This window comes from Enterobacter sp. 186315 (assembly GCF_053290175.1).
Genome location: NZ_JBPTTK010000002.1, coordinates 279,971 through 337,641 on the forward strand (window position 1 = coordinate 279,971; position 57,671 = coordinate 337,641).

49 protein-coding genes, 1 pseudogene and 1 riboswitch (2 of these 51 running past the window's edge) are annotated in these 57,671 nt (G+C 56.8%); of the genes and pseudogenes, 28 read left to right on the top strand and 22 right to left on the bottom strand.

Annotated elements, in window-relative coordinates:
- On the top strand, positions 1–658 hold the 3' portion of the coding sequence (gene nhaA, locus ACSVHP_RS03720; RefSeq protein ID WP_447551029.1) for a Na+/H+ antiporter NhaA. 518 nt of this gene lie to the left of the window's left edge; the window shows 658 of its 1,176 coding nt (coding positions 519–1,176); its start codon lies off the left edge, out of view; its stop codon occupies positions 656–658.
- Positions 659–716: 58 nt separating this feature from the next.
- Positions 717–1,616, top strand: coding sequence for a transcriptional activator NhaR (nhaR, locus tag ACSVHP_RS03725; protein WP_234673872.1), 900 nt, complete (start codon positions 717–719; stop codon positions 1,614–1,616).
- 58 nt (positions 1,617–1,674) lie between these two features.
- Here nhaR and rpsT read toward each other — a convergent pair whose 3' ends face one another.
- A complete protein-coding gene (gene rpsT, locus ACSVHP_RS03730; protein ID WP_003856458.1) occupies positions 1,675–1,938 on the bottom strand; it encodes a 30S ribosomal protein S20 in 264 nt (87 codons plus the stop codon).
- Between the two features lie 151 nt (positions 1,939–2,089).
- On the opposite strand from rpsT, the pseudogene ACSVHP_RS03735 reads away from it, so the two are divergent.
- The 13 genes and pseudogenes from ACSVHP_RS03735 to folA all read left to right on the top strand — a co-directional run bounded on the left by ACSVHP_RS03735 (position 2,090) and on the right by folA (position 17,410).
- Positions 2,090–2,260: pseudogene (locus tag ACSVHP_RS03735) on the top strand (DUF2575 domain-containing protein).
- Between the two features lie 7 nt (positions 2,261–2,267).
- Positions 2,268–3,194 carry a bifunctional riboflavin kinase/FAD synthetase gene (gene ribF, locus ACSVHP_RS03740; RefSeq protein ID WP_234673873.1) on the top strand — a complete coding sequence of 309 codons (927 nt, stop codon included), beginning with the start codon at positions 2,268–2,270 and terminating at the stop codon, positions 3,192–3,194.
- A 45-nt stretch (positions 3,195–3,239) separates the two neighbouring features.
- Positions 3,240–6,056, top strand: coding sequence for an isoleucine--tRNA ligase (gene ileS, locus ACSVHP_RS03745; protein WP_447551030.1), 2,817 nt, complete (start codon positions 3,240–3,242; stop codon positions 6,054–6,056).
- On the top strand, positions 6,056–6,556 hold the full coding sequence (gene lspA, locus ACSVHP_RS03750; RefSeq protein WP_234673875.1) for a signal peptidase II: 501 nt from the start codon (positions 6,056–6,058) through the stop codon (positions 6,554–6,556). The genes ileS and lspA overlap by 1 nt, the downstream gene beginning before the upstream one ends.
- 117 nt (positions 6,557–6,673) lie before the next feature.
- A complete protein-coding gene (fkpB, locus tag ACSVHP_RS03755; protein WP_234673876.1) occupies positions 6,674–7,123 on the top strand; it encodes an FKBP-type peptidyl-prolyl cis-trans isomerase in 450 nt (149 codons plus the stop codon).
- Between the two features lies 1 nt (position 7,124).
- Positions 7,125–8,075, top strand: coding sequence for a 4-hydroxy-3-methylbut-2-enyl diphosphate reductase (gene ispH, locus ACSVHP_RS03760; RefSeq protein ID WP_417314159.1), 951 nt, complete (start codon positions 7,125–7,127; stop codon positions 8,073–8,075).
- 205 nt (positions 8,076–8,280) lie between these two features.
- Entirely contained in the window at positions 8,281–9,102 is an 822-nt protein-coding gene (gene dapB, locus ACSVHP_RS03765) for a 4-hydroxy-tetrahydrodipicolinate reductase (protein ID WP_447551031.1), read from the top strand.
- A gap of 455 nt (positions 9,103–9,557) precedes the next feature.
- Complete coding sequence (carA, locus tag ACSVHP_RS03770; protein WP_447551032.1) at positions 9,558–10,706, top strand: glutamine-hydrolyzing carbamoyl-phosphate synthase small subunit; 1,149 nt, start codon at positions 9,558–9,560, stop codon at positions 10,704–10,706.
- A gap of 18 nt (positions 10,707–10,724) precedes the next feature.
- The gene (gene carB / locus ACSVHP_RS03775; protein WP_447551033.1) at positions 10,725–13,949 is read left to right on the top strand and encodes a carbamoyl-phosphate synthase large subunit; all 3,225 of its coding nucleotides are present in this window, start codon (positions 10,725–10,727) and stop codon (positions 13,947–13,949) included.
- Between the two features lie 139 nt (positions 13,950–14,088).
- A complete protein-coding gene (locus ACSVHP_RS03780; RefSeq protein ID WP_234673881.1) occupies positions 14,089–14,322 on the top strand; it encodes a YgdI/YgdR family lipoprotein in 234 nt (77 codons plus the stop codon).
- 105 nt (positions 14,323–14,427) lie between these two features.
- Positions 14,428–14,958: a glutathione-regulated potassium-efflux system oxidoreductase KefF gene (gene kefF / locus ACSVHP_RS03785; protein WP_417314152.1), complete on the top strand. Its 531-nt coding sequence runs from the start codon at positions 14,428–14,430 to the stop codon at positions 14,956–14,958.
- Positions 14,951–16,816, top strand: coding sequence for a glutathione-regulated potassium-efflux system protein KefC (gene kefC / locus ACSVHP_RS03790; protein WP_447551034.1), 1,866 nt, complete (start codon positions 14,951–14,953; stop codon positions 16,814–16,816). The genes kefF and kefC overlap by 8 nt, the downstream gene beginning before the upstream one ends.
- A gap of 114 nt (positions 16,817–16,930) precedes the next feature.
- Positions 16,931–17,410, top strand: a complete 480-nt coding sequence (folA, locus tag ACSVHP_RS03795) for a type 3 dihydrofolate reductase (protein ID WP_234673884.1) — start codon at positions 16,931–16,933, stop codon at positions 17,408–17,410.
- A gap of 76 nt (positions 17,411–17,486) precedes the next feature.
- On the opposite strand, the gene apaH is transcribed toward folA, so the two are convergent.
- The 6 genes from apaH to lptD are packed head-to-tail and all read right to left on the bottom strand — an operon-like array spanning position 17,487 to position 24,249.
- On the bottom strand, positions 17,487–18,335 hold the full coding sequence (apaH, locus tag ACSVHP_RS03800; protein WP_417314148.1) for a bis(5'-nucleosyl)-tetraphosphatase (symmetrical) ApaH: 849 nt from the start codon (positions 18,333–18,335) through the stop codon (positions 17,487–17,489).
- A gap of 4 nt (positions 18,336–18,339) precedes the next feature.
- Positions 18,340–18,717: a Co2+/Mg2+ efflux protein ApaG gene (apaG, locus tag ACSVHP_RS03805; RefSeq protein WP_234673886.1), complete on the bottom strand. Its 378-nt coding sequence runs from the start codon at positions 18,715–18,717 to the stop codon at positions 18,340–18,342.
- Positions 18,718–18,720: 3 nt separating this feature from the next.
- On the bottom strand, positions 18,721–19,542 hold the full coding sequence (gene rsmA, locus ACSVHP_RS03810) for a 16S rRNA (adenine(1518)-N(6)/adenine(1519)-N(6))-dimethyltransferase RsmA (RefSeq protein ID WP_234673887.1): 822 nt from the start codon (positions 19,540–19,542) through the stop codon (positions 18,721–18,723).
- Entirely contained in the window at positions 19,539–20,525 is a 987-nt protein-coding gene (gene pdxA, locus ACSVHP_RS03815) for a 4-hydroxythreonine-4-phosphate dehydrogenase PdxA (protein ID WP_447551035.1), read from the bottom strand. Before pdxA ends, rsmA begins: the two co-directional genes overlap by 4 nt.
- The gene (gene surA / locus ACSVHP_RS03820) at positions 20,525–21,811 is read right to left on the bottom strand and encodes a peptidylprolyl isomerase SurA (protein WP_234673889.1); all 1,287 of its coding nucleotides are present in this window, start codon (positions 21,809–21,811) and stop codon (positions 20,525–20,527) included. The genes pdxA and surA overlap by 1 nt, the downstream gene beginning before the upstream one ends.
- A gap of 53 nt (positions 21,812–21,864) precedes the next feature.
- Complete coding sequence (lptD, locus tag ACSVHP_RS03825) at positions 21,865–24,249, bottom strand: LPS assembly protein LptD (protein ID WP_447551036.1); 2,385 nt, start codon at positions 24,247–24,249, stop codon at positions 21,865–21,867.
- Positions 24,250–24,488: 239 nt separating this feature from the next.
- Between lptD and djlA the strand changes: the two genes are divergently transcribed.
- On the top strand, positions 24,489–25,307 hold the full coding sequence (gene djlA / locus ACSVHP_RS03830; protein WP_447551037.1) for a co-chaperone DjlA: 819 nt from the start codon (positions 24,489–24,491) through the stop codon (positions 25,305–25,307).
- A 30-nt stretch (positions 25,308–25,337) separates the two neighbouring features.
- Here the strand turns inward: djlA and rluA are convergent, their stop codons facing one another.
- The 6 genes from rluA to araB all read right to left on the bottom strand — a co-directional run bounded on the left by rluA (position 25,338) and on the right by araB (position 35,567).
- Complete coding sequence (gene rluA, locus ACSVHP_RS03835) at positions 25,338–25,997, bottom strand: bifunctional tRNA pseudouridine(32) synthase/23S rRNA pseudouridine(746) synthase RluA (protein ID WP_417314144.1); 660 nt, start codon at positions 25,995–25,997, stop codon at positions 25,338–25,340.
- Positions 25,998–26,009: 12 nt separating this feature from the next.
- Positions 26,010–28,916: an RNA polymerase-associated protein RapA gene (rapA, locus tag ACSVHP_RS03840; protein ID WP_234673893.1), complete on the bottom strand. Its 2,907-nt coding sequence runs from the start codon at positions 28,914–28,916 to the stop codon at positions 26,010–26,012.
- Between the two features lie 128 nt (positions 28,917–29,044).
- The gene (polB, locus tag ACSVHP_RS03845; protein ID WP_447551038.1) at positions 29,045–31,402 is read right to left on the bottom strand and encodes a DNA polymerase II; all 2,358 of its coding nucleotides are present in this window, start codon (positions 31,400–31,402) and stop codon (positions 29,045–29,047) included.
- 158 nt (positions 31,403–31,560) lie between these two features.
- Positions 31,561–32,256, bottom strand: coding sequence for an L-ribulose-5-phosphate 4-epimerase (araD, locus tag ACSVHP_RS03850; RefSeq protein ID WP_447551039.1), 696 nt, complete (start codon positions 32,254–32,256; stop codon positions 31,561–31,563).
- Positions 32,257–32,344: 88 nt separating this feature from the next.
- A complete protein-coding gene (gene araA / locus ACSVHP_RS03855; protein WP_417314141.1) occupies positions 32,345–33,847 on the bottom strand; it encodes an L-arabinose isomerase in 1,503 nt (500 codons plus the stop codon).
- 10 nt (positions 33,848–33,857) lie between these two features.
- Positions 33,858–35,567: a ribulokinase gene (araB, locus tag ACSVHP_RS03860; protein ID WP_447551040.1), complete on the bottom strand. Its 1,710-nt coding sequence runs from the start codon at positions 35,565–35,567 to the stop codon at positions 33,858–33,860.
- Between the two features lie 337 nt (positions 35,568–35,904).
- On the opposite strand from araB, the gene araC reads away from it, so the two are divergent.
- Both araC and ACSVHP_RS03870 read left to right on the top strand, forming a co-directional pair.
- Positions 35,905–36,750, top strand: a complete 846-nt coding sequence (gene araC / locus ACSVHP_RS03865) for an arabinose operon transcriptional regulator AraC (RefSeq protein ID WP_234673898.1) — start codon at positions 35,905–35,907, stop codon at positions 36,748–36,750.
- Between the two features lie 127 nt (positions 36,751–36,877).
- On the top strand, positions 36,878–37,645 hold the full coding sequence (locus ACSVHP_RS03870; RefSeq protein WP_417314139.1) for a DedA family protein: 768 nt from the start codon (positions 36,878–36,880) through the stop codon (positions 37,643–37,645).
- Between the two features lie 69 nt (positions 37,646–37,714).
- On the opposite strand, the gene thiQ is transcribed toward ACSVHP_RS03870, so the two are convergent.
- The 4 genes from thiQ to sgrR form a co-directional block, all read right to left on the bottom strand.
- Positions 37,715–38,416 (bottom strand): thiamine ABC transporter ATP-binding protein ThiQ, encoded by a 702-nt coding sequence (gene thiQ / locus ACSVHP_RS03875; protein WP_447551041.1) that lies wholly within the window; start codon positions 38,414–38,416, stop codon positions 37,715–37,717.
- Entirely contained in the window at positions 38,400–40,010 is a 1,611-nt protein-coding gene (thiP, locus tag ACSVHP_RS03880; RefSeq protein WP_447551042.1) for a thiamine/thiamine pyrophosphate ABC transporter permease ThiP, read from the bottom strand. Before thiP ends, thiQ begins: the two co-directional genes overlap by 17 nt.
- Positions 39,986–40,969, bottom strand: coding sequence for a thiamine ABC transporter substrate binding subunit (thiB, locus tag ACSVHP_RS03885; protein WP_447551043.1), 984 nt, complete (start codon positions 40,967–40,969; stop codon positions 39,986–39,988). The genes thiP and thiB overlap by 25 nt, the downstream gene beginning before the upstream one ends.
- A 31-nt stretch (positions 40,970–41,000) precedes the next feature.
- Positions 41,001–41,101: riboswitch (TPP riboswitch) on the bottom strand.
- A gap of 36 nt (positions 41,102–41,137) precedes the next feature.
- Positions 41,138–42,793 (bottom strand): HTH-type transcriptional regulator SgrR, encoded by a 1,656-nt coding sequence (sgrR, locus tag ACSVHP_RS03890; protein WP_447551044.1) that lies wholly within the window; start codon positions 42,791–42,793, stop codon positions 41,138–41,140.
- 88 nt (positions 42,794–42,881) lie between these two features.
- On the opposite strand from sgrR, the gene sgrT reads away from it, so the two are divergent.
- Positions 42,882–43,034, top strand: coding sequence for a glucose uptake inhibitor SgrT (sgrT, locus tag ACSVHP_RS03895; protein ID WP_417315895.1), 153 nt, complete (start codon positions 42,882–42,884; stop codon positions 43,032–43,034).
- Positions 43,035–43,153: 119 nt separating this feature from the next.
- Entirely contained in the window at positions 43,154–44,332 is a 1,179-nt protein-coding gene (locus ACSVHP_RS03900; RefSeq protein ID WP_447551045.1) for a sugar efflux transporter, read from the top strand.
- A gap of 36 nt (positions 44,333–44,368) precedes the next feature.
- Here the strand turns inward: ACSVHP_RS03900 and leuD are convergent, their stop codons facing one another.
- The 5 genes from leuD to leuL form a co-directional block, all read right to left on the bottom strand.
- Positions 44,369–44,974: a 3-isopropylmalate dehydratase small subunit gene (leuD, locus tag ACSVHP_RS03905; RefSeq protein WP_417315891.1), complete on the bottom strand. Its 606-nt coding sequence runs from the start codon at positions 44,972–44,974 to the stop codon at positions 44,369–44,371.
- A 10-nt stretch (positions 44,975–44,984) separates the two neighbouring features.
- Positions 44,985–46,385 (bottom strand): 3-isopropylmalate dehydratase large subunit, encoded by a 1,401-nt coding sequence (gene leuC / locus ACSVHP_RS03910; RefSeq protein ID WP_234672414.1) that lies wholly within the window; start codon positions 46,383–46,385, stop codon positions 44,985–44,987.
- 2 nt (positions 46,386–46,387) lie between these two features.
- Positions 46,388–47,479, bottom strand: a complete 1,092-nt coding sequence (gene leuB, locus ACSVHP_RS03915) for a 3-isopropylmalate dehydrogenase (RefSeq protein WP_234672416.1) — start codon at positions 47,477–47,479, stop codon at positions 46,388–46,390.
- Positions 47,479–49,050, bottom strand: a complete 1,572-nt coding sequence (gene leuA, locus ACSVHP_RS03920; RefSeq protein WP_234672418.1) for a 2-isopropylmalate synthase — start codon at positions 49,048–49,050, stop codon at positions 47,479–47,481. The genes leuB and leuA overlap by 1 nt, the downstream gene beginning before the upstream one ends.
- A gap of 91 nt (positions 49,051–49,141) precedes the next feature.
- Entirely contained in the window at positions 49,142–49,228 is an 87-nt protein-coding gene (gene leuL / locus ACSVHP_RS03925; RefSeq protein ID WP_417315905.1) for a leu operon leader peptide, read from the bottom strand.
- A gap of 638 nt (positions 49,229–49,866) precedes the next feature.
- Here leuL and leuO point away from each other — a divergent pair.
- The 8 genes from leuO to ftsI all read left to right on the top strand — a co-directional run.
- Positions 49,867–50,811, top strand: coding sequence for a transcriptional regulator LeuO (leuO, locus tag ACSVHP_RS03930; RefSeq protein ID WP_234672556.1), 945 nt, complete (start codon positions 49,867–49,869; stop codon positions 50,809–50,811).
- A gap of 377 nt (positions 50,812–51,188) precedes the next feature.
- The gene (ilvI, locus tag ACSVHP_RS03935; RefSeq protein ID WP_447551046.1) at positions 51,189–52,913 is read left to right on the top strand and encodes an acetolactate synthase 3 large subunit; all 1,725 of its coding nucleotides are present in this window, start codon (positions 51,189–51,191) and stop codon (positions 52,911–52,913) included.
- Position 52,914: 1 nt separating this feature from the next.
- Positions 52,915–53,406, top strand: a complete 492-nt coding sequence (gene ilvN / locus ACSVHP_RS03940) for an acetolactate synthase small subunit (protein ID WP_234672422.1) — start codon at positions 52,915–52,917, stop codon at positions 53,404–53,406.
- Between the two features lie 179 nt (positions 53,407–53,585).
- Positions 53,586–54,590, top strand: coding sequence for a catabolite repressor/activator (gene cra / locus ACSVHP_RS03945; RefSeq protein WP_234672423.1), 1,005 nt, complete (start codon positions 53,586–53,588; stop codon positions 54,588–54,590).
- Between the two features lie 600 nt (positions 54,591–55,190).
- Entirely contained in the window at positions 55,191–55,649 is a 459-nt protein-coding gene (mraZ, locus tag ACSVHP_RS03950) for a division/cell wall cluster transcriptional repressor MraZ (RefSeq protein ID WP_417316530.1), read from the top strand.
- A gap of 2 nt (positions 55,650–55,651) precedes the next feature.
- The gene (rsmH, locus tag ACSVHP_RS03955; protein ID WP_447551047.1) at positions 55,652–56,593 is read left to right on the top strand and encodes a 16S rRNA (cytosine(1402)-N(4))-methyltransferase RsmH; all 942 of its coding nucleotides are present in this window, start codon (positions 55,652–55,654) and stop codon (positions 56,591–56,593) included.
- Entirely contained in the window at positions 56,590–56,955 is a 366-nt protein-coding gene (gene ftsL, locus ACSVHP_RS03960; RefSeq protein WP_008501989.1) for a cell division protein FtsL, read from the top strand. Before rsmH ends, ftsL begins: the two co-directional genes overlap by 4 nt.
- A 15-nt stretch (positions 56,956–56,970) precedes the next feature.
- Positions 56,971–57,671, top strand: partial view of a peptidoglycan glycosyltransferase FtsI gene (gene ftsI, locus ACSVHP_RS03965; protein WP_234672436.1) — the 5' end (the start) only. Its footprint extends 1,066 nt past the window's final position; 701 of the gene's 1,767 nt are visible here — the first part of the coding sequence; it begins with the start codon at positions 56,971–56,973; its stop codon lies beyond the right edge, outside the window.

Consider the following 57,671-nt stretch of genomic DNA (forward strand, 5'->3'; position numbering starts at 1 on the left):
GTTCTATACCAGCGAGCTGTCGATACTGTCGCTGAGCGTGGCCGCAGGGGCGATTGCGGTGCTGGCGCTGCTGAATATCTGCAACGTGCGCCGCATCGGCATCTACGTGCTGGTGGGTATGGTGCTGTGGACAGCGGTGCTGAAATCCGGCGTACACGCCACCCTGGCGGGCGTCATCGTCGGCTTCTTCGTGCCGCTTAAGCCGCAGGACGGCAAGTCACCGGCAAAACAGCTGGAGCATGTTCTCCATCCGTGGGTCGCCTTTATGATCCTGCCGCTGTTTGCCTTCGCCAACGCGGGCGTTTCTCTGGAAGGCGTCACGCTGGACGGACTGACCTCTGTCGTGCCGCTGGGGATTATTGCCGGGCTGTTTATCGGTAAGCCTTTGGGCATCAGCCTCTTCTGCTGGCTGGCGATTAAGCTGAAGCTCGCCACCCTGCCGCAGGGGACAACCTTCAGGCAGATCATGGCGGTAGGCGTGCTGTGCGGTATCGGGTTCACGATGTCTATCTTCATCTCGACCCTGGCGTTTGGCGCGAAGGCACCAGAGCTTATCATTTGGGCGAAGCTCGGCATCTTAATCGGCTCATTGCTGGCTGCGGTTGTTGGTTACACGCTGTTAAAAATGAAATTGCCGGGCCAGGTGGGCCAGGCATAACAGGATCCCAGGGAGAGCAGCAGGCTCTCCCTGAACACCCTCAGGGAGAGAAGAAGCAATGTCTCATATCAATTACAACCATCTGTACTATTTCTGGCACGTCTACAAAGAAGGCTCGGTAGTTGGGGCGGCAGAGGCGCTTTACCTGACGCCCCAGACCATCACCGGGCAGATAAAGGCGCTGGAACAGCGTTTGCAGGGCAAGCTTTTCAAGCGTAAAGGCCGCGGTATTGAACCGAGCGAACTCGGCGAGCTGGTCTTTCGTTACGCCGACAAGATGTTCACCTTAAGCCAGGAGATGCTGGATATCGTGAACTACCGCAAAGAGTCGAACCTGCTCTTTGACGTCGGGGTGGCGGACGCGCTGTCAAAACGGCTGGTGAGCGGCGTGCTGGATGCGGCGGTGGTGGAAGATGAACAAATCCATCTGCGCTGCTTTGAATCCACCCACGAAATGCTGCTGGAGCAGCTGAGCCAGCACAAGCTGGATATGATTATCTCCGATTGCCCCATCGACTCCACGCAGCAGGAGGGGTTGTTCTCGGTGAAGATCGGCGAGTGTGGCGTGAGCTTCTGGTGTATCAATCCACCGCCGGAAAAACCCTTCCCGGCCTGTCTGGAGGAGCGCCGCCTGCTGGTGCCCGGAAGGCGTTCAATGCTGGGACGCAAGCTGCTGAACTGGTTTAACTCGCAGGGTCTGAAAGTGGAGATACTGGGTGAGTTTGACGATGCGGCGCTGATGAAAGCCTTTGGCGAAGCGCATAACGCTATCTTTGTCGCGCCAACGCTGTACGCGCACGATCTCTATTCAGATAACAGAATTACAGAGATTGGCAGGGTGGATAACGTGATGGAGGAGTACCACGCGATATTTGCCGAAAGGATGATTCAGCACCCGGCGGTGCAGCGAATTTGCAATCGCGACTACTCGGCGCTGTTTACGCCTCCCGCGATTTGAGGACATAAAAAAACCCGCGTTAAGCGGGTTCTTTAAAACAAGCAACAACGAGTGGCGATTAAGCCAGTTTGTTGATCTGCGCGGTCAGGTTTGCTTTATGACGCGCTGCTTTGTTTTTGTGGATCAGACCTTTAGCAGCCTGACGATCCACGATTGGTTGCATTTCGTTAAATGCGTTCTGCGCAGCAGCTTTGTCGCCAGCTTCGATTGCTGCGTATACTTTCTTGATGAAGGTACGCATCATAGAGCGACGGCTTGCGTTGTGCTTACGAGCCTTTTCAGACTGTACGGCACGTTTCTTAGCTGATTTGATATTAGCCAAGGTCCAACTCCCAAATATGATCTATGTGGACAATTCAAAGGCCGAGGAATATGCCCTCTATACCTTCTTTTGTCAATGGATTTGTGCAAATAAGCGCCGTTAATGTGGCGACGCTACGTTACGTAGTGATGGCGCAGGATTCTACCAGCTTGTGTTCCCTGAATACAGCTTTTCGGCATAAAAATCGCAGTTCGCGGGCAGTTTTTTTCACTCAGAAAGGTCAGCGTGATGAAATCATTACGGCTTTCTGTTTTGCGTGAACAATCGCCGGTTAACCTTAATCGCTGTACAAGGTATACTTTGGCGATTTTCACTGTTTTGAGCCAGTCATGAAGCTGATACGCGGCATACATAATCTCAACAAGGCGCCACACGGGTGCGTGCTGACCATTGGTAATTTCGACGGCGTGCATCGTGGGCATCAGGCGCTGTTACAAGGATTGCGTAAAGAGGGCGAGGCCCGTGGCCTGCCCGTTGTCGTCATGATTTTTGAGCCACAGCCGCTGGAGCTGTTTGCGGGCGAGAAGTCTCCCGCTCGCCTCACTCGCCTGCGCGAGAAGTTGCGCTACCTGGCCCAATGTGGCGTGGACTACGTGCTCTGCGTGCGTTTCGATCGCCGTTTTGCGGCGCTGACCGCACAAAATTTTGTCGGCGACCTGCTGGTGAAGCAGCTTGGCGTGCAGTTCCTCGCAGTGGGCGATGATTTCCGCTTTGGCGCTGGTCGTCAGGGCGATTTCTTGTTATTACAGAAGGCTGGCCTGGAGTACGGTTTTGACGTGACCAGCGCGATGACCTTCTGCGAAGGCGGCGTTCGCGTCAGCAGTACCGCCGTTCGACAGGCGCTGGCCAATGATGAGCTCGATACCGCAGAGAACCTGCTCGGTCATCCGTTCACCATCTCGGGCCGCGTGGTGCATGGCGATGCGCTGGGGCGCACCATAGGTTTCCCGACGGCGAATATACCGCTGCGTCGTCAGGTTTCCCCGGTTAAAGGGGTATATGCGGTTGAAGTGGCCGGACTAGGCGACAAGCCCTATTTCGGTGTTGCCAATATTGGCACGCGTCCAACGGTTGCCGGTGTTCGACAACAGCTGGAAGTGCATCTGTTAGACGTTGTAATGGACCTCTACGGTCGCCATATAGATGTAATACTGCGTAAAAAGATACGCAATGAGCAGCGATTTGCTTCACTGGACGAACTGAAAGCGCAAATCGCGCGCGACGAATTAACGGCCCGCGAGTTTTTTGGGCTTTAGAACCGGCTTAACTGCCTACGTGATAAATACGGAACCGAGAATCTGATGAGTGACTATAAATCTACCCTGAATTTGCCGGAAACAGGGTTCCCGATGCGCGGCGATCTCGCCAAGCGTGAACCGGGAATGCTGGCGCGTTGGACCGATGATGACCTGTACGGCATCATTCGTGCAGCCAAAAAAGGCAAAAAAACCTTCATTCTGCATGATGGCCCTCCATATGCGAATGGCAGCATTCATATTGGTCACTCTGTAAACAAGATTCTGAAAGACATTATCGTGAAGTCCAAAGGACTCGCGGGCTTTGACTCGCCTTACGTTCCGGGCTGGGACTGCCACGGTCTGCCGATCGAGCTGAAAGTGGAGCAAGAGTACGGCAAGCCGGGTGAGAAGTTCACCGCCGCAGAATTCCGTGCGAAGTGCCGCGAATACGCTGCCACCCAGGTTGACGGTCAGCGCGCTGACTTCATCCGTCTGGGCGTGCTGGGCGACTGGTCGCACCCGTACCTGACCATGGATTTCAAAACCGAAGCCAACATCATCCGTGCGCTGGGTAAAATCATCGGCAACGGCCACCTGCACAAAGGCGCGAAGCCGGTGCACTGGTGCGTGGACTGCCGCTCTGCGCTGGCGGAAGCGGAAGTGGAGTATTACGACAAAACCTCCCCATCTATCGACGTGGCGTTCCAGGCCGTCGATCAGGATGCGGTGAAGGCCAAATTTGGCGTGTCGTCCGTAAACGGCCCGATCTCCCTGGTTATCTGGACCACCACCCCGTGGACCCTGCCAGCGAACCGCGCGATCTCCCTGTCCGGTGAGTTTGAATACGCGCTGGTTCAGGTAGAAGGTCAGGCGGTTATCCTGGCGAAAGATCTGGTTGAGAGCGTGCTGAAACGCGCGAACATCACCGACTACACCGTGCTGGGCACCGTGAAAGGTGACGCGCTGGAGCTGATGCGCTTCAAACACCCGTTCCTGGACTTCGACGTGCCGGCGATCCTCGGCAACCACGTTACGCTGGACGCGGGTACCGGTGCGGTGCATACCGCAGGCGGCCACGGTCCTGACGACTACAACATCAGCCTGAAATACGGTCTGGAAATCGCTAACCCGGTTGGCCCGGACGGTTCTTACCTGCCTGGCACCTACCCGGCGCTGGACGGTATCAACGTCTTCAAAGCGAACGACATCATCGTCGATATGCTGCGCACCAGCGGCGCGCTGCTGCACGTTGAAAAAATGCAGCACAGCTATCCGTGCTGCTGGCGCCACAAGACGCCAATCATCTTCCGTGCGACCCCGCAGTGGTTCGTGAGCATGGATCAGAAAGGCCTGCGTGCGCAGTCTCTGAAAGAGATCAAAGGCGTGCAGTGGATCCCTGACTGGGGCCAGGCGCGTATCGAATCCATGGTCGCTAACCGCCCTGACTGGTGTATCTCCCGTCAGCGTACCTGGGGCGTGCCGATGTCTCTGTTCGTGCATAAAGAGACGCAGGAACTGCATCCAAATACCCTGGAACTGATGGAAGAGGTGGCGAAGCGCGTTGAAGTTGACGGCATTCAGGCGTGGTGGGATCTCGACTCCCGCGACATCCTGGGCGCTGATGCGGATAACTACGAGAAAGTGCCAGATACCCTGGACGTATGGTTCGACTCCGGTTCGACCCATGCTTCAGTCGTCGACGTGCGTCCTGAATTTGCAGGCCACGCAGCCGACATGTATCTGGAAGGTTCTGACCAACACCGCGGCTGGTTTATGTCATCTCTGATGATCTCCACCGCCATGAAGGGTAAAGCGCCTTACCGTCAGGTACTGACCCACGGCTTCACCGTGGATGGTCAGGGCCGTAAGATGTCCAAATCCATCGGTAACACCGTTTCTCCGCAGGACGTGATGAACAAGCTGGGCGCGGATATTCTGCGTCTGTGGGTGGCATCAACTGACTACACCGGTGAAATGGCAGTATCTGACGAGATCCTGAAGCGTGCTGCCGACAGCTATCGTCGTATCCGTAACACCGCGCGCTTCCTGCTGGCGAACCTCAACGGTTTCGATCCGGTTAAAGACATGGTGAAACCGGAAGAGATGGTGGTGCTGGATCGCTGGGCGGTAGGCTGCGCGAAAGCGGCGCAGGAAGATATCCTGAAGGCCTATGAGTCTTACGATTTCCACGAAGTGGTGCAGCGCCTGATGCGCTTCTGCTCCATCGAGATGGGCTCGTTCTACCTCGACATCATCAAAGACCGCCAGTACACCGCGAAAGCCGACAGCGTCGCGCGTCGTAGCTGCCAGTCTGCGCTGTACCACATCGCAGAAGCGCTGGTTCGCTGGATGGCGCCGATCATGTCCTTCACCGCAGATGAAATCTGGGGCTACCTGCCGGGCGACCGTGAGAAGTATGTGTTTACGGGCGAGTGGTACGAAGGTCTGTTCGACCTCTCCAGCACCGAAGCGATGAACGACGCTTATTGGGAAGAGCTGCTGAAAGTGCGTGGCGAAGTGAACAAGGTTATCGAGCAGGCGCGTGCCGACAAGAAAGTCGGCGGCTCGCTGGAAGCGGCGGTGACCCTGTACGCAGAGCCTGAACTGGCGGCTAAACTGACGGCGCTGGGCGATGAATTGCGATTTGTCCTGTTGACCTCCGGTGCGAAAGTTGCGGATTATGCCGACGCGCCTGCTGATGCTCAGCAGAGCGAACTGCTCAAAGGACTGAAAGTCGCGCTGAGCAAAGCCGACGGTGAGAAATGCCCGCGTTGCTGGCATTACACCACCGATGTCGGTCAGGTGGCGGAACACGCAGACATCTGCGGACGCTGTGTAAGCAACGTCGCCGGTGACGGCGAGAAACGTAAGTTTGCCTGATGAGTAAAACTCTTTCTTCAACAGGACTGCGCTGGCTGTGGCTGGTTGTGGTAGTGCTGATTATCGATCTGGGCAGCAAATTCCTGATCCTCCAGAACTTCGCTCTGGGGGATACGGTGCCGCTGTTCCCGTCCCTTAATCTTCACTACGCGCGCAACTACGGCGCGGCGTTTAGTTTCCTGGCTGACAGCGGTGGCTGGCAGCGCTGGTTCTTCGCGGGTATCGCTATCGGTATCTGCGTCATACTGGCGGTGCTGATGTACCGTTCGAAAGCGACGCAAAAGCTGAACAACATTGCCTACGCGCTGATCATTGGCGGCGCGTTAGGTAACCTGTTCGATCGCCTGTGGCACGGCTTTGTGGTCGATATGATCGACTTCTACGTCGGCGACTGGCACTTCGCGACCTTTAACCTCGCCGACAGCTTCATTTGTGTCGGTGCGGCGTTAATCGTGCTGGAAGGCTTCCTGCCGAAACCGGCCGCGAAAGAGCAGGCGTAGCATCAATGCCGGGTAGCGTTACGCTTACCCGGCCTACCGAATATGCCGACGCTTGTTGGCCGGGTTAGCGAAGCGCTACCCGGCACACAGGCGAGACAACACTAAAGAGCAATCTGCATGTCTAAATCCGTACAGAGCAACAGCGCCATCCTCGTTCACTTCACGCTGAAACTGGATGATGGATCGACGGCTGAATCCACCCGCAACAACGGTAAACCCGCCCTGTTTCGCCTTGGTGATACCTCTCTGTCTGAAGGTCTGGAACAACAGCTTCTGGGTCTGAAAGAGGGCGAGAAAAAGGCGTTCTCGCTGGAGCCTGATGCGGCGTTTGGCGTGCCAAGCCCGGATCTGGTTCAGTATTTCTCGCGCCGCGAGTTTATGGACGCAGGCGAACCGGAAGTCGGGGCGATTATGCTCTTTACCGCTATGGATGGCAGCGAAATGCCTGGCGTGATCCGCGAAATCAACGGCGACTCCATCACCGTCGATTTCAACCATCCCCTTGCCGGGCGTACCGTCCATTTTGATATTGAAGTGCTGGAGATCGATCCGGCACTGGAGGCCTGAAATGCAGATCCTGTTGGCTAACCCGCGCGGCTTCTGCGCCGGTGTAGACCGCGCTATCAGCATTGTCGAAAACGCGCTGGAGCTTTACGGCGCGCCCATTTATGTCCGCCATGAAGTGGTGCACAACCGCTACGTGGTCGACAGCCTGCGCGAGCGCGGCGCTATCTTCATTGAGCAAATCAGCGAAGTGCCGGACGGCGCGATCCTGATTTTCTCCGCGCACGGCGTTTCTCAGGCGGTGCGTAACGAAGCGAAAAGCCGCGATTTGACGGTGTTTGATGCCACCTGTCCACTGGTGACCAAGGTGCATATGGAAGTGGCGCGCGCCAGCCGCCGTGGTGAAGAGTCTATCCTGATTGGGCATGCGGGCCACCCGGAAGTTGAAGGCACTATGGGCCAGTACAGCAACCCGGAAGGGGGAATGTATCTGGTCGAATCGCCGGAAGACGTCTTTACGCTCGACGTGAAAAACGAAGCGCGTCTGTCGTTTATGACCCAGACCACGCTCTCCGTGGACGACACCTCAGACGTGATCGACGCCCTGCGCCAGCGCTTCCCGAAAATCGTCGGGCCCCGCAAAGATGACATTTGCTACGCCACCACCAACCGTCAGGAAGCGGTGCGTGCGCTGGCTGAACAGGCGGACGTGGTGCTGGTGGTTGGCTCGAAAAACTCCTCTAACTCCAACCGTCTGGCCGAGCTGGCTCAGCGTATGGGGAAAGCGGCGTTTCTGATTGACGATGCCACCGACATTCAGGAAACGTGGGTGAAAAACGCGGCCTGTGTTGGCGTCACGGCGGGCGCTTCCGCGCCGGATATTCTGGTGCAAAACGTGATTGCTCGCTTGCAGGAGCTGGGCGGCGGTGACGCAATACCGCTCGAAGGCCGCGAAGAGAACATCGTTTTCGAAGTGCCAAAAGAGTTGCGTATCGACGCTCGCGAAGTGGAATAATCCCTTTTCTGATGAAAGGCCAGCACCTCCTGTGCTGGCCTTTTTTTTTGCCAATGATTTATCGTGCTGACGAAATCATGTCTTTTACTGATATTTAAGTCTGTTTCACGTTAAATTCTAATTATCGGTGTTTTCAGTTGGCAGCCGTTGCGAAGGCTGGTTAATCTGAAAACGGTTTACATCATTTTAACGTAAGAGAATAACTATGCATGATGCACAGATCCGTGTCGCCATTGCGGGCGCGGGTGGACGTATGGGCCGCCAGCTGATTCAGGCGGCGCTACAGATGGATGGCGTGGCGCTTGGCGCGGCGCTGGAGCGTGAAGGTTCATCGCTTCTGGGCGCAGACGCAGGCGAGCTGGCGGGCGCGGTAAAAACCGGCGTGACCGTACAAAGCAGTCTCGACGCGGTGAAAGATGACTTCGACGTTTTTATCGACTTTACCCGTCCGGAAGGGACGCTGAACCATCTGGCGTTTTGCCGTCAGCACGGTAAAGGGATGGTTATCGGCACAACCGGATTCGACGACCTTGGTAAACAGGCCATTCAGGATGCGGCAAAAGAGATTGCTATCGTCTTCGCGGCAAACTTTAGCGTTGGCGTGAACGTCATGCTCAAGCTGCTGGAGAAGGCGGCGAAGGTGATGGGCGACTACACCGACATTGAGATTATCGAAGCGCACCACCGCTATAAAGTTGATGCTCCGTCGGGCACGGCGCTGGCGATGGGTGAAGCGATTGCTTATGCAATGGATAAGGATTTAAAAGACGTCGCGGTCTACTCTCGTGAAGGGCATACGGGCGAGCGCGTTCCGGGCACGATCGGCTTTGCCACCGTCCGTGCGGGTGACATCGTCGGCGAACATACGGCGATGTTCGCCGATATTGGCGAACGCGTGGAGATTACGCATAAGGCGTCGAGCCGCATGACCTTTGCAAACGGCGCCGTGCGCTCCGCACTGTGGCTGAAAAGTAAGGATAACGGTCTTTTTGATATGCGAGATGTGCTCGATCTCAACAATTTATAAACGTTATTACCCATCGTGATGTGGTTATTGCAGTCGTAATGCCTTGATTGCATAGGGCAATATTTTATTGCCCTTTTATTTTGAAGTTTTCATCGCAAATTATATATAAACCATCGAAAAATCGATCATATGCACCCGTTTTCTGTTGCGGTAATGTAAATTTTGACCATCTGGTCTACTTTTTACTGTCTTGCGACATAAATTTTCATTAAACTCGCTGCGCAAGCGATTTCCACGGTGATTTACCCGATCATTTTGTCGCTTAAACCTCATTCCCGCCGCCAGGGCCGCAAAAGAATAAACAAAATATCCGCTTTTAAGTTGACTTTTACCCTCTGAATACCCAGAATGCCGCCGTTTGCCAAAAATCCGCTGGCAACAAATTTGCATTGCGTCATAACGTGGTTGTGAATTAATATGCAAATAAAGTGAGTGAATATTCTCTGGAGGGTGTTTTGATTAAGTCAGCGCTATTGGTTCTGGAAGACGGAACCCAGTTTATCGGTCGGGCCATAGGGGCAACGGGTTCGGCGGTTGGGGAAGTCGTTTTCAATACTTCAATGACCGGTTATCAAGAAATCCTCACTGATCCTTCCTATTCTCGCCAAATCGTTACTCTTACTTATCCTCATATTGGCAATGTCGGCACCAATGCTGCTGACGAAGAATCTTCTCAGGTACATGCGCAGGGCCTGGTCATTCGCGACCTGCCGCTGATTGCGAGCAACTTCCGCAATACCGAAGACCTCTCTTCCTACCTGAAACGCCATAACATCGTGGCGATTGCCGATATTGATACCCGTAAGTTAACCCGTCTGCTGCGCGAGAAGGGCGCTCAGAACGGCTGCATCATCGCGGGTGATAACCTCGATGCGGCCCTGGCGCTGGAAAAAGCGAAAGCTTTCCCGGGTCTGAACGGGATGGATCTGGCGAAAGAAGTGACCACTAGCGAAGCCTACAGCTGGACGCAGGGGAGCTGGACGCTGGAAGGCGACCTGCCGGAAGCGAAACCGGAAAGCGAGCTGCCGTTCCACGTTGTGGCATATGATTTTGGTGCCAAGCGCAACATCCTGCGCATGCTGGTTGACCGCGGCTGCCGCCTGACGGTCGTTCCGGCGAAGACCTCTGCTGAAGAGGTGCTGAAGATGAACCCGGACGGGATCTTCCTCTCCAACGGTCCTGGCGACCCGGCGCCGTGCGACTACGCTATCGACGCCATTAAATCTTTCCTGGAAACCGACATTCCGGTCTTCGGCATCTGCCTTGGCCATCAGCTGCTGGCGCTGGCGAGCGGTGCGAACACCATCAAGATGAAGTTCGGCCACCACGGTGGTAACCACCCGGTGAAAGATATCGACAACAACACCGTCATGATTACCGCGCAGAACCACGGCTTTGCGGTGGATGAGGCTTCCATGCCCGCTAACCTGCGCGTGACGCACAAATCCCTGTTCGATGACACCCTCCAGGGCATCCATCGCACCGATAAGCCAGCGTTCAGCTTCCAGGGCCACCCGGAAGCCAGCCCGGGCCCGCACGACGCCGCGCCGCTGTTCGATCACTTTATCGAACTTATCGAGCAATACCGTAAGACCGCTAAATAATCAGGAGCCGAGAAGACAATGCCAAAACGTACAGACATAAAAAGCATCCTGATCCTTGGCGCTGGCCCGATCGTTATCGGCCAGGCCTGCGAATTCGACTACTCCGGTGCGCAGGCGTGTAAAGCACTGCGTGAAGAGGGCTACCGCGTCATTCTGGTGAACTCTAACCCGGCCACCATCATGACCGACCCGGAAATGGCTGATGCCACCTACATCGAGCCGATTCACTGGGAAGTGGTACGTAAAATCATCGAAAAAGAGCGTCCGGATGCGGTGCTGCCAACGATGGGCGGCCAGACGGCGCTGAACTGCGCGCTGGAGCTGGAGCGTCAGGGCGTGCTCGAAGAGTTCGGCGTGACCATGATTGGTGCGACCGCCGACGCGATTGATAAAGCTGAAGACCGCCGCCGTTTCGACGTGGCAATGAAGAAAATCGGCCTCGACACCGCGCGTTCCGGTATCGCACACAATATGGAAGAGGCGCTGGCGGTTGCCGTTGACGTTGGTTATCCGTGCATCATCCGTCCTAGCTTCACCATGGGCGGCACCGGTGGCGGTATCGCCTACAACCGCGAAGAGTTCGAAGAGATTTGCGAGCGCGGTCTGGATCTCTCCCCAACCAAAGAGCTGCTGATTGATGAGTCGCTGATTGGCTGGAAAGAGTACGAGATGGAAGTGGTGCGTGATAAAAACGACAACTGCATCATCGTCTGCTCCATCGAAAACTTCGATGCGATGGGTATTCACACCGGCGACTCCATCACCGTGGCGCCAGCCCAGACGCTGACCGATAAAGAGTATCAAATCATGCGTAACGCCTCGATGGCGGTACTGCGTGAAATCGGCGTGGAAACCGGCGGCTCTAACGTGCAGTTCTCCGTGAACCCGAAAACCGGCCGTCTGATTGTTATCGAAATGAACCCGCGCGTGTCCCGCTCCTCCGCGCTGGCCTCGAAAGCCACCGGCTTCCCGATTGCGAAAGTGGCGGCGAAACTGGCGGTGGGCTACACCCTCGACGAGCTGATGAACGACATCACCGGCGGTCGTACGCCGGCCTCCTTCGAGCCGTCTATCGACTACGTTGTGACCAAAATTCCACGCTTCAACTTCGAGAAGTTCGCCGGTGCGAACGACCGTCTGACGACCCAGATGAAATCCGTCGGCGAAGTGATGGCGATTGGCCGCACCCAGCAGGAATCCTTGCAGAAAGCCCTGCGCGGTCTGGAAGTGGGCGCGACCGGCTTTGACCCGAAAGTGAGCCTGGACGATCCGGAAGCGCTGACTAAAATCCGCCGCGAGCTGAAAGATGCGGGCGCAGAGCGCATCTGGTACATCGCTGACGCCTTCCGTGCGGGCCTGTCCGTGGACGGCGTGTTCAACCTGACCAACATCGACCGCTGGTTCCTGGTACAGATTGAAGAGCTGGTGCGTCTGGAAGAGAAAGTGGCCGAGCTGGGTATTACCGGCCTGGACGCTGACTTCCTGCGTATGCTTAAGCGTAAAGGCTTCGCCGACGCGCGTCTGGCAAAACTGGCGGGCGTACGCGAAGCGGAAATCCGCAAGCTGCGTGACCAGTACAACCTGCATCCGGTTTACAAGCGCGTGGACACCTGTGCGGCGGAATTCTCCACCGACACCGCCTACATGTACTCGACCTATGAAGACGAGTGCGAAGCGAATCCGTCCGTCGACCGCGACAAGGTGATGGTGCTGGGCGGCGGGCCAAACCGTATCGGCCAGGGCATTGAGTTTGACTACTGCTGCGTACACGCCTCGCTGGCGCTGCGCGAAGACGGTTACGAAACCATCATGGTGAACTGTAACCCGGAAACCGTTTCCACCGACTATGACACCTCCGACCGTCTGTACTTCGAGCCGGTTACCCTGGAAGACGTGCTGGAAATCGTGCGCATCGAGAAGCCGAAAGGCGTTATCGTGCAGTACGGCGGCCAGACCCCGCTGAAGCTGGCGCGTGCGCTGGAAGCGGCAGGCGTACCGATTATCGGCACCAGCCCGGATGCCATTGACCGCGCAGAAGACCGCGAGCGTTTCCAGCAGGCGGTTGACCGTCTGAAGCTGAAACAGCCCGCTAACGCCACCGTGACCGCGATTGAACAGGCGGTTGAGAAGGCGAAAGAGATTGGCTACCCGCTGGTGGTGCGTCCTTCTTACGTGCTGGGCGGCCGCGCGATGGAAATCGTCTACGACGAAGCCGACCTGCGTCGCTACTTCCAGACGGCGGTAAGCGTTTCTAACGATGCGCCAGTGCTGCTCGACCGCTTCCTCGACGATGCGGTTGAAGTGGACGTTGACGCTATCTGCGACGGCGAAATGGTGCTGATTGGCGGCATTATGGAGCACATCGAGCAGGCGGGCGTTCACTCCGGCGACTCCGCCTGTTCTCTGCCAGCGTACACCCTGAGCCAGGAGATCCAGGACGTGATGCGCCAGCAGGTGCAGAAGCTGGCCTTCGAGTTGCAGGTTCGCGGTCTGATGAACGTGCAGTTTGCGGTGAAAGACAACGAAGTCTACCTGATTGAAGTCAACCCGCGTGCGGCGCGTACCGTGCCGTTTGTCTCCAAAGCGACCGGCATCCCGCTGGCGAAAGTGGCGGCGCGCGTGATGGCGGGCCAGACGCTGGCACAGCAGGGCGTTACCAAAGAGATCATCCCACCGTACTACTCGGTGAAAGAAGTGGTTCTGCCGTTCAACAAATTCCCGGGCGTTGACCCGCTGTTAGGGCCAGAGATGCGCTCTACCGGGGAAGTGATGGGCGTGGGCCGCACCTTCGCAGAAGCGTTCGCCAAGGCGCAGCTGGGCAGCAGCTCCACCATGAAAAAATCGGGCCGTGCGCTGCTCTCCGTTCGCGAAGGCGACAAAGAGCGCGTGGTTGACCTGGCCGCCAAGCTGCTGAAACAGGGCTTTGAGCTGGATGCGACCCACGGCACGGCGATTGTGCTCGGCGAAGCGGGAATCAATCCACGTCTGGTGAACAAGGTGCATGAAGGTCGTCCGCACATTCAGGACCGTATCAAGAATGGCGAATACACCTACATCATCAACACCACCGAAGGGCGTCAGGCGATTGAGGACTCCAAGCTGATTCGCCGCAGCGCGCTTCAGTACAAAGTCCACTACGACACCACCCTGAACGGCGGTTTCGCCACGGCGATGGCGCTGAACGCGGATGCTACCGAGAAGGTGATTTCGGTGCAGGAAATGCACGCGCAGATTAGTAAGTAAGTTTGTATGCCCGGTGCCGTTCGGTTGCCGGGCATTCTCCCCCTCTTCGGAACCTTCTGGTTTTTCGACCGCATTCAGTGAGTTAGCCTAAGATTGTTAGGTCACTAACCAAATTCAACTGAGAGCAGGGGAAAACACCATGCAAAATAAACTACTGATCGCCTCCATTTTTGCTGCAACAGCGATGTTCACCGTGGCGGGCTGTTCGTCTAATCAGGCCGTCAAAACCACCGATGGCAAAACGATCGTGACCGACGGGAAACCGCAGGTCGATGACGATACCGGTCTGGTGTCATACAAAAACGCTGAAACCGGTAAAACCGAGCAGATTAACCGTAATGAGGTTAAATCGATGGGCGAGCTGGATAACTAATTCAGAATTTCCATACCGCCTTGTCAATAATATTCGCTATTAGCCTGATGAATAACTGACTACACTCTTTTGAGAAAAGTAGACAGAAAAACATCAGGCTAATTCATGATTTTAATCATTTACGCGCATCCTTATCCGCATCATTCACATGCGAATAAGCGGATGCTTGAACAGGCAAGGACGCTGGACGGAGTGGAGATTCGCTCCCTCTATCAACTCTATCCCGATTTCAATATTGATATTGCTGCCGAGCAGGAGGCCATCTCGCGCGCCGACCTGATCGTCTGGCAACATCCGATGCAGTGGTACAGCACGCCTCCGCTTCTCAAACTCTGGATCGACAAAGTCTTTTCCCACGGCTGGGCCTACGGTCACAACGGCAACGCCCTGAAGGGCAAGAGCCTGATGTGGGCCGTGACCACCGGCGGCGGTGAAAGCCACTTTGATATCGGCGCCTTCCCCGGATTTGACGTGCTTGCCCAGCCGCTTCAGGCGACCGCGATTTACTGCGGGCTGAACTGGCTTCCCCCTTTCGCGATGCACTGCACCTTTGTCTGCGACGACGAAACCTTACAGGCGCAGGCGCGCCACTATAAGCAACGCCTGCTGGCGTGGCAGGAGGCTCACAATGGATAGCCATACGCTAATACAGGCGCTGATCTACCTCGGCGCGGCGGCGCTGATCGTTCCCGTTGCGGTTCGCCTCGGGCTGGGATCGGTGCTTGGCTATCTGATTGCCGGGTGCGTGATCGGGCCGTGGGGCTTCCGCCTGGTGACCGACGCCGAGTCTATCCTCCACTTCGCGGAGATCGGCGTGGTGCTGATGCTGTTTGTTATTGGCCTGGAGCTGGATCCGCAGCGTTTATGGAAGTTGCGCGCCTCGGTCTTTGGCGGCGGCGCGCTGCAAATGGCGGCCTGCGGTCTGCTGCTGGGCGGGTTCTGTATCCTGCTGGGCATGGAGTGGAAGGTAGCGGAGCTGATCGGCATGACGCTGGCGCTCTCCTCAACCGCCATCGCCATGCAGGCGATGAATGAACGCAATCTGACGGTTTCCCAGATGGGGCGCAGCGCCTTCTCGGTGCTGCTGTTCCAGGATATCGCGGCGATCCCGCTGGTGGCGATGATCCCGCTGCTGGCGGCAAGCGGTGCCTCAACCACGCTGGGCGCGTTCGGCCTGTCGGCGCTGAAGGTGGCGGGCGCGCTGGCGCTGGTGATCCTGCTGGGACGTTACGTTACCCGTCCGCTGCTGCGCTTTGTTGCCCGCTCGGGGCTGCGCGAAGTGTTCAGCGCCGTGGCCCTGTTCCTGGTGTTTGGCTTCGGCCTGCTGCTGGAAGAGGCCGGGCTGTCGATGGCGATGGGGGCATTTCTGGCGGGCGTTCTGCTGGCAAGCTCCGAATACCGCCACGCCCTGGAAAGCGATATCGAGCCGTTTAAAGGCCTGCTGTTAGGGCTATTCTTCATCGGCGTGGGGATGTCTATCGACTTCGGCACGCTGGTGACGCACCCGCTGCGCATCATCATTCTGCTGGTGGGCTTCCTGGTTATCAAAATGGCGATGCTGTGGCTGATCGCGCGTCCGCTGAAGGTGCCGAACAAGCAGCGATTCTGGTTTGCGGCGCTGCTGGGGCAGGGAAGTGAGTTTGCCTTCGTGGTCTTCGGGGCCGCGCAGATGGCGAACGTGCTCGATCCGGAGTGGGCGAAAGCCCTGACTCTGGCGGTGGCGCTGTCGATGGCCGCGACGCCGATCCTGCTGGTTCTGCTGACGCGTCTGGAAAAATCCAGCAGCGGGCAAGAGCGTGAAGCGGATGAAATCGACGAAGAGCAGCCGAGGGTGATCATCGCCGGGTTTGGCCGTTTCGGGCAGATCGCCGGCCGTTTACTGCTCTCCAGCGGCGTGAAGATGGTCATTCTCGATCACGATCCTGACCACGTTGATACCCTGCGTAAATTCGACATGAAGGTCTTCTACGGCGATGCGACCCGCGTCGATCTGCTGGAGTCTGCCGGTGCGGCGAAAGCGGAAGTGTTGATTAACGCCATCGACGATCCGCAGGCGAGTATGCAGCTGGTGGAGCTGGCAAAAGAGCACTTCCCGCATCTGACGATCATCTCCCGCGCGCGCGATGTGGATCATTACATCCTGCTGCGCCAGGCCGGGGTGGTCGCGCCCGAGCGTGAAACCTTTGAAGGGGCGATTAAATCAGGTCGAATGGCGCTGGAAAGTCTGGGGCTGGGTGCGTATGAAGCTCGCGAGCGCGCTGACCTGTTCCGCCGCTTCAATACCGATATGGTGGAGGAGATGGTGGCGATGGCGGGCAGCTCGGATTCAGAATTTGCCGCCGTCTTTAAACGGACCAGTACCATGCTGACGGAAATCATTAATGAAGACCGTAACCACCTTTCGCTGGTGCAGCGTCATGGCTGGCAAGGCACGGAAGAGGGCAAGCATACCGGTGACCCGGCGGACGAGCCGGAGCGTAAACCCACCGCGTGAAGTGGGGTTGCCAGCAATATTAAAAAATTTCGCTTTCTTTACCCTGCCGCCAGTCGACGAAAGATTAAGCTTTCCGTATAGTGGCGGCAATTTTTTGCATCCGGGAATTTTTCAATGATCAGTCTGATTGCAGCGCTGGCGGTAGATCGCGTTATCGGTATGGAAAACGCCATGCCGTGGAACCTGCCTGCCGATCTCGCATGGTTTAAACGTACTACGTTAAACAAGCCGGTAGTGATGGGCCGCCTGACCTGGGAGTCGATTGGTCGTCCATTGCCGGGCCGTAAGAATATCGTAATCAGTAGCCAGCCGGGCACTGACGATCGCGTCGAGTGGGTAAAGTCGGTGGACGAGGCGATTGCCGCCTGCGGTGATGCCGAAGAGATTATGGTGATCGGTGGTGGCCGCGTGTACGAGCAGTTCCTGCCAAAAGCGCAGAAGCTGTATCTGACCCACATTGATGCAGAAGTGGAAGGAGATACCCATTTCCCGGATTACGATCCGGACGAGTGGGAATCCGTTTTCAGCGAATTCCACGACGCTGACGAGCAAAACTCGCACAGCTACTGCTTCGAAATTCTGGAACGTCGCTAAACGTTTTACCCCTCACCCTGGCTGCATTAAGTCCCCTCTCCCCTTTGGGGAGAGGGTTAGGGTGAGGGGAAATTATTCAGGAGGCGACCGCCTCATCTCCCCCTAAGTTAAGCTGTCGATTAGACGGCTGCACAAAGTAAGTCTTATCTTCCCAGCGCAGGCAGGTTAAATCCCCGCCCCAGCAGCATCCCGTATCCAGACCGTAAATGCCTTCCGGCGTGCCTTTGCCCTCCAGCGACGCCCAGTGTCCAAACACCACGCTGTATTCGCGGGTGACAGGCCCGGGGATCGCAAACCAGGGTTTCAGCGGGGCGGGCGCGTTTTCCGGCGTGTCTTTGCAGTACATATCCAGCTGCCCGTTCGGGAAGCAGTAGCGCATCCGCGTGAAGGCGTTCGTGATAAAACGCAGACGCGCCAGACCGCTGAGATCCTCACTCCAGTTGTTCGGCATATCGCCGTACATTGCGTCGAGGAAGAAGGGATAGGAGTCGCTTGCCAGCACCGCTTCTGCATCGCGCGCGCAGGTTTTTGCCGTGTCGAGATCCCACTGCGGGGTGATCCCGGCGTGGGCCATGACCAGCTTTTTCTCTTCGTCCACCTGGAGCAGCGGCTGGCGACGCAGCCAGTTGAGAAGATCGTCGGCGTCCGGCGCTTCCAGCAGAGGTGAGAGGCGATCTTTTGGCTTATTACGGCTGATCCCGGCGAACACCGCCAGCAGATGCAGATCGTGATTGCCCAGCACCATGCGCACGCTGTCGCCCAGCGATTTGACGAAGCGCAGCACGTCAAGCGAGCCAGGACCGCGCGCCACTAAATCGCCCGTTAGCCAGAGGGTATCCTGGCCTGGCGTGAAGTCGACCTGCTTTAACAATGCGATCAGTTCATCGTAGCAACCGTGAACGTCGCCAATCAGATATGTTGACATTGGATTAGTGAATGAGTGTGGTTACGGCAAGACGGAACACAGGAATAGCAATGCGGAAGGCATTGCCGTCGGCGTCGACCATTTCATAATGGCCTTGCATCGTTCCCATCGGCGTTTCGATAACCGCGCCGCTGGTGTATTGATACTCTTCGCCAGGGGCGATGTGCGGCTGTTCGCCGACAACACCTTCACCCTGAACTTCGATTTCGCGGCCATTGCCGTTAGTGATAAGCCAGTAGCGCCCGAGCAGCTGAACGGGCATCCGCCCCAGATTGCGAATGGTCACGGTGTAAGCAAAAACATAGCGCTCTTCGTCCGGTGTGGATTGAGACTCGATATAGACGCTTTGTACCTGAACACATACGCGGGGCGAATCAATCATGGCTTAGCTCTCCTTCGGCGGCGCATTGTCGCTAATGTAATTAGCCAGCTTGCAGTACTGCTCAACGGAAATGTTTTCTGCGCGCATTGCCGGGTCGATGCCCAGCTCTGCCAACACGTCAACGGTAAACGAGTTACTGAGGCTGTTGCGGATCGTTTTACGACGCTGGTTAAAGGCTTCTGTGGTGATGCGGCTCAGCACGCGCAGGTCTTTGACCGTGTGCGGCATCGTTTTATGCGGCACCAGACGCACAACCGCAGAGTCGACTTTCGGCGGTGGCGTGAACGCGGTCGGTGGCACTTCAAGGACCGGGATCACGTTGCAATAATATTGCGCCATCACGCTTAAACGACCATACGCTTTACTGTTCGGCCCTGCAACCAGACGGTTAACCACCTCTTTTTGCAGCATGAAGTGCATGTCGGCAATGGCATCAGTATAGCTAAACAGGTGGAACATCAGCGGCGTGGAGATGTTATACGGCAGGTTGCCGAACACGCGCAGCGGCTGGCCCATTTTCTCTGACAGTTCGCCAAAGTTCATGGTCATGGCATCCTGCTGATAAATAGTCAGCTTTGGCCCCAGGAACGGGTGCGTTTGCAGGCGCGCGGCCAGATCGCGGTCCAGTTCGATGACCGTCAGTTCGTCAAGACGCTCGCCGACCGGCTCGGTCAGCGCGGCAAGACCCGGGCCGATTTCGACCATCGCCTGGCCTTTCTGCGGATTAATGGCAGCAACGATACTGTCGATCACAAACCGATCGTTGAGGAAGTTTTGCCCGAAACGTTTACGGGCTAAGTGGCCCTGATGGACTCGATTAGTCATTGAGTATTAACAATCATTTTGATGGCGAGATTAAGCGCCGTAATAAAACTGCCGACATCCGCTTTCCCCTGGCCTGCCAGATCCAGCGCAGTACCGTGGTCAACGGACGTTCGAATAAAGGGTAAACCGAGCGTGATGTTCACGCCTCGGCCAAAGCCCTGGTATTTTAGCACGGGCAGACCCTGATCGTGGTACATCGCGAGCACGGCGTCGGCATTATCCAGGTATTTGGGCTGGAAAAGGGTATCCGCAGGCAGCGGCCCGCTGAGGTTCATCCCCTTTGCCCGCATGTCGTTGAGCACCGGAATGATGGTGTCGATCTCTTCCGTGCCCATATGCCCGCCTTCACCCGCGTGCGGATTCAGGCCGCAAACCAGAACGTGCGGCTGCTTAATGCCGAACTTCGTTTGCAGGTCATGATGCAAAATCTCGATGATGTCGCGAAGCAGCTCAGGCGTGATGGCATCGGGAATGGCCCTGATCGGCAGATGCGTGGTCACCAGCGCAACGCGCATCGCCTCGGTTGCCAGCATCATCACCACTTTAGGGCTGTGCGAACGCTCTTCAAAGAACTCGGTATGTCCGGTAAAGGGAATACCGGCTTCGTTGATCACGCCTTTGTGTACTGGCCCGGTGATCAGCGCGGCGAACTCGCCGTTCAGACAACCGTCACAGGCGCGGGCAAGGGTGTCGACAACATAGTGGCCGTTTTCGGTGCTGAGCTGTCCCGGCACAACGGGCGTACGAAGGGGAACAGAAAGAAGGGTGAGCGTACCGGCCTGCTGCGGCGCGGGCTGTTGGCCTTCAACGTAGGGGAGTAGCGTTAAAGGCAGACCGAGCAAATTTGCCCGGTCTGTTAACAGTGTTGCATCAGCGCAGACGACCAGCTCCACCGGCCAGCTGCGCTGGGCGAGCTGGACGACGAGGTCGGGACCAATCCCGGCGGGTTCGCCGGGAGTGATAACAACACGATGTTGTTTCATTAGTTGCTCAGTATTTTCACGTAAGCGCTGGCGCGTTGTTCCTGCATCCAGGTTGCCGCTTCTTCAGAGAATTTACGGTTAAACAGCATACGGTAGGCTCTGTCTTTCTGCGCCGCGTCGGTTTTATCCACGTTGCGGGTATCCATCAGCTGAATCAGGTGCCAGCCGAAGGAAGAGTGTACCGGCGCGCTCATCTGGCCTTTGTTCAGACGCATCAGCGCATCGCGGAAGGCAGGATCGTAGATGTCTGCCGCAGCCCAGCCCAAATCACCACCCTGGTTAGCAGAGCCTGGATCCTGGGAGAACTCTTTTGCCGCCTTGTCGAAGGTGGTTTTACCGCTCTTGATGTCAGCCGCAATCTGTTCCAGCTTCACGCGAGCCTGATCGTCGGTCATGATTGGCGACGGCTTCAGGAGAATGTGGCGCGCATGAACTTCCGTGACGGAGATGTTCTGGCTCTGGCCACGCAGATCGTTCACCTTCAGGATGTGGAAGCCCACGCCTGAACGGATAGGCCCGATGATGTCGCCTTTCTTCGCTGTGCTCAGCGCCTGAGCAAAGATAGACGGCAGCTCCTGGATACGACCCCAGCCCATCTGGCCGCCTTTCAGCGCCTGCTGGTCAGCAGAGTAGGTAATCGCCAGCTTGCCGAAGTCATCGCCGTTACGCGCCTGATCGACGATAGAACGCGCCTGGCTTTCCGCTTCCGCGGCCTGATCGGACGTTGGGTTTTCCGGCAGTGGGATCAGAATGTGGCTCAGGTTCAGCTCGGTGCTGGCATCGTTCTGACTGCCCACCTGCTTCGCCAGCGCATCCACTTCCTGCGGCAGGATGGTTACGCGACGACGCACTTCGTTGTTACGCACTTCCGAGATCAGCATCTCTTTGCGGATCTGGTTGCGGTAGGTCGGGTAGCTGATGCCGTCATAGGCCAGACGGCTGCGCATCTGATCCAGAGACATGTTGTTCTGCTTCGCAATGTTCGCGATGGCCTGATCGAGCTGCTCGTCGGAGATCTTCACGCCCATTTTTTGACCCATTTGCAGTACGATCTGATCCATGATCAGACGCTCCAGGATCTGGTGGCGCAGCGTGTTGTCATCAGGAAGCTGCTGACCTGCCTGGCCTGAATTGAGCTTCACGGATTTCATCAAACCGTCAACGTCACTTTCAAGCACTACGCCGTTGTTAACCACAGCGGCGACTTTATCGACAACCTGGGGGGCCGCGAAGCTGGTATTCGCAACCATAGCGACACCCAGAAGCAGCGTTTTCCAGTTCTTCATACTTTTTCCATTTCAATTAACCGCAGAGCGGATTACGTTGTAAATCAAGCACATTACAAGGAGCTACGGTACGGCAGAATGTTCGAGCGCAGCATCTGCTGCGTGCCCAGACCGTAGTTGGAACTCAGGCCGCGCAACTCGATATTAAAGCCAATCACGTTATCGTATTCGCTTTGATTATTTTTGGTATCCCAGCCGTTAAGCTTGCGTTCGTATCCGACGCGCAGCGCGTAACAGCAGGAGTTGTATTGCAGCCCTAACATCTGGTCTGCCGCTTTATTCGCATTGGTATCGAAGTAGTACGCTCCGACGATCGACCAGCGATCGGCGATCGGCCAGCTTGCGACTGCACCCACCTGCGAGATGCCATCTTTATACTGTGGTCTGGTCCAGGTCGTATCACTGCTGTTTTTCGGCAGCGTCGCCTGAATGTATTCCGGGCTGGCATAACGATAGTTCAGCTGAAGCAGTCGGTCTTCATCGCGACGGTATTCGATAGTCGCGCTACTGTTCGCAACGTTGTCCAGACGAGTGTCGTACTGCACGCCACCGCGCAGACCCCAGCGGTCCGTCATACGCCAGTAGGTATCACCGGCCCAGACGACGGAACCTGTCTTATCGTTATCTTCCCATTGGATATTTTGCTCATCCCCCGTGCGTGATTCGGTGAAATAGTAGATTTGACCAACAGAAACGTTAAAACGTTCAACGGCGGCGTCATCATAAACACGCGTGGTCACACCGGTGGTGAGCTGGTTCGCTGAGGCAATACGGTCAAGACCGCCGTATGTGCGGTCGCGGAACAGGCCGCTGTAGTCAGATTGCAGCAGCGAAGAGTCGTAGTTGTTAATATTGCTTTGATCGCGATACGGCACGTACAGGTACTGCATACGCGGTTCGAGCGTCTGGGTATAGCCGTCGGCCAGCAGGCCCATATCACGTTCGAAAATGAGCTTACCGTCCATTTTGAACTGTGGCAGCGTGCGGCTTACCGACTCTTCCAGGTCCGTTTTATTGCTCGGGTTCGCGTTATAGCTCTCAATGTTTTTCTGCTGATAGTGGGTGGCCATCAGCTTGGCTTCGGTATTCAGACTCGCCCAGTCGTTGGACCACGGCAGGTTGATGGTCGGCTCAATGTGAAGACGCGTGGCTTCCGGCATATCGGAATTGGTGTTCACGAAATGGACCGCCTGCGCGTAAACGCGGGTATCAAACGGACCTACGTCGTTCTGGTACCAGTTCACGTCGAGCTGCGGCTCGGCACCGTAGGTGCTGCTGGTCTGGTTGCTGAAGACCTGGAACTGCTTGGTCGACACCGTGGCGTTGAAGTTCTCAATGGCGTAGCCCGCGCTGAATTTCTGCGTCGCGTAGCCGTCGGTACTTGAACCGTATTTGGTATCGAAATCGTTGAAGTAGGTCGAGTCGCTGACTTTGGTGTAGTCAATGTTAAAGCGCCAGACCTGATCCATCACCCCGGCGTGACGCCAGTAGAACAGCCAGCGGTGACGGTCGTCGCCCGACGGGTTGTTGGTAGTATCGTCTTTATAGACGTTATCCGATGGCAGATAGTCGAACTCCATCAGCCCCGTACCTGCCTGCGTCAGGTAGCGGAATTCGTTTTCCCACATGATGTTGCCGCGCTTGTGGATATAGTGCGGCGTGATCGTGGCGTCCATGTTGGGCGCAATGTTCCAGTAATACGGCAGGTAGAACTCGAAATAGTTCGTGGTGCTGTATTTGGCATTGGGGATCAGGAAGCCGGAGCGGCGTTTGTCGCCAACCGGTAATTGCAGGTATGGGCTATAGAAAACGGGCACCGGGCCGAGTTTGAAACGCGCGTTCCAGATCTCCGCCACTTGCTCTTCGCGGTCGTGGATAACTTCGCTACCTACCACGCTCCAGGTGTTTGAACCCGGCAGACAGGAGGTGAAAGAGCCGTTTTCCAGAATGGTATAGCGGTTTTCGCCGCGCTGCTTCATCAGGTCTGCATCACCGCGCCCCTGACGGCCGACCATCTGGTAATCACCTTCCCAGACGTTCGTATCTTTGGTGTTCAGGTTTGACCAGGCTTTCGGACCTTTCAGGATGACCTGATTGTCGTCGTAGTGCACATTACCCAGTGCATCCACCGTTCGTACCGGCTCGGCCGCGCCTTCGGGCTGCTTCTGGTGCAATTGCACTTCGTCGGCCTGCAAACGGCTGTTGCCCTGGTTAATATCCACATTGCCGGTAAAGGTGGCATTTTCTGGATAAGTCCCTTTTGAACTGTCGGCGGTAATGGTTACCGGCAAGCTATTTGTATCACCCTTTACCAGCGGGCGATTGTAGCTTGGGACGCCAAGCATACACTGCGAGGCGAGATCGGCTGCCAGCCCCTGATGGCTATACAGGGCGGTGCCAATCATTGTGGCCAGGAGGGTGGGGATACGTTTTTTCATACGTTGTATTTATTGTTCCGTCATCAGTGGCTACGGCTTACAAACGCTCAGAGACTAACTTACTCATCAGCGCAGTACCAGCGTTAATCCTGCCCGTTTGCGTGCCAGAGTGTTAGGCTCGCTATCGAATGACGAGTATGATAATGCAAATTATAGGCGATGTCCCTCAATTGACCGTGGCTCGACCACTGTAATGATGGCGTTACGTCGAACCAGGAACATGACCATTCGGGGAGTATATGCAGTATTGGGGTAAAATAATCGGCGTGGCGTTCGCCATTATGATGGGCGCAGGGTTCTGGGGGATTGTTCTCGGCCTCATTATTGGTCACATGTTTGATAAGGCGCGCAGCCGTAAAATGGCCTGGTTTGCCAACCAGCGCGAGCGCCAGTCACTCTTTTTCTCCACCACGTTTGAGGTGATGGGGCACTTAACCAAGTCAAAAGGGCGTGTGACAGAAGCGGATATCCAGGTCGCCAGCGTATTCATGGACAGAATGAATCTGCACGGTGAATCGCGACTGGCGGCGCAAAATGCGTTTCGTATCGGTAAAGCCGATAACTATCCGCTGCGCGGAAAAATGCGCCAGTTCCGCAGCATTTGCTTCGGACGTTTTGATTTAATTCGGATGTTTCTGGAAATCCAGATCCAGGCAGCGTTCGCCGACGGCTCGCTGCACCCCAACGAGCGCGACGTGCTGTACGTGATTGCCGAAGAGCTAGGCATCTCCCGAATGCAGTTCGACCAGTTCCTGCGCATGATGCAGGGCGGCGCGCAGTTTGGCGGCGGCTATCAGCAACAGCACTCCTCCGGCGGTGGCTGGCAGCAGGCGCAGCGCGGCCCGACTCTGGAAGATGCCTGTAACGTTCTTGGCGTGAAGCCGACGGACGACGCCACGACCATCAAGCGTGCCTACCGTAAGCAGATGAGCGAACATCACCCGGACAAGCTGGTGGCGAAAGGGTTACCGCCAGAGATGATGGAGATGGCGAAGCAGAAAGCCCAGGAAATTCAGAAAGCCTACGAGCTGATAAAAGAGCAGAAAGGTTTTAAATAAGAAAAGGCCCGACATGTCGGGCCTTTTTTTTCAGAAATCCACCGGCGCTTTGAACGTCATGGCATTGCCAAAAACCGGATGGGTAATGGTGAGCGTCTGGGCATGAAGTTGCAGACGCGGCGCTAACGCCAGCGCCTCTGGCGGGGCGTAGAACCTGTCCCCCAGAATCGGGTGGCCCAGGGCGAGCATATGCACGCGCAGCTGGTGCGAGCGCCCGGTGATCGGCTTAAGCAAGACGCGCGCGGTGTTATCCGGCGCATACTCCAGCACCTCATACTCGGTCTGCGCGGATTTGCCGGTTTCATAGCACACCTTCTGCTTAGGCCGGTTCGGCCAGTCGCAAATCAGCGGTAAATCCACCAGCCCTTCCTCCTGCGCCGGGTGCCCCCAGACGCGAGCCACGTACTGCTTTTTCGGCTCGCGCTCGCGGAACTGCCGCTTTAGCTCGCGCTCCGCCTCTTTGTTCAGCGCCACCACAATCACGCCGCTGGTGGCCATGTCCAGACGATGCACCGACTCGGCCTGCGGAAAATCACGCTGAATGCGCGTCATCACGCTGTCTTTGTGCTCGTCCAGACGCCCCGGCACGGACAACAAACCGCTGGGCTTATTGACCACCATAATGTGCTCATCCTGATACAGAATGACCAGCCAGGGATCCGTCGGTGGATTGTAGGGCTCCATTACCATCTTGCGCTCCGCTTACTGATGGGTCACAACGATAAGACGCAGCGCATCCAGACGCCAGCCGGCCTGATCCAGGCTCTCCAGCACCTGCTGGCGGTTGCTTTCAATCGCCGCAAGTTCATCGTCACGAATGTTCGGGTTCACCGCCTTCAGCGCTTCCAGACGGGAGAGCTCGGCAGAGAGTTTCTCGTCCGCTTCGCTGCGCGCCGCGTCAATCAGCGCGCGCGCCGCTTTCTCAATCTGGCCTTCGCCCAGTTGCAGAATGGCGTGAACGTCCTGCTGCACGGCGTTGACCAGCTTGCTTCCCGTGTGGCGGTTCACCGCGCTCAGCTGACGGTTAAAGCTTTCAAACTCAACCTGGGCGGCAAGGTTCGTGCCGTTTTTATCCAGCAGCAGACGCACGGGCGTTGGCGGCAGGAAGCGGGTCAGCTGAAGCTGTTTCGGTGCCTGGGCTTCCACCACGTAGATCAGCTCAACCAGCAGCGTACCCACCGGCAGCGCCTTGTTTTTCAACAGGGAGATGGTGCTGCTGCCGGTATCGCCGGAGAGGATCAGATCCAGACCGTTGCGGATCAGCGGGTGTTCCCAGGTGATGAACTGCGCATCTTCGCGGGAGAGCGCCACATCACGCTCAAAGGTGATGGTGCAGCCGTCTTCCGGCAGGCCAGGGAAGTCCGGCACCAGCATGTGGTCGGACGGGGTCAGGACGATCATGTTCTCACCGCGATCGTCCTGGTTGATCCCGACGATATCGAACAGGTTCATGGAGAAGCTGATCAGGCTGGTATCGTCGTCCTGCTCTTCAATGCTTTCAGCCAGCGCCTGCGCTTTTTCGCCGCCGTTGGAGTGGATCTCCAGCAGACGGTCGCGGCCCTGCTCCAGCTGTGCCTTCAGCGCGTCGTGCTGCTCGCGGCAGGTTTTGATCAGATCGTCAAACCCGTCGGTCTCTTCCGGGGACGCCAGATAGTTAATCAGCTCGCCGTGAACCCGATCGTAAATGGTGCGACCGGTCGGGCAGGTATGTTCAAACGCGTCCAGACCTTCGTGATACCAGCGAACCAGCACGGACTGGGCGGTTTTTTCCAGGAACGGAACGTGGATCTGAATATCGTGCGCCTGGCCGATACGATCCAGACGACCGATACGCTGCTCGAGCAGATCCGGGTTAAACGGCAGATCGAACATCACCAGGTTGCTGGCAAACTGGAAGTTACGGCCTTCAGAACCGATTTCGGAACACAGCAGAACCTGCGCGCCGCTGTCCTCTTCCCCGAACCAGGCCGCCGCGCGGTCACGCTCAACGATGGACATGCCTTCGTGGAACACCGCCGCGCGAATACCTTCACGCTCGCGCAGCACCTGTTCCAGCTGGAGCGCGGTGGCCGCTTTGGCGCAGATCACCAGCACTTTCTGGGAGCGGTGTGCGGTCAGGTAGCCCATCAGCCACTCAACGCGCGGATCGAAGTTCCACCATGTGCCGGTATCGCCTTCGAATTCCTGATAAATCTGCTCCGGGTAGAGCATGTCGCGCGCGCGCTCTTCCGCCGTTTTACGCGCACCCATAATGCCGGAGACTTTAATCGCCGTTTGATACTGGGTCGGCAGCGGCAGCTTGATGGTGTGCAGTTCGCGTTTCGGGAAGCCTTTCACGCCGTTACGGGTGTTGCGGAACAGCACGCGGCTGGTGCCGTGGCGATCCATCAGCATGTCGATCAGCTCCTGACGCGCGGAGCCTGCGTTATCGCTGTCGCTGTTAGCGGCCTGAAGCAGCGGCTCGATATCCTGCTCGCCAATCAGCTCGCTCAGGGTATTGAGCTCGTCGTTAGACAGGTGTTTGCCCGCCAGCAGTAGCGCCACGGCGTCCGCTACCGGACGGTAATTTTTTTGCTCTTCCACGAACTGTTCAAAGTCGTGGAAACGGTTTGGATCCAGCAGGCGCAGACGCGCAAAGTGGCTCTCCAGACCGAGCTGTTCCGGCGTTGCGGTCAGCAGCAGGACGCCCGGCACGTGTTCGGCAAGCTGTTCGATCGCCATGTATTCACGGCTTGGGGCGTCAAGGCTCCACACCAGATGGTGCGCTTCATCGACGACCATCAGATCCCACTCGGCTTCGCACAGGTGCTCAAGACGCTGCTTGCTGCGGCGCACGAAGTCCAGCGAGCAGATCACCAGCTGTTCGGTTTCGAACGGGTTATCGGCGTCGTGCTGGGCTTCGGCGTAGCGCTCGTCATCAAACAGGGAGAAGCGCAGGTTGAAGCGGCGCAGCATTTCGACCAGCCACTGGTGTTGCAGCGTTTCAGGCACGACGATCAGCACGCGCTCGGCAGCGCCGGAGAGCAGCTGTTGATGCAGGATCATGCCCGCTTCGATGGTTTTACCCAGGCCCACTTCGTCTGCCAGCAGCACGCGAGGCGCGTGGCGACGGCCCACGTCATGGGCGATATTCAGCTGGTGCGGGATAAGGCTGGTACGCTGACCGCGCAGGCCGCTCCACGGCATACGGTACTGTTCACTCTGGAACTTACGCGCGCGATAGCGCAGTGAAAAGCGGTCCATGCGGTCGATTTGCCCGGCGAACAGGCGGTCCTGCGGCTTGCTGAAGACCAGTTTGCTGTCGAGCAACACTTCACGCAGGATGACGTTGGTTTCTTCCGTATCCAGACGGGTACCAATGTAGGCGAGCAGTCCATTCTCTTCTTTTACGTCTTCAACCTTCAGCTGCCAGCCGTCGTGGCTGGTAACGGTGTCGCCCGGGTTAAACATGACGCGGGTAACAGGGGAGTCATTGCGAGCGTACAGGCGGTTTTCACCGGTAGCAGGGAACAGAAGAGTCACCATGCGCGGATCCAGCGCTACAACAGTTCCTAATCCAAGTTCGCTTTCTGTATCGCTGATCCAGCGTTGACCAAGTGTAAAAGGCATATATGTTCGGCTCTAATCTTTAATTGCAGGCAATAGTTCGACCGCCGTCAGAAATGACGGCCATCGAAAAATGGGTCCGGGAATGGAAAGGGCGCTATGGTACTGGATGGCAACGGTTTCGTCACGCGTCAAAATAGCCCCAGTTGCCCTGTCACTAGTGTAGCAAAGTCGTCGTCAATGAAAGGCAAAATTCCATCCGCGACGGGCTGAAGCTGACGCGTCAGATAATGGTCATAGTCAAGGGGCGATTGCCGATAATCCAGCGGTTCCGGGCCGTTAGTGGTCCAGAGATATTTAATGGTGCCCCGATTTTGATACTGCGGCGCGCGGCCTCGTCGCACGTTCTCTTCGTCCGCCAGACGCGCTGCCCGCACGTGGGGCGGGACGTTGCGCTGATACTCCGCCAGCGGGCGGCGCAGGCGCTTGCGGTAGACTAATTGATCGTCCAGCTCGCCCGCCATCAGCTGCGCGATAGTTTCGCGCACGTAGTCCTGATAGGGCTCATTGCGAAACACCCGCAGATAGAGCGTTTGCTGGAACTGCTGCGCCAGCGGAGTCCAGTCGGTGCGCACCGTTTCCAGGCCCTTGAACACCATGCGCTGGGCGTCGCCTTCCTGAATCAACCCTGCATAGCGCTTCTTGCTGCCCTGATCCGTTCCGCGAATGGTGGGCATCAAAAAGCGGGCAAAATGGGTTTCAAACTCCAGCTCCAGGGCGCTGGTTAAGCGCTCATTTTGCAAATGGGTTTGCCACCAGTCGTTAACAAACACAACCAGCTCTCTGCCAATGCGGGCGGCGTCCTCTTCGCTGTGCGCCTCTTTGAGCCACACGAAGGTAGAGTCGGTATCGCCATAAATGACGTCATAGCCCCGGGACTCAATCAGCGCTTTGGTCTGGCGCATGATCTCATGTCCGCGCATGGTAATAGATGACGCCAGACGCGGGTCGAAGAAGCGGCAGGCGCTGGTGCCGAGCACGCCGTAAAAGGCGTTCATGATGATTTTCAGCGCCTGAGAGAGCGGCTTATTGCCCTGACGCTTGGCCTCGTCGCGCCCGTGCCAGATCTGCCCGACGATGTCAGGCAGGCAGTGCTTTTCACGCGAGAAACGCGCCCCGAGAAACCCTTCGGTGCTGTGGGCATCGTCCGGCTGCGCCATGCCTTCCACCAGGCCCACCGGGTCGATCAGGAAGGTGCGGATAATCGACGGGTAGAGGCTTTTGTAGTCCAGCACCAGCACGGAATCGTACAGACCGGGGCGAGAATCCATCACGTACCCGCCGGGGCTGGCCTGCGGCGGGACTTCGCCGAGGTTTGGCGCCACGTATCCCGCCCGGTGCATACGCGGAAAATAAAGATGGCTAAATGCCGCCACCGAACCGCCGTGACGGTCAACCGCCAGGCCGTTTACCGTGGCGCGCTCCAGCAGAAACGGCATGATGTCGGTTTTGTGGAAAATCTGCGTCACCAGCTCGCAATCTTTCAGGTTATAGGTCGCCAGCGCCGGTTTGTCTTCGTTAAAGCGGCGGTCAATTTCGTCCATCCTGTCCCACGGATTGTCGATGGATTTGCCCTCGCCGAGCAGCTCTCGCGAGACCGCCTCCAGCGAGAAGGACGAAAAGTTCCAGAACGCCGATTTCAGCGCCTCGATGCCGTCGATAATCAACCGCCCGTTGGCCTGCGCGAAGAAGACGCCATTTTTAAAACCGTGCTCGCGCCATTCGAGTTCAGCGTTACCGCGCCCGAGCACCAGCGGAATGCGGTAGCGTTCGGCATGTTTTTGCAGCACGCGCAGGTCAAACTGCACCACGTTCCAGCCGATCAGCACATCGGGATCGTGTTCAGCAAACCACTGATTGAGCTTTTCCAGCAGCTGCGGGCGGCTGTTAACGTACTCCAGATGAAAATCGAGCGTTGACGCATCGCCGTTTGGCGGCCCGAGCATATAGACTACCCGCTGCCCGCAGCCTTCAAGGCCGATGCAGTAAAGCTCCCCGTGGCGGGTGGTTTCGATATCCAGCGATACCCATTTGAGCGGCGGACGGTAGTGGGGATTGGGTTTCAGTCGCGCGTTCACCAGCCTGTCGCCCTGCGCGGTGCCATCAACCCAGACCGGCGCGGTGATAAAACGCTCCATCAGAAAACGTTCGGGCGGGCGAACGTCGGCTTCGTATAAGGTCACGCCCGCTTCGCGCAGCAGTTTTTCATAGCGCATCAGCTGGCGGTGAGCGCGGCAGTACAGGCCGTAAACCGGCTGGCGGTGGAAGTCTTTCAGCTCAAGGGGCGTAATGCGCCAGCCGTTCTCGCCGCGCAGCAGCTGTTTTACCTTCTCGACGTGCGTTTCCGGGATAAAGGCCACGGACTCCTGCGGCGGCAGCGTGACGTTCAGCGGGCCGTTGTCGGTCGCCAGCCAGAACTCAACTTCTGTCCCCTGAGGAGTGTCCCGCCAGTGCCGGGTCAGTAAAAAGCCTTCTTGCGCCTGCGTCACGCTGTGTACCTGTCATAAAAAACCAGGCGTAATTATAGCCTGGTAAAGGGGATTTTGCTGGGTTTTTATACAGGTGTGTTTTTTTGCCGGATGACGCTGCGCTTATCCGGCCTACAGGTTTCGCAGGCCTCATAAGCGTAGCGCCACCGGGCGATATCTTACTGCCCGTAATACGCCTTCGCCCCGTGCTTGCGCAGATAATGCTTATCCAGCAGGGTTTGCTGCATATCCGGCAGCTGTGGCGCGAGCTGGCGGCAGAAGATCCCCATATAGGCGACCTCCTCAAGCACGATGGCGTTATGCACCGCGTCTTCCGCGTTTTTGCCCCAGGCAAACGGGCCGTGGGAGTGAACCAATACGCCCGGCATTTGCGCCGCGTCGATCCCCTGTTTTTCGAAGGTTTCGACAATCACGTTTCCGGTTTCCCATTCGTACTCGCCGTTAATCTCCGCATCGGTCATCAGGCGCGTGCAGGGGATGGTGCCGTAAAAGTAGTCCGCATGGGTGGTGCCGGTCGCCGGGATAGACTGGCCCGCCTGCGCCCAGATGGTGGCGTGGCGCGAATGGGTGTGGACGATGCCGCCGATGGACGGGAATGACCGGTAGAGCAGGCGATGGGTCGGCGTATCGGAGGAGGGCTTTTTGGTGCCTTCCACCACGTCGCCGGTTTCGATGCTCACCACCACCATATCTTCGGCGGTCATCACCGTGTAATCCACTCCGGAAGGCTTAATCACGAACACGCCTTTTTCGCGGTCAACGGCGCTGACGTTGCCCCAGGTGAGGGTCACAAGATTGTGTTTCGGCAGCGCCAGGTTCGCTTCAAGTACCTGACGTTTGAGATCTTCTAACATTGTTCTCTCCATGCCGGATGGCACCTTGCTTAGCAGGCCTACAGACCCGTAGGCCCGGTAAACGCAGCGCCACCGGGCATTCCGTGCTTTAGCGTTTTGAACCGTAATAGACTTCGTTCCAGCGCAGCGCGTCTTTGAAGGCTGGCAGGCGGGTGTCGTTATCGATGACGGTCAGCTCAATGTCGTGCAGCTCGGCGAACTGACGCATGTCGTTCAGATCCAGCGCGTGGCTGAAGACGGTGTGGTGCGCGCCGCCGGCCACGATCCAGGCTTCGGAGGCGGTTGGCAGATCCGGCTGGGCTTTCCACAGGGCGTTGGCCACCGGGAGATTTGGCAGGTCGTGCGGGGTTTCTACCGCATCCACGCAGTTCACCAGCAGGCGGAAACGATCGCCCAGGTCGATCAGGCTGGCGTTAATCGCCGGACCGGTGCGGGTGTTGAAGATCAGACGCGCCGGATCCGCTTTGCCGCCAATGCCGAGGTGCTGCACGTCGAGGATCGGTTTCTCTTCCACCGCAATAGAAGGACACACTTCCAGCATGTGCGAGCCGAGCACCAGATCGTTGCCATTCTCGAAGTGGTAGGTGTAGTCCTCCATAAAGGAGGTGCCGCCCTGTAGACCGGTCGACATCACCTTCATGATGCGAAGCAGAGCGGCAGTTTTCCAGTCGCCTTCGCCCGCAAAGCCGTAGCCTTGCTGCATCAGACGTTGTACTGCCAGGCCAGGCAGCTGCTTCAGGCCGTGCAGATCTTCAAAGGTGGTGGTGAAGGCGTGGAAGCCGCCCTGTTCCAGGAAGCGTTTCATGCCAAGCTCGATGCGCGCGGCATCCAGCACGTTCTGGCGCTTATCGCCGTGGATCTGCGCCGCTGCGGTCAGGCGGTAGCTGCTTTCGTATTCATCTACCAGCGCGCTCACGTCGCCGTCGCTAATCTCGTTGACCACCTGAACCAGATCGCCCACCGCCCAGGTATTTACCGAGAAGCCGAACTTGATCTGCGCGGCGACTTTATCGCCGTCGGTCACCGCCACTTCGCGCATGTTGTCGCCAAAACGCACCACTTTCAGATGACGGGTATCCTGTTTAGAGACCGCCTGGCGCATCCAGGAGCCGATACGGCCCTGCGCGTGTCGATCCTGCCAGTGGCCGGTCACCACCGCATGCTGCTGACGCATACGCGCGCCGATGAAGCCGAACTCGCGGCCGCCGTGCGCGGTCTGGTTCAGGTTCATAAAGTCCATATCGATGCTGTCCCACGGCAGGGAGGCGTTGAACTGGGTGTGGAACTGGAGCAGCGGCTTGTTGAGGATCGACAGGCCGTTGATCCACATTTTGGCTGGCGAGAAGGTATGCAGCCACACCACCAGCCCGGCGCATTTGTCGTCGTAGTTCGCGTCGCGGCAGATATGGGTGATCTCATCCGGCGTCGTGCCGAGCGGTTTCAGCACCAGCTTGCACGGCAGTTTGGCTTCTGCATTCAGCGCATTAACAACGTGTTCAGCATGTTTCGTCACCTGTTGCAGGGCTTCCGGCCCGTACAGATGCTGGCTGCCAATGACAAACCACACTTCATAATTATTAAAAATGGTCATTATCGTGTCCTTAATGTGTCAGGGTTGCCGTGGTGTCCGCGGTGTGTTTAGCCGGGGCTGCGACAGGGAGATAGTGAAGTTCGGCGCTTTTCGCCCATTGCTGGTAGCGCTGATAGAGATGTTCAAAGCGTTGCGCCTGCTGGGCGCGAGGCTGAAGGGTGCTTTCGACGGCGCTCGCCATATGCTGCTGTGCGGTCGGGATATCCGCGTGAACGCCTGCGGCGACGGCGGCGAAAATGGCCGCGCCCAGGGCACAGCACTGATCGGAGGCCACAATCTGAAGCGGACGGTTCAGCACGTCACAGCAGGCCTGCATGATCACCGGATTTTTACGGGCGATACCGCCCAGCGCCATCACGTTGTTAACGTCGATGCCCTGTTCGGTGAAGCACTCCATAATGGCGCGCGCACCAAAGGCGGTGGCGGCAATCAGGCCGCCGAACAGCGCGGGCGCGTCGGTCGCCAGGTTGAGGTCGGTGATTACCCCTTTCAGGCGCTGGTTGGCGAACGGCGTGCGGCGACCGTTAAACCAGTCGAGCACCACCGGCAGGTGATCGAGAGACGGATTTTTTGCCCAGGCCTCGGTAAGCTGCGGCAGCAGCTGCTTTTTGCTCTCAGCAACCTGCGTTTTCAGTTCAGGATGCGCCGCCGCCAGCTGGTCCAGCGGCCAGCCGAGCACGCGACCAAACCAGGCATAGATATCGCCGAATGCCGATTGCCCGGCCTCCAGCCCGATAAACTCCGGCACCACGCTGCCGTCAACCTGGCCGCAGATACCTTTCACCGCGCGGTCGCCCACGCTGGCTTTATCCGCCGTCAGGATGTCGCAGGTCGAGGTGCCGATGACTTTCACCAGCGTGTTGGGCTGCGCCCCGGCGCCCACCGCGCCCATATGGCAGTCAAACGCGCCGCCGGAGATCGCCACGTTGTGCGGCAGGCCGAGGCGTTTCGCCCACTCGTCGCAGAGCGTACCCACCGGAATATCGGCGGTGAAGGTGTCGGTAAACAGCGGGTATTTCAGGCTCTTATTGATGATGGGATCGAGTTCGTCAAAGAACGCGGCCGGAGGCAGGCCGCCCCAGCTTTCATGCCACAGGGATTTATGCCCGGCGCTACAGCGTCCACGGCGGATATCTTGAGGACGGGTGGTGCCGGAGAGCAGGGCGGGCACCCAGTCGCACAGCTCAATCCACGAAGCGGCCGCCTGCGCCACGGCACGATCGGCACGGGTGACGTGCAAAATTTTCGCCCAGAACCATTCGCTGGAATAAATGCCGCCGATGTAGCGCGAGTAGTCGGTTTTGCCGGACTCATGGCACAAGCGGGTGATGGCCTCGGCCTCTTCCACGGCGGTATGGTCTTTCCACAGTACGAACATGGCGTTCGGGTTGTCGGCAAACTCAGGACGCAGCGCCAGCACGCGGCCTTCGGCATCCACCGGGGCAGGGGTTGAACCGGTGCTGTCCACGCCAATACCCACCACCTGCGCGCGCTGGGCGTCGCTCAGATCGGCAAGCACGGTTTTGATCGCCGCTTCCATGGATTCGATGTAGTCACGCGGATGGTGACGGAACTGGTTGTTTGGCGCATCGCAGTAGCGCCCCTCCTGCCAGCGCGGATAGTACTCCACGCTGGTCGCTATCTCCTGGCCGGTCGTACAGTCCACTGCCAGCGCGCGAACCGAGTCGCTGCCAAAATCGAGGCCAATCGCAATTGCCATGGTATTGCTCCATCAAAAAAACAGGTATGGAAGAACATTAGAGAGTGAGGGAAAAAATCGTCAGGCAGGATCCGCTAATCTTATGGACTAAATTGCTGTTGCGATTGAAAGTGTGACGCCGTGCAAATATTCAATGTGGACATTTCTGCCGCACTTATAGACACTTTTGTTACTGCTTATCCGCGCGCGTCGACGGAGAAATCAGGGGCAAAAGCAGAAATTGAGCGGACGTAAAAGCGGCGTGATGCTTTTTAGATCTTCTCGCAGCCCGTTTTTATACTGCTTTTATCGATATGGACAATTGGTTTCCTTTAAGACTGCCGGGAGTACTGAATCTATGGCCGAAACGCAAAGCGATCCCCTGCTGCCGGGCTACTCGTTTAACGCCCATCTGGTGGCGGGATTGACCCCTATCGAGGCGGAGGGGTATCTCGATTTTTACGTTGACCGACCGCTGGGAATGAAAGGGTTTATTCTCAACCTCACCGTGCGGGGCGAGGGGGTAATCAAGAACGGTGACCAGCAGTTTATCTGCCGGCCCGGCGACATGCTGCTGTTCCCGCCGGGCGAAATTCACCACTACGGCCGCCATCCGGATGCCAAAGAGTGGTATCACCAGTGGGTCTACTTCCGCCCGCGCGCCTACTGGCAGGAGTGGCTGTCGTGGCCCGCGATATTTGCCCATACCGGTTTTTACCGTCCTGACGACGGGCATCAGGCGCTGTTTCGCGAGCTTTTTGCGCAGATTATCGAGGCGGGGCAGGCGGGAGGGCGCTACGCCGAGCACCTGGCCATCAATCTGCTCGAGCAGGTGCTGCTGCGGCGCATGGAGGCGATCAACGAATCGCTGAACCCGCCGCTGGACAACCGCGTGCGCGACGCCTGCCAGTACATCAGCGATCATCTGGCGGACAGCCAGTTTGATATCGCCAGCGTCGCCCAGCACGTGTGCCTGTCGCCGTCCCGCCTGTCGCACCTGTTCCGCCAGCAACTGGGGGTGAGCGTGCTGAGCTGGCGCGAAGATCAACGAATCAGCCAGGCAAAACTGCTGCTCAGCACCACCCGAATGCCGATTGCCACCGTCGGGCGCAACGTGGGGTTTGAAGATCAGCTCTATTTCTCGCGGGTGTTTAAGAAATGCACCGGCGCCAGCCCGAGCGAATTCCGCGCCGGGTGTGAATAAACGTAAAATCAGACGATCCGGCAGGTGAAGTCGTATAACTGCCAGTAAACTATTCAGACAATTGTTGCCTTGACGCGGTGAGGGCCTGTTAGCAGAATCCCAGCTTCGTTTTCTGACCGGAATAGTTATGCAGGCATTGCTGGAACACTTTATTACCCAGTCCGTTATGTACTCGCTCATCGCCGTGGCGCTGGTGGCGTTTCTTGAATCGCTGGCGCTTGTCGGACTGATTTTACCCGGCACCGTGATGATGGCGGGGCTTGGCGCGCTGATCGGCAGCGGCGAGGTCAATTTCTGGCAGGCGTGGCTCGCGGGTATCGTCGGCTGTCTGCTGGGCGACTGGATCTCCTTCTGGCTGGGCTGGCGCTTTAAAAAGCCGCTGCACCGCTGGTCATTCATGAAAAAGAACAAAGCGCTGCTGGATAAAACCGAGCACGCGCTGCATCAGCACAGCATGTTCACCATCCTCGTGGGGCGTTTCGTCGGCCCGACCCGTCCGCTGGTGCCGATGGTGGCGGGGATGCTGGATCTGCCCGTCGCGAAATTCGTGGTTCCCAATATCATCGGCTGCGTCTTCTGGCCGCCGTTTTACTTCCTGCCGGGGATCCTCGCGGGCGCGGCTATCGATATTCCTGCCGGAATGCAGAGCGGCGAGTTTAAGTGGCTGCTGCTGGCAACCGCGCTACTGCTGTGGATAGCGGCATGGCTGTGCTGGCGGCTATGGCGAAGCGCGAAAGCGTCCGTCGATCGTCTGACGCGTTTTCTCCCGCGCGCGCGTTTGCTGTGGCTTGCCCCGCTGACGCTGGGCGTCGCGGTGGTGGCGCTGGTGGCGCTGATTCGCCATCCGCTGATGCCGGTGTATGGGGAGATTTTATTGAAGGTGGTGAGCCGATAGGGGGCTCCCGGACACTGGAGTCGCTGAAACAGTTCCCTCTCCCCGTGGGAGAGGGCCAGGGTGAGGGCATCAGCCCGCACGGATCCCCAACAGCGCAGACGCCTCCGCTTTCCCACTCAGCAGCGCCTCCGTTTCCCCATCCCATACAATACGTCCCTCTGCGATCACCACCGATCGCGGGGCGATACGGGCCGCGTCTTCAATGCTGTGCGACACCATCAGCATGGTCAGCCGCTGGCGCTCGCAGACGTCTTTCACCAGCGCCAGCATCTCCTGACGCAGTGCCGGATCGAGCGCGGAGAAAGGCTCATCCAGCAGCAGCACCGGCTGTTCGCGCACCAGACAGCGCGCCAGCGCCACGCGCTGACGCTGGCCGCCTGACAGCGCACCCGGCAGTCGGTCGAGAAGGTCGGTTAACCCCATCTGCACCGCGATGGTGTCCAGCTTCGCGCGCTGGGCCTCGGTCAGCTTCATCCCCGGATTCATACCGAGCGCGATGTTTTGCCGCACGGTCAGGTGGGTAAACAGGTTATTTTCCTGAAACAGCATCGACACCGGGCGACGCGCGGGCGGCGTGTGGGTATGGTCCCGGTTCTCGATCGTCAGGGTGCCGCTCGCCGGTTGCAGAAAACCGGCAATCAGGTTGAGCAACGTACTCTTTCCGGCACCGCTTGGGCCAAGCACGGCAATCATTTCGCCCTGACGCACGGAAAGGGAGAAACGCATCGGCAGATGCTGATAGAGCCAGGTTACATCAATCAGTTTTAACATCGCGTCCCGGAAGTTTTTCGATAACGGTAAAAAGGGCAAAGCAGAGCAGCAGCAGCAGTAGGGCCGTCACCGCGCCGTCCTGGCTGCGGTATGAGCCGATTTGCTGATAAAGCCAGAAGGGCAGCGTGCGGAAATCCTCGTTGCCAAATAGCGCGACCACGCCGAAATCCCCAATCGACAGCACGCTGGCGAAGGCCAGCGCCTGCGCAATCGGGCGCTTCAGGGCGCGTAGCTCCACCACCTTTAGCCGCTGCCAGCCGCGCATGCCCAGCGACTGGCACAGTAAACTGTAGCGGCTGTTCACGTCGCGCATCGGGTTTTCGAGCACCTTGAGCGCGTAGGGAATAGCCATTAAGGCGTTAGTGAAAATCACAATGCCATCGGCGCGCTCGGGCAGGCCGACGGTGCTGTTGAAGAGTAAAAAGAAGCCGGTTGCCAGCACGATGCCGGGCATCGCCAGAATCAGCATGCCCGTCAGTTCCAGAGCCTGCCCGGCTTTGCGTTGCTCGCGGGCGTACAGCTCGCGGCTGCTCCAGAGCAGCATCAGGGTCAGCAGCACGCACAATACCCCGGCTCCGAGAGCGATGCGCAGCGAGGTAAAGGTCGCCTGCCAGAGCACGGGCTGTTGCAGCACCGAAAGCATGTTCAGATTCACCCCATCCACCACCACCGCCAGCAGCGGCGGCAGCAGAAGCAGGAGCGCCAGCGTAATCAGAACGATATCGCTTATCCGACCGTGCAGGCTGTCCTGCGGATCGCGCCAGCCCGCAATGTGGTTATGTCCCACGGGAATCGCTTTGCTTAAGCGCTGGCTCAGCAGCACCAGACCCAGGCAGCAGATCATCTGCACGATCGCCAGCAGCGCCGCGCGGCCCGGATCGTAGTCGTAGCTCAGCGCCTGATAGATAGCCAGCTCGATGGTGGTCGCCTGCGGCCCGCCGCCGAGAGAGAGCACGGTGGCGAAGCTGGCAAAGCAGAGCATAAAGATCAGCGCGGCGACCGGGGGAATTTGTCGGCGCAGCCACGGCCATTCAACGAAGCGGAAGAACGACCAGCCGCGCATATCCAGCTGGGCGGCAAGCTGACGCTGCTCGCCGGGAATGCTTTCCAGCGCCTGTAAAAAGAGGCGCGTCGCCATCGGCATATTGAAAAAGACGTGTGCCAGCAGAATGCCTTTCAGCCCGTAGGGAGAGAAATTCCACTCCAGGCCGAGCAGGGCAAAGAGCGAGGCCAGCCAGCCCTGACGCCCGTAAACGCTCAAAATACCGAACACCGCCACCAGCACCGGGAGGATCAGCGTCATGGCGCACAGGCGCAGTAACGCCTGTCTGCCGGGGAAGCGTCTGCGGTAAAGGGCGCGGGCGAGGAAGATGGCGGGCACCACCGACAGCAGCGCCGAGAGAAACGCCTGCCAGAACGAGAAACGGATCACGTGCCACAGGTAGCTGTCGTGCCAGAGCGCGAGCAGATCGCTATCCGGCGCGTTAAGCCACAGCGCCAGAAATGCCCCCAGGCTGACCGCCACCATCAGAACGGCGGCGAGCAGTCCGGGGAGCAGCCAGCCGGGGATCAGCGGCTGACGGCGCGTTGCCATTCACTTACCCATGCGGCGCGCTGTGCGGCCACCTGCTGCGGCGTAAACTCCAGCGAGGTCTGCGGTTTTGTCAGCTTTTCAAAGCCTGCTGGCAGCGCAACGTCGGTGACCGGGTACATCCAGTTGCCGGTCGGGATAGCGTTCTGGAACGCCGGGGAGACCATAAACTTCAGGAACTTCTCTGCCAGCTCAGGCTGTTTGCTGGCGGCGGTGCGCGCAGCGACTTCCACCTGAAGGTAATGACCTTCCGCGAAATTGGCCGCCGCGTAGTTATCTTTCTTCTCGGCAATAATGTGGTAGGCCGGGGAGGTGGTGTAGCTCAGCACCAGATCGCTCTCCCCTTTGAGGAACAGGCCGTAGGCTTCGCTCCAGCCTTTGGTCACGGTGACGGTTTTCGCCGCCAGCTTCTGCCAGGCTTCCGGCGCTTTATCGCCGTACACTTTTTGCATCCACAGCAGCAGGCCGAGGCCCGGGGTGCTGGTGCGCGGATCTTCATAAATGACGCGCCACTTCTGTTCGCCTTCGACCAGTTCTTTCAGGCTTTTTGGCGGGTTTTTCAGCTTGTTCTTGTCATAAACAAACGCAAAGTAGCCGTAGTCGAACGGCACGAAGGTGTCATTCTTCCAGCCGCCGGGCACCTTAACGGCATCCGCCGCGACGCCGCTTTTAGCGAACAGTTTCGTCTGCGAGGCCGCATCCAGCAGGTTGTTATCGAGACCAAGCACCACGTCGGCTTTGCTGTTTTTGCCTTCCATGCGCAGACGGTTGAGCAGCGAAACGCCGTCTTCCAGCGCCACGAACTTCAGCTCGCAGTTGCAGTCGGCTTCAAAGGCTTTTTTCACCACCGGGCCAGGGCCCCAGTCGGCAGAAAAGGAGTCGTAGGTGTAGACCGTCAGAACGGGTTTCGCAAAAGCAGGCAGCGCAAACAGCGCCAGCAGGGGAAGAACTATTTTTAACACTTTGCACCTCAAAGTTGAGTGGCAAAGGATTTTGAGAGACAGCCTCAAATCCCTTCGCCGGCGTTATCCGGATCAGGTTCGACGGGTATTATCTCAGCGCACATCAGTGATGCAGCACCCCGTTGAGAACGACAGTATTGTAATGATTTGGTGAATATTGCGAAAGCATTATGGCTCCGGCGGCGCAAACCAGGCGGATTTAAAATCAAACCAGCCGAGGGTATTCATCCGCAGGCCGCGCATACTGCGCTGGCCCTGGATCATCAGCCAGTGGTGGATCAGCGGCACAATTGACTGTTCCGCCAGCAGCTGCTGGCACCACACGGCCAGGTTCATCTCCCCCGCGCGCCACTGCGTGGCATCCTGCTGCCAGTCCCGTTCAATACAGTGCTGAATGAGCGGCACTTCATACAGGTGCGAAAACAGGGAGAAATCGAGCGGCAGGGTAAAGTTAGCACTGTTCAGCCAGATATCGCTGACCTCGTCGCCACGGTGCCAGTCGTCGTAATCCATCTCCCGGATCTCCAGCGTTACCCCCACCGCGGCGAGGAGTCTGGACATGATCCTGGCGATAAAACGGTGCTCGACATGTTCGCGGTAGTAGCTAAGGGTGATGGACTCCAGCCCGGCCGGCTTTTCGCACTGCTGCGGATGGGCGTGGTGCCAGCGGGGCAGCAGGCCGTAAGCCGGGAACCAGTAGGTTTGGTACTGCTCTTCCGCGTGATAAATCAGGTTTGCCGGTGCGAGAATGTGGCTTATCCACTTTCGCACCTCCCTGTTTGCCCCGCGATGGGTGCGGCTGTCAAACAGCAGATAGTAACAGCCCTCTTCAAGACGGCTCTCCACCGCCTTTTCGCCGCGCGTTGGTCCTTCAAGCGTCAGTCCGACGCTCAGCTCTTCGTTGATATCCGGCAGAACCCAGACGTTAACTTCGTCGATCAGGGCGCGATAACCAAAGTAGTCGTCGAACGCGCGGATCTTAAGCTGATTATTGTTATTGCGCGCCACCGAATAGGGCCCGGTGCCAATCGGCACGCTGGCGAAGTTGGCCATGGAGTGCCATTCGGCAGGCAAAATCATTGACGGGACATATCCCAGCAGCCACGGCAGCCATTTGTCCGGCTGCGACAGTTCGATGTCCAGCGTCCAGGCGGTGGGAGAGTGGATACGCACGATATGCGAATAGAGCGGCAGCCTGCGGGCGCGCTCCAGAGTGGCGATCGCGTCGCTCATCTCCAGCTCGCGGCCGTGATGGAAATGAATGCCGGGGCGTAAGAAGAAGCGCCAGTGCAGGGGGGAAATTTGCTGCCAGTGGTGGGCGATATCCGCTTCCAGTTCCCCGTTTTCCTCATTTATGCGCGTCAGCCCGCTGAAGATCTGCCGCGCCATGTGGGTTTCAGAGCGGCGTAAGGCGCTGCCGGGCAACAGGTTTTTCATCGGACGGTAATAGACAACCCGCAGGATGTGCCGCCCCTGACGGAAGCTTCTGCCGAGGTGCGACACCAGCATCTGCCGAACGGCGGCCTTATCGCCGACAAGCTGAACCAGCTGATCGATTCGATCCTGCTCAAGAAGATCTTCCGCCCGCTGCTGCTGTAGCGCCAGCCCGGTGTAGAGGAAGGTCAGACGCGAGCGCTTGCCGCGTCCTGCTTCCGCCTCCCAGCTTAGCCAGCCCTGCTGCTGCATGGTGTTGAGCAGGGTGCGCATGTGGCGGCGCGAGCAGTTCAGCAGCTCGGCCAGCTCGTTCAGCGTGGTTTCCTGCGACTGCCCTTCGCAGCACTGCCAGAGGCGGATAAATTGTTGTTGCAGACGACCAGAGGGCATAAAAGAGGAACTCCTGACAAAAAATCAGCAATTTATTAATCCCTATATTAGGCCAATAATTCTTCCCGATGAAGCGAGGAGGTAAATTATGAAGAGGTCAACCGCACGTCAGTTTTACCAACGCTATTTTTCAGCGACAAAGGGAGTGTCCTGGCTGGCCCGCCAGTCTGCTGAGCAGCGGCTGAAAATGCTGGAAGATCTGATGCAGTGGGATGTTACGAATCCGACCTCTTCTCGCTAACTCGCCTCGATCATGTGTGACTGAGTATTGGTGCTAATCACCGGCCAGCAAAATGTTTTTGCTGGCTTTTTTCGTTTAGTATTCCTGCCCATATCGAACGGCTTTCACAAGGATTTTGTATGCTCTGGTTGATGACGATGGGTCGCCGCCTGAACGGCGTGTACGCCGCTTTTATGCTGGTGGCCTTTATGATGGGCGTGGCCGGGGCGCTACAGGCACCCACCCTGAGCCTGTTTCTGAGCCGTGAGGTCGGCGCGCAGCCGTTCTGGGTCGGCCTGTTTTATACCGTCAACGCCATCGCCGGGATCCTGGTTAGCCTGTGGCTGGCAAAGCGTTCCGACAGCCAGGGCGATCGCCGCAAACTGATCCTCTTTTGCTGTGCGATGGCAATTGGTAACGCCCTGTTATTCGCCTTCAACCGCCACTATATGACGCTGCTTACCTGCGGCGTGCTGCTGGCATCGCTGGCGAATACCGCCATGCCGCAGCTTTTCGCCCTGGCGCGTGAATACGCGGATAACTCTGCGCGGGAAGTGGTGATGTTCAGCTCGGTGATGCGTGCCCAGCTTTCGCTGGCGTGGGTGATTGGCCCGCCGCTGGCGTTTATGCTGGCGCTGAATTACGGCTTTACGATGATGTTCAGCATCGCGGCGGGGATCTTCGTCATCAGTCTGGCATTGATAGCGTTTGCGCTGCCGTCGGTGGCGCGGGTCGAGCAAACGACGGATAAGCCGTTAACCGAGGTGAGCGGCTGGAAGGACAAAAACGTCCGCATGTTGTTTATCGCCTCCACGCTGATGTGGACCTGCAACACCATGTACATCATTGATATGCCGCTGTGGATCAGCAGCACGCTGGGCCTGCCGGATAAGCTGGCCGGTATTTTAATGGGCACCGCCGCAGGGCTTGAGATCCCGGCGATGATCCTGGCGGGCTATTACGTTAAGCGCTTCGGCAAGCGCGCGATGATGATCGTCGCGGTGGGGGCTGGAGTGTTGTTCTATCTGGGGCTGATTTTCTTCCATACACGCGAGGCGCTGCTGGCGTTGCAGCTGTTTAATGCCGTGTTTATCGGGATTGTCGCGGGGATCGGGATGCTCTGGTTCCAGGACCTGATGCCCGGACGCGCCGGATCGGCCACGACGCTGTTTACCAACAGTATCTCCACCGGCGTGATTCTGGCGGGGGTTATTCAGGGGGCGCTGGCGCAGAGTTACGGGCACCCGTCGGTTTACTGGGTGATTGCGGCGATTTCGCTGGTGACGCTGGCGCTGACGTGTCGTGTGAAAGATATCTGATAAAAAAAAGGCCCGCAGCAGGCGGGCCCGTTTCATTTAGCCCATAAACGCAGGCTGTTTATTCTCGTAGGCGGAAATCGCCTCTTCGTGCTGCAACGTCAAGCCAATGCTGTCCAGGCCGTTCAACATGCAGTGGCGGCGGAAGGCATCAATGCTGAAGCTGTAGCTTTTATCTCCGGCTTTGACGACTTCGGCTTCCAGATCCACTTCAAACGAAATGCCCGGATTGGCCTGAACCAGGGCGAACAGTTCGTCGACCTGCTCATCACTGAGCGTGACGGGCAGCAGCTGGTTGTTAAAGCTGTTGCCATAGAAAATATCGGCAAAGCTCGGTGCAATAACCACCTTAAAGCCGTAGTCGGTCAACGCCCACGGTGCGTGTTCACGCGATGAACCACAGCCAAAGTTTTCCCGCGCCAGCAGAATCGATGCGCCTTTAAATTCCGGGAAGTTCAGCACGAACTCGGGATTAGGCACCTCGCCTTTGTCATCCAGAAAACGCCAGTCGTTAAACAGGTGCGCGCCAAAACCGGTGCGGGTTACCTTCTGTAAAAACTGCTTAGGAATGATTGCGTCGGTATCGACGTTGGCCGCGTCCAGAGGGACAACCAGGCCCGTATGTTGGGTAAATTTCTCTGCCATGATTGTCTCCTTATTTCAGGCTGCGAATGTCGGCGAAATGGCCGGATACTGCCGCAGCGGCGGCCATTGCCGGGCTGACCAGGTGGGTACGCCCACCGCGGCCCTGACGGCCTTCAAAGTTACGGTTACTGGTGGAGGCGCAACGCTCGCCCGGGTTCAGGCGGTCATTGTTCATCGCCAGGCACATGGAGCAGCCAGGCAAGCGCCACTCGAAACCGGCTTCGATAAAGATCTTATCCAGGCCTTCCGCTTCTGCCTGGGCTTTCACCGGGCCGGAGCCAGGTACCACCAGCGCCTGCACGCCCGGAGCCACTTTACGGCCTTTGGCGATTTCCGCGGCGGCACGCAGATCTTCAATGCGGGAGTTAGTGCAGGAGCCGATAAAGACCTTATCAATCGCGACATCGGTCAACGGCACGCCCGGCTTCAGCCCCATGTAGGCTAAGGCTTTTTCCGCGCTGGCGCGTTCAACCGGATCGGCGAACGAGGCCGGATCGGGAATGCTGTCGTTAACGGAAATGACCTGACCCGGGTTCGTGCCCCAGGTCACCTGCGGGGCGATCTCTTCTGCCTGCAAGGTAACGACGGTATCAAATGCGGCGCCTTCATCGGTGCTCAGGGTTTTCCAGTACGCGACGGCATCGGCAAAATCCTGGCCTTTTGGCGCGTGCAAACGGCCCTTCACGTAGTTGAAGGTGGTGTCGTCAGGCGCAACCAGGCCCGCTTTTGCACCCATCTCAATCGCCATGTTGCACAGGGTCATACGGCCTTCCATGCTCAGGTCGCGGATCGCGTCGCCGCAAAACTCAACGACGTGCCCGGTACCGCCCGCGCTACCGGTTTTGCCGATAATCGCCAGCACGATATCTTTCGCCGTAATGCCCGGGGCCGCTTTGCCCTTCACTTCAATCTTCATGGTTTTGGCACGGCCCTGCTTCAGGGTCTGCGTAGCCAGAACGTGTTCAACTTCTGAGGTGCCAATCCCAAACGCCAGTGCGCCAAATGCGCCGTGGGTTGCGGTGTGCGAGTCGCCGCAGACAATGGTCATTCCCGGCAGGGTAATGCCCTGTTCAGGCCCCATGACGTGAACAATGCCCTGATACGGGTGGTTCAGGTCATACAGCTCAACGCCGAACTCGTTGCAGTTCTTGATGAGTTCCTGCATCTGGATACGCGCCATCTCACCCGACGCATTAATGTCTTTGGTTTGGGTGGATACGTTGTGATCCATGGTCGCGAAGGTTTTACCCGGCTGACGAACCGGACGCTTGTGCGCGCGCAGGCCGTCAAACGCCTGTGGAGAGGTGACTTCGTGAACCAGGTGGCGGTCGATATAGAGCAGCGGGGTTTCATTGGCAGCTTCATACACCACGTGCGCATCAAACAACTTTTCGTATAACGTCTTCGCCATGATTACACCCCTTCAGCGACATAGCGGGCAATGATGTCGCCCATTTCATCGGTACTGACTGCCGCCGTGCCGCGCGCTAAATCGCCGGTACGGATGCCTTCTTCTAACGCACGGTTAATGGCGTTTTCAATCGCCGTTGCGGCATCGCCCGCATCCAGGCTGTAACGCAGCAGCAGAGCCAGGGAGAGGATCTGCGCAATCGGGTTCGCGATGTTTTTACCTGCGATGTCCGGTGCGGAGCCGCCGGCCGGTTCATACAGACCGAAGCCTTCTTCGTTCAGGCTCGCCGAGGGCAACATGCCCATGGAGCCGGTGATCATCGCGCACTCGTCCGACAAAATATCGCCGAACAGGTTGGAGCACAGCAGCACGTCGAACTGGGACGGATCTTTAATCAGCTGCATGGTCGCGTTGTCGATATACATGTGCGACAGCTCTACGTCCGGGTACTGTTTGGCGATTTCGCCAACGATTTCGCGCCACAAAATCGAGGACTGCAACACGTTCGCTTTATCGATCGAGGTCACCTTGTGGCGGCGTTTGCGCGCGGACTCAAAGGCGATATGCGCAATGCGTTCGATCTCAAAACGGTGATAAACCTCGGTATCAAACGCTTTTTCATGCTGGCCGCTACCTTCGCGGCCTTTCGGCTGACCGAAGTAGATGCCGCCGGTCAGCTCGCGAACGCACAGAATGTCGAAGCCGTTAGCGGCGATATCGGCGCGCAGCGGGCAGAACTCTTCCAGGCCCTGATACAGCTTCGCCGGACGCAGGTTGCTGAACAGCTTAAAGTGCTTACGCAGCGGCAGCAGCGCGCCGCGCTCTGGCTGCTCTGCCGGTGGCAGATGTTCCCATTTCGGGCCGCCCACGGAGCCAAACAGCACCGCATCCGCATTTTCGCAGCCTTCAACGGTCGCTTTCGGCAGCGGCGTGCCGTGGTTATCAATCGCGACCCCGCCAACGTCGTAGTGGCTGGTGGTAATTTTCATCGCAAAACGCGTACGAACGGCTTCCAGTACTTTCAATGCCTGCGCCATCACTTCCGGGCCAATTCCGTCACCCGGCAACACAGCAATATGGTAATTCTTCGACATTACACGGTTTCCTTGTTGTTCTCTTTATTCTGAGCTTTGCGTTGCAACTCTTTTTCGACTTCGGCGGCGCGCCAGATGTTATTCAGCACGTGAACCATCGCTTTTGCGGAGGACTCGACGATGTCGGTCGCCAGACCCACGCCGTGGAAGCGGCGGCCGTTGTAATTGACCACGATATCCACCTGACCCAGCGCGTTCTTGCCCTGGCCTTTGGCGGTCAGGTCATACTTAATCAGCTCGACGTCGTAATCGGTCACGCGATTAATGGCCTGATAAATGGCATCGACCGGGCCGTTACCGTTGGCGGCTTCGGCTTTCACCTCTTCACCACACACCAGCTTGACGGACGCCGTGGCGATATCGCTGGAGCCGGACTGAACGCTGAAGTAATCCAGGCGGAAATGCTCTGGCTCTTCCTGCTGCTTGTTGATGAACGCCAGGGCTTCCAGGTCGTAGTCGAAGACCTGGCCTTTTTTATCGGCCAGCTTCAGGAACGCGTCGTACAGCTGATCCATGTTGTAGTCGCTGTCTTTGTAGCCCATCTCTTCCATGCGATGTTTTACCGCCGCGCGGCCGGAACGGGAGGTCAGGTTCAACTGCACCTGGTTCAGACCGATAGATTCCGGGGTCATGATTTCGTAGTTTTCGCGATTCTTCAGCACGCCGTCCTGGTGAATGCCGGAGGAGTGGGCAAACGCGCCGGTGCCGACAATCGCTTTGTTCGCCGGGATCGGCATGTTGCAGATCTGGCTGACGGTCTGGCTGGTACGCCAGATTTCGTTGTGATTAATGCGCGTGTTGACGTTCATGATGTCTTTACGCACCTTGATCGCCATGATCACCTCTTCCAGCGAACAGTTACCCGCACGTTCGCCGATACCGTTCATCGCGCCTTCAACCTGACGAGCACCGGCGTGGACGGCGGCGATAGCGTTGCCGACCGCGAGGCCTAAATCGTCGTGGGTATGAACGGAGATAATCGCTTTATCAATGTTAGGGACGCGGTCGTACAGACCGGTAATGATGTTGGAGAACTCAAACGGCATGGTGTAGCCAACGGTATCCGGGATATTGATCGTTGTGGCTCCGGCGTTGATTGCCGCTTCGACGACGCGCGCTAAATCTTCGATTGGCGTGCGGCCCGCATCTTCACAGGAGAATTCCACGTCGTCCGTATAGTTGCGGGCGCGTTTCACCATATACACCGCGCGTTCGATCACCTCGTCCAGCGTGCTGCGCAACTTGGTGGCGATGTGCATCGGTGAGGTGGCAATAAAAGTATGAATACGGAATGCTTCGGCAACTTTCAGCGACTCTGCCGCAACGTCGATATCTTTCTCTACACAGCGCGCCAGGCCGCACACGCGGCTGTTTTTGACGGCGCGAGCGATAGTTTGTACGGATTCAAAATCACCCGGGGAAGAGACCGGGAAACCCACTTCCATCACGTCAACGCCCATACGCTCGAGGGCCAGCGCGATCTGGAGTTTTTCTTTAACGCTCAGGCTTGCCTGTAATGCCTGTTCACCGTCACGCAATGTGGTATCGAAAATAATGACTTGCTGGCTCATGGGTTAGGTCCTTGTCAGTCTTAGGGCGCCTTGCTACGAGCATAAAAAAACCCGCGCAGTGGCGCGGGTTCTTAGTCTTACTGGTGACGATTCAACGCTGAATGTCGCCCGCCAGTCTACCGCGCACAGAGGATGCGTTTAGTAGTAGTAGACCGGTGAAACGATGGCTGCGGATCATGAATCGTGCTCCAGATGAATGCGATATGCTTTTAGTGGTACTGGATACGAAGATTCATGTCAACCCCTGGCGTTAAAAAGGTGACTAATTCAAGGTTGTAAGGGGGAGAGGGATTTAGCTTATTGTGCTGGATTTTAGTTTTGCCAGCAGCGTAATTGTCTTTTATTGGACTATTTATTCACGTGTAGAATAACCTGCAAATACTTCGTATCAGTTGAACATATATTTTGGTTTGACAAAATTTATTATTAAACCCTTTCTAATTCATTAATTTATAAGCAACATGAATGATAGCGGGGGGAATGGTTTTTAGAATATGATATCGGTTTGTTAATGACTTTAAGCAATTTGGCGTTAATAGTTTAATAATACTTAAGTCATCATTAACCAGACAGACGATTGTTTATTTATCAGCTTTATGGTTTCATTCAAACACTAATGTCAGATGTATCATTTAAACTGCATTTTATCTCATCGGGATATGAATCTGAGCGCATTCATTTGTGGATAAGCGTTCTTTATGTATTCTGAATTTTATATATTTCGCTTCCGCTGCTTCTATTTGCATGGTAAATCATATTTTTCGATGTTCTTGCAGCACTTTGTTAAGGGAGTTTAGAGTGACAGTCGAGTTAAATATGTCAAAAAATAATATTAAACAACCTCAAATTCATGATGGGGTTAAACCCCAGTTACGCACAGTAGATCTCAATCTGTTAACCGTGTTTGATGCGGTTATGCAGGAACAGAATATTACTCGGGCGGCTCACTCTCTTGGTATGTCGCAGCCTGCGGTTAGTAACGCGGTCTCCAGGCTGAAGGTGATGTTTAATGATGAATTATTTGTTCGTTACGGACGAGGTATCCAGCCAACGGCGCGTGCTTATCAGCTGTTTGGTTCTATTCGCCAGGCGTTGCAATTAGTTCAGAATGAGCTCCCGGGTTCTGGATTTGAGCCATTGAGCAGTGAGCGTGTTTTTAATCTTTGCGTATGCAGTCCACTAGATAATTATTTGACGTCGGTGATTTACAAGAAAGTCGAAGAGATCGCTCCGAATATTCATCTTGCTTTTAAATCATCCTTAAATCAAAACACCGAGCATCAGCTTCGTTACCAGGAAACTGAGTTTGTTCTGGGATATGAGGAATTCCGTCGTCCTGAATTCTCTTGTGTTCCTCTTTTCAAAGATGAAATGGTGCTGGTTGCCAGTAAAAAACATCCGCGAATGAATTCACCGCTGCGTGAAAGCGATGTATATAACGAGCAGCACGCGGTTGTTTCTCTCGACAGATATGCTTCCTTTAGCCAGCCGTGGTACGACACACCTGATAAGCAGGCGTGTGTTGCCTATCAGGGAATGGCGATGGTGAGCGTTTTAAATATTGTCTCTCAGACGCAACTGGTGGCTATTGCACCGCGTTGGTTAGCTGAGGAGTTTTCAGAACAACTCGATCTCCAGGTATTGCCATTACCGCTGAAACTTAACAGCCGTACTTGCTATCTCTCCTGGCACGAAGCCGCTGGCCGGGATAAAGGCCATCAGTGGATGGAAGAGTTGCTGATCAGTGTTTGCCGTCGATAATTCTGTCGGGATAGATCCCCATAAAAGGTGTGATTTATCCCGCATTTTTTTAACTTAATGCGATTTTATTCTGTTCGCCCTTTTTCTGATTCTATTTCCGCGCTTAAAAATAGATGATTTCCTGATTCCACTCTCTTTTTAGCGATGATTTATTATCGCGTCCTCTTATTCCAGACGAAATCACCATATCCCCTCGTAATACCTACTTTTTCTGCTTTAATCTCCCTCAGCGGACCCTGGTTTGCTAATTGCCTGCCTTATAACGAGCGGTTAAGGTAAACGACACTCTGCACAATATAAGACTGGCTAGCCCGGTCAGAAGACGGCGCTGAAATGAATTCGGCGGACTGTCTATAACAAAAGCCTGGAGGCAAAGCATGGAGATGTTGTCTGGCGCGGAAATGGTCGTTCGATCGCTTATCGATCAGGGCGTGAAGCAAGTATTTGGCTATCCCGGGGGCGCTGTCCTCGATATCTATGATGCACTACATACCGTGGGTGGCATTGACCATGTTCTGGTTCGTCACGAACAGGCCGCTGTACACATGGCTGACGGGCTGGCTCGTGCAACGGGTGAAGTTGGGGTTGTTCTGGTCACATCCGGTCCGGGCGCAACCAACGCGATTACCGGTATCGCAACCGCCTATATGGACTCCATCCCGCTGGTCATCCTCTCCGGGCAGGTGGCGACCTCGCTGATTGGCTACGACGCCTTCCAGGAGTGCGACATGGTGGGGATTTCCCGTCCCGTGGTGAAGCACAGCTTCCTGGTCAAGCAGACTGAAGACATTCCCGGCGTGCTGAAAAAGGCGTTCTGGCTGGCAGCCAGCGGCCGTCCAGGCCCCGTGGTGGTCGATCTGCCAAAAGACATTCTTAATCCTGCGAACAAGTTGCCTTACGTCTGGCCGGACTCGGTCAGTATGCGCTCTTACAATCCCACCACGCAGGGACATAAAGGCCAGATAAAACGCGCTCTTCAGACGTTGCTGGCCGCCAAAAAACCGGTGGTTTACGTCGGTGGCGGCGCAGTGGCGTCAGCCTGTGAAGAGCAGCTTCGCACGCTGATTGAGAAGTTAAATCTGCCCGTGGCCTCCTCGCTGATGGGGCTGGGGGCGTTCCCCGCCACGCATCGTCAGGCGCTCGGCATGTTGGGAATGCACGGCACGTATGAAGCCAACATGACGATGCATAATTCTGACGTGATCTTTGCCGTGGGCGTGCGCTTTGACGATCGTACGACCAACAATCTGGCGAAGTACTGCCCCGATGCCACCGTGCTGCACATTGATATCGACCCAACCTCCATCTCTAAAACCGTCGCTGCGGATGTCCCTATCGTTGGCGATGCGCGTCAGGTTCTGGAGCAGATGCTGGAACTTCTGGCTCAGGAAACGGCGGCGCAGCCCCTGGACGATATTCGCGACTGGTGGCAGCAAATCGAACAGTGGCGCGGCCGTCACTGCCTGAAATACGATACGCAAAGCGAACACATCAAGCCGCAGGCGGTGATTGAAACGCTGTGGCGTCTGACCAAAGGCGAGGCGTATGTCTCCTCTGACGTGGGTCAGCACCAGATGTTTGCAGCCCTCTATTATCCGTTCGACAAACCCCGCCGCTGGATCAACTCCGGTGGTCTGGGCACGATGGGCTTTGGCCTGCCTGCCGCGCTCGGCGTCAAGCTGGCGCTGCCGAACGAAACCGTCGTGTGCGTGACGGGCGATGGCAGTATTCAGATGAACATTCAGGAGCTGTCCACCGCGTTGCAGTACGAGCTGCGGGTGCTGGTGCTCAATCTCAACAACGGCTACCTCGGCATGGTGAAGCAGTGGCAGGATATGATTTACTCTGGCCGCCACTCCCAGTCCTATATGACCTCGCTTCCGGACTTTGTTCGTCTGGCCGAAGCCTATGGTCATGTGGGGATCCGCGTCAGCGACCCGGCAGAGCTGGAAGCAAAACTCGGCGAAGCGCTTGAGCACGTGAAAAACAATCGCCTGGTCTTTATGGATGTCATCGTTGACGGCGCAGAGCACGTCTACCCGATGCATATTCGCGGCGGCGGTATGGACGAAATGTGGTTAAGCAAAACGGAGAGAACCTGATATGCGCCGGATATTATCTGTATTACTGGAAAACGAGTCGGGCGCATTGTCTCGCGTCATCGGACTCTTTGCGCAGCGCGGCTATAACATCGAAAGCCTGACCGTTGCGCCGACGGACGATCCCACGCTTTCACGCATGACCATCCAGACCGTGGGCGATGCTAAAGTGCTGGAGCAGATCGAAAAGCAGCTGCACAAGCTGGTCGACGTTCTGCGCGTGAGCGAGTTAGGGCAGGGGGCTTACGTCGAGCGAGAAGTGATGCTGGTGAAAATTCAGGCCAGCGGCTACGGTCGCGAAGAAGTTAAACGCAGTACGGATATCTTCCGCGGGCAGATCATCGACGTTACTCCTTCTATATATACCGTGCAGCTTGCAGGGACCAGCGACAAGCTGGATGCGTTCCTGGCGTCGATTCGCGATGTCGCAAAAATTGTTGAGGTAGCGCGCTCGGGCGTCGTCGGGCTCTCCCGCGGCGATAAAATCATGCGCTAGCTGTCTAAAAGGTTCGCCTCTTTCTGCCCGGTCACCAAAGCCGGGCTTTTTTTTGCGTAATCGACCGCCAACCCGGATAAAAGCGGTTGCTGCGAAACCTATTCTGCGTTTAGATGTTAAAAGATTTAACCATAACCTTGACAGGGCCATGGACTCATTTCTTTCTTTAAGGGGCAATTGTGAAACTGGATGAAATCGCCCGGCTCGCCGGCGTGTCACGAACTACGGCGAGCTATGTGATTAACGGTAAGGCAAAGCAGTATCGTGTCAGCGATAAAACCGTTGAAAAAGTCATGGCGGTGGTTCGTGAGCATAATTACCATCCGAATGCTGTCGCAGCCGGTTTACGCGCCGGACGTACCCGCTCAATAGGCCTGGTGATCCCCGATCTGGAAAACACCAGCTACACCCGAATCGCTAACTATCTCGAACGTCAGGCTCGCCAGCGCGGTTATCAGCTGCTGATTGCCTGTTCTGAAGATCAGCCCGACAACGAGATGCGCTGCATCGAGCATCTGCTCCAGCGTCAGGTGGATGCGATTATCGTTTCAACCTCTTTACCTCCTGAGCATCCTTTCTACCAGCGCTGGGCCAACGATCCTTTCCCGATTGTCGCCCTCGACCGCGCGCTCGATCGTGAGCACTTCACAAGCGTAGTGGGTGCCGATCAGGACGACGCCGAAATGCTGGCGGCCGAGTTAAGAACCTTCCCGGCGGAAACGGTGCTCTATCTTGGCGCACTGCCGGAGCTTTCCGTCAGCTTCCTGCGCGAGCAGGGGTTCCGCACGGCCTGGAAAGAGGATCCGCGCGAGGTGCATTATCTGTATGCCAACAGCTATGAGCGCGAAGCGGCGGCGCAGCTGTTTGAGAAGTGGCTGGAAACGCACCCGATGCCGCAGGCGTTGTTCACCACCTCTTTCGCCCTGTTGCAGGGGGTGATGGATGTCACCTTGCGCCGCGATGGCAAGCTGCCATCCGATCTGGCGATTGCCACTTTCGGGGATAACGAGCTTCTCGACTTCCTGCAATGTCCGGTTCTGGCCGTTGCCCAGCGTCACCGGGATGTGGCCGAGCGCGTGCTTGAGATTGTCCTGGCAAGCCTTGATGAGCCACGCAAGCCAAAACCGGGCCTGTCGCGTATCAAAAGGAATCTCTATCGCCGTGGAATTCTGAGCCGTCATTAATAAATCAGGCCGTGGGTCGTAGAAACGGCCCATTTTCAGAAAATTATTACAAATTTAATTCCCGTAGAAAAATTAGGATAATTCCGTAAGAAACAGAGCCTGCTATTTATCTTAATTGCTTCTCGCGCTTAAATAGCTCTCAGAACGTCGCAAATCGCTTTTAAAACCCCTTCTTAGAATTATTTTGTTACAAAGGCCGTGCGGTCGATGAATAATCAGACGTTTTTTTTGCTGAGCTGCCACCCCGCGCAAAGGCCTGCACGCTCTGATGTCGTCAGGATGAATCTGGCGCTGTCATCCCCAGAGAATATGTCTTAAAATGCCGCCCGCGTCGCAAACTGACACTTTATATTTCCCTTCGATGATATTGAGTGATTTTTAACGCCCGTGTGCATATTCGTTTTTTTCTTACAAATATTCATGACGTTAATTTTGCCTCGCCAGTTGTTTAGTTATTAATCAGGTCGGCATATATCCACGAATAGCGGGCTTTCGCGTTCGTATGGAGAGAGTCCTGGCTTGACAAGCTTTTCCCTCGCTCCGTAAACTCCTTCAGGTGGGAATTTGTGGGTTAAAGTGGTGAGGAGGGGTGAGGCTGGCATGTTCCGTGGAGCAACGTTAGTCAATCTCGACAGTAAAGGGCGTTTATCGGTTCCAACCCGATACCGCGACCGGCTGATCGAGGACGCTTCAGGTCAAATGGTATGTACCATTGACATCCACCACCCCTGCCTGCTGCTTTACCCCTTGCCTGAATGGGAAATTATCGAGCAAAAGCTGTCGCGACTGTCGAGCATGAACCCGCAGGAACGTCGCGTGCAGCGGCTGTTATTGGGACATGCCAGTGAATGTCAGATGGATACCGCCGGGCGATTACTGATAGCGCCTGTGTTGCGGCAACATGCCGGTCTGACGAAAGAAGTGATGCTGGTCGGCCAGTTCAACAAGTTTGAACTGTGGGATGAAACGACCTGGTATCAACGGGTCAAGGAAGATATCGACGCTGAGCAATCTGATTCCGCATTGTTGTCGGACAGATTGCAGGACTTGTCTCTATAAATATGATGGAAAATTATAAACATACAACGGTGTTGCTGGATGAGGCCGTTAACGGCCTGAATATTCGTCCAGACGGCATCTACATTGATGGCACATTTGGTCGCGGTGGCCACTCGCGCTTGATCCTCTCTCAACTTGGAGCGGAAGGGCAACTGCTGGCAATCGATCGCGATCCGCAGGCGATTGCCGTTGCGCAAACCATCGATGACCCACGCTTTTCCATCGTGCATGGACCTTTCTCTGCGCTGGCGGATTACGTCGCCGAGCGCGGCCTGACGGGCAAGATCGACGGAATCCTTCTCGATCTTGGCGTTTCCTCACCTCAACTTGATGATGCCGAGCGCGGCTTCTCCTTTATGCGTGACGGTCCGCTGGACATGCGTATGGATCCTACGCGCGGCCAGTCTGCCGCGGAATGGCTGCAAACCGCCGACGAAGCGGATATCGCCTGGGTGATCAAAACCTTTGGTGAAGAGCGTTTTGGTAAACGTATCGCCCGCGCCATCGTTGAGCGTAACCGAATTGAACCGATGACCCGCACCAAAGAGCTGGCAGAGGTCATCGCGGCGGCAACGCCGGTCAAAGATAAGCACAAACATCCCGCGACCCGTACCTTCCAGGCGGTGCGCATCTGGGTGAACAGTGAACTGGAGGAAATAGAGCTGGCGCTAAAAAGCTCGCTCGACGTGCTTGCCCCGGGTGGGCGGTTATCCATCATCAGCTTCCATTCGCTGGAAGACCGCATTGTGAAGCGCTTTATGCGTGAGCAGAGTCGCGGTCCACAAGTTCCTGCGGGGCTGCCGATGACGGAAGAACAGCTCAGCAAACTGGGAGGCCGTCAGCTGCGAGCATTAGGCAAGTTGATGCCGGGCGAAGAAGAGGTGGCAGAGAATCCACGCGCCCGTAGTTCAGTGCTGCGAGTAGCAGAAAGGACGAACGCATGATCGGCAGAGTGACAGAGACCCTAAGCAAAGTTAAGGATTCGTTAGGAAGCAACGAGCGCCATGCCTTGCCTGGCGTGATCGGCGACGATCTTTTGCGGTTTGGGAAGCTGCCACTCTGCTTGTTCATTTGCATCATCGTGACGGCAGTAACCGTGGTGACCACGGCTCACCACACTCGTTTATTAACCGCACAACGCGAACAGATGGTTCTGGAACGTGATGCGCTGGATATCGAATGGCGAAATCTGATCCTTGAAGAAAACGCGCTCGGCGATCACAGCCGGGTTGAGCGGATCGCAACGGAAAAGCTGCAATTGCAGCATGTTGATCCTTCTCAGGAAAATATCGTAGTACAAAAATAAGGGATAACGCGACGCATGAGAGCAGCGGCAAAAACGCAAAAACCGAAACGTCAGGAAGAGCAGGCCAACTTTATTAGTTGGCGTTTTGCGTTGCTGTGCGGCTGTATTTTACTGGCGCTGGGTTTCCTGCTGGGTCGCGTTGCCTGGCTGCAAATCATCGCGCCGGACATGCTGGTGCGTCAGGGTGATATGCGTTCTCTGCGCGTGCAGGAAGTTTCCACCTCTCGCGGCATGATCACAGACCGCTCCGGGCGCCCGCTGGCGGTGAGCGTGCCCGTTAAAGCTATCTGGGCCGACCCGAAAGAGCTGCATGACGCGGGCGGTATTACGCTCGATAACCGATGGAAAGCGCTGGCGGATGCACTGAAGATGCCGCTGGACCAGCTTTCTTCCCGCGTTAACGCCAACCCGAAAGGGCGCTTTATCTATCTGGCCCGTCAGGTTAACCCTGACATGGCCGATTACATTAAAAAACTGAAACTTCCCGGTATACATCTGCGGGAAGAGTCTCGTCGCTACTACCCTTCAGGCGAAGTGACCGCTCACCTCATCGGCTTCACGAACGTCGACAGCCAGGGGATTGAAGGCGTTGAGAAAAGCTTTGATAAGTGGCTAACCGGCCAGCCGGGCGAGCGCATCGTGCGTAAAGACCGCTACGGTCGCGTGATTGAGGATATCTCTTCCACCGACAGCCAGGCGGCGCACAATCTGGCGCT

Excerpts from the sequence above, each read along its gene's own strand:
- nhaR (WP_234673872.1), top strand. The coding sequence starts at position 717 with ATGTCTCATATCAATTACAACCATCTGTACTATTTCTGGCACGTCTAC.
- ribF (WP_234673873.1), top strand. The coding sequence starts at position 2,268 with ATGAAGCTGATACGCGGCATACATAATCTCAACAAGGCGCCACACGGG.
- ileS (WP_447551030.1), top strand. The coding sequence starts at position 3,240 with ATGAGTGACTATAAATCTACCCTGAATTTGCCGGAAACAGGGTTCCCG.
- lspA (WP_234673875.1), top strand. The coding sequence starts at position 6,056 with ATGAGTAAAACTCTTTCTTCAACAGGACTGCGCTGGCTGTGGCTGGTT.
- fkpB (WP_234673876.1), top strand. The coding sequence starts at position 6,674 with ATGTCTAAATCCGTACAGAGCAACAGCGCCATCCTCGTTCACTTCACG.
- ispH (WP_417314159.1), top strand. The coding sequence starts at position 7,125 with ATGCAGATCCTGTTGGCTAACCCGCGCGGCTTCTGCGCCGGTGTAGAC.
- dapB (WP_447551031.1), top strand. The coding sequence starts at position 8,281 with ATGCATGATGCACAGATCCGTGTCGCCATTGCGGGCGCGGGTGGACGT.
- carB (WP_447551033.1), top strand. The coding sequence starts at position 10,725 with ATGCCAAAACGTACAGACATAAAAAGCATCCTGATCCTTGGCGCTGGC.
- ACSVHP_RS03780 (WP_234673881.1), top strand. The coding sequence starts at position 14,089 with ATGCAAAATAAACTACTGATCGCCTCCATTTTTGCTGCAACAGCGATG.
- kefF (WP_417314152.1), top strand. The coding sequence starts at position 14,428 with ATGATTTTAATCATTTACGCGCATCCTTATCCGCATCATTCACATGCG.
- kefC (WP_447551034.1), top strand. The coding sequence starts at position 14,951 with ATGGATAGCCATACGCTAATACAGGCGCTGATCTACCTCGGCGCGGCG.
- folA (WP_234673884.1), top strand. The coding sequence starts at position 16,931 with ATGATCAGTCTGATTGCAGCGCTGGCGGTAGATCGCGTTATCGGTATG.
- apaH (WP_417314148.1), bottom strand. The coding sequence starts at position 18,335 with ATGTCAACATATCTGATTGGCGACGTTCACGGTTGCTACGATGAACTG.
- apaG (WP_234673886.1), bottom strand. The coding sequence starts at position 18,717 with ATGATTGATTCGCCCCGCGTATGTGTTCAGGTACAAAGCGTCTATATC.
- rsmA (WP_234673887.1), bottom strand. The coding sequence starts at position 19,542 with ATGACTAATCGAGTCCATCAGGGCCACTTAGCCCGTAAACGTTTCGGG.
- pdxA (WP_447551035.1), bottom strand. The coding sequence starts at position 20,525 with ATGAAACAACATCGTGTTGTTATCACTCCCGGCGAACCCGCCGGGATT.
- surA (WP_234673889.1), bottom strand. The coding sequence starts at position 21,811 with ATGAAGAACTGGAAAACGCTGCTTCTGGGTGTCGCTATGGTTGCGAAT.
- lptD (WP_447551036.1), bottom strand. The coding sequence starts at position 24,249 with ATGAAAAAACGTATCCCCACCCTCCTGGCCACAATGATTGGCACCGCC.
- djlA (WP_447551037.1), top strand. The coding sequence starts at position 24,489 with ATGCAGTATTGGGGTAAAATAATCGGCGTGGCGTTCGCCATTATGATG.
- rluA (WP_417314144.1), bottom strand. The coding sequence starts at position 25,997 with ATGGTAATGGAGCCCTACAATCCACCGACGGATCCCTGGCTGGTCATT.
- rapA (WP_234673893.1), bottom strand. The coding sequence starts at position 28,916 with ATGCCTTTTACACTTGGTCAACGCTGGATCAGCGATACAGAAAGCGAA.
- araD (WP_447551039.1), bottom strand. The coding sequence starts at position 32,256 with ATGTTAGAAGATCTCAAACGTCAGGTACTTGAAGCGAACCTGGCGCTG.
- araA (WP_417314141.1), bottom strand. The coding sequence starts at position 33,847 with ATGACCATTTTTAATAATTATGAAGTGTGGTTTGTCATTGGCAGCCAG.
- araB (WP_447551040.1), bottom strand. The coding sequence starts at position 35,567 with ATGGCAATTGCGATTGGCCTCGATTTTGGCAGCGACTCGGTTCGCGCG.
- araC (WP_234673898.1), top strand. The coding sequence starts at position 35,905 with ATGGCCGAAACGCAAAGCGATCCCCTGCTGCCGGGCTACTCGTTTAAC.
- ACSVHP_RS03870 (WP_417314139.1), top strand. The coding sequence starts at position 36,878 with ATGCAGGCATTGCTGGAACACTTTATTACCCAGTCCGTTATGTACTCG.
- thiQ (WP_447551041.1), bottom strand. The coding sequence starts at position 38,416 with ATGTTAAAACTGATTGATGTAACCTGGCTCTATCAGCATCTGCCGATG.
- thiP (WP_447551042.1), bottom strand. The coding sequence starts at position 40,010 with ATGGCAACGCGCCGTCAGCCGCTGATCCCCGGCTGGCTGCTCCCCGGA.
- sgrR (WP_447551044.1), bottom strand. The coding sequence starts at position 42,793 with ATGCCCTCTGGTCGTCTGCAACAACAATTTATCCGCCTCTGGCAGTGC.
- sgrT (WP_417315895.1), top strand. The coding sequence starts at position 42,882 with ATGAAGAGGTCAACCGCACGTCAGTTTTACCAACGCTATTTTTCAGCG.
- ACSVHP_RS03900 (WP_447551045.1), top strand. The coding sequence starts at position 43,154 with ATGCTCTGGTTGATGACGATGGGTCGCCGCCTGAACGGCGTGTACGCC.
- leuD (WP_417315891.1), bottom strand. The coding sequence starts at position 44,974 with ATGGCAGAGAAATTTACCCAACATACGGGCCTGGTTGTCCCTCTGGAC.
- leuC (WP_234672414.1), bottom strand. The coding sequence starts at position 46,385 with ATGGCGAAGACGTTATACGAAAAGTTGTTTGATGCGCACGTGGTGTAT.
- leuB (WP_234672416.1), bottom strand. The coding sequence starts at position 47,479 with ATGTCGAAGAATTACCATATTGCTGTGTTGCCGGGTGACGGAATTGGC.
- leuA (WP_234672418.1), bottom strand. The coding sequence starts at position 49,050 with ATGAGCCAGCAAGTCATTATTTTCGATACCACATTGCGTGACGGTGAA.
- leuL (WP_417315905.1), bottom strand. The coding sequence starts at position 49,228 with ATGATCCGCAGCCATCGTTTCACCGGTCTACTACTACTAAACGCATCC.
- leuO (WP_234672556.1), top strand. The coding sequence starts at position 49,867 with ATGTCAAAAAATAATATTAAACAACCTCAAATTCATGATGGGGTTAAA.
- ilvI (WP_447551046.1), top strand. The coding sequence starts at position 51,189 with ATGGAGATGTTGTCTGGCGCGGAAATGGTCGTTCGATCGCTTATCGAT.
- ilvN (WP_234672422.1), top strand. The coding sequence starts at position 52,915 with ATGCGCCGGATATTATCTGTATTACTGGAAAACGAGTCGGGCGCATTG.
- mraZ (WP_417316530.1), top strand. The coding sequence starts at position 55,191 with ATGTTCCGTGGAGCAACGTTAGTCAATCTCGACAGTAAAGGGCGTTTA.
- rsmH (WP_447551047.1), top strand. The coding sequence starts at position 55,652 with ATGATGGAAAATTATAAACATACAACGGTGTTGCTGGATGAGGCCGTT.
- ftsL (WP_008501989.1), top strand. The coding sequence starts at position 56,590 with ATGATCGGCAGAGTGACAGAGACCCTAAGCAAAGTTAAGGATTCGTTA.